Raw genomic sequence first — 54,977 nt, forward strand, 5'->3', positions numbered from 1 at the left:
CGCCCAGCGCCGCGGCCTCGCGGGCCACGGCGCCGAACGCGCCGGCGGTAATCGGCCGGCCCAGCACGAAGATGGTGTGGGTCGACGGTTGCCGGATGATCGGCACGTCGTCGCTGCGCTCGATACTGACATCGAGCCCGACCCCGTGGATCGCGGTCTCGACGTCGGCGCGCAACGCGGGGCTTTCGGCGAGCTCCGGCGAGCAGGACACCAGCACCCCCAGCGTCAGCCGCCCCCGGATCACCACCTGCTCGACGTTGAGCAGCTCCACTCCGTGCCGCGACAGCGCGTCGAAGAGCGCCGACGTCACACCCGGATGATCCGCGCCGGTGACGGTGATCAGCACCGACACCCTGTATGGAGTGTTCACCCCTGACTTAGCCTCGCTTAGGGCCGCCGCCGCCCGTCAGCTGCGAACGCTGACGTCGTCGGCTCTGGTGACGTCGCCGCTCGCCGGCCCATGGGCTCGGCCCACGTGCGCCTCGGCGCGCAGCCGCTCGACCATGTGCGGATAGTGCAACTCGAATGCCGGTCGCTCCGAACGGATTCGGGGCAGCTCGGTGAAGTTGTGCCGCGGCGGCGGGCAACTGGTCGCCCACTCCAGCGAGTTGCCGTAGCCCCACGGGTCGTCGACCGTGACGACCTCGCCGTAGCGCCAGCTCTTGAAGACGTTCCAGACGAACGGGAACATCGACGCGCCCAGGATGAACGCACCGATCGTCGAGACGATGTTCAGGGGCTGGAAGCCGTCGGTGGGCAGGTAGTCCGCGTAGCGGCGCGGCATGCCCTGATCGCCCAGCCAGTGCTGCACCAGGAACGTGGTGTGAAAGCCGATGAAGGTCAACCAGAAGTGCAGCTTGCCCAGCCGCTCGTCGAGCAGCCGGCCGGTCATCTTCGGGAACCAGAAGTAAATCCCGGCGAAGGTGGAGAACACGATGGTGCCGAACAGCACGTAGTGGAAGTGCGCCACAACGAAATACGTGTCCGTCACGTGGAAGTCCAGCGGCGGGCTGGCCAGCAGGATACCGGTCAGACCACCCAGCAGGAAGGTCACCAGGAAGCCCACCGAAAACAGCATCGGCGTCTCAAAGGTCAACTGGCCCTTCCACATTGTGAAGGTCCAGTTGAAGAACTTGATCCCGGTCGGCACCGCGATCAGATACGTCATGAACGAAAAGAACGGCAGCAGAACGGCTCCCGTGGCGAACATGTGGTGCGCCCACACCGCCACCGACAGCGCGGCGATCGACAGGGTCGCGTAGACCAGCGTGGTGTAACCGAAGACCGGCTTGCGGGAGAACACCGGGATCACCTCGGTGATGATCCCGAAGAACGGCAGCGCGATGATGTACACCTCGGGATGGCCGAAGAACCAGAACAGGTGCTGCCACAACAGAACTCCGCCGTTGGCCGCGTCGTAGACGTGGGCGCCCAGGTGGCGGTCGGCGGCCAGGCCGAACAGCGCCGCGGTCAGCAACGGGAACGCGATCAGCACCAGGATGGACGTCACCAGGATGTTCCAGGTGAAGATCGGCATCCGGAACATCGTCATCCCGGGTGCTCGCATGCAGACGACCGTGGTGATCATGTTGACCGCGCCCAGGATGGTGCCCAGACCCGCGACGATCAGACCCATGATCCACAGGTCTCCGCCTGCGCCGGGTGAGTGGATGGCGTCGGACAGCGGGGTGTAGGCCGTCCAGCCGAAGTCCGCGGCCCCGCCCGGTACGACGAAACCGGCCATACCCATGGTGGCGCCGAACAAGAACAACCAGAAGGAGAAGGCGTTGAGCCGCGGGAACGCGACGTCGGGCGCGCCGATTTGCAGCGGCAGCACCAGGTTGGCGAAACCGAACACGATCGGTGTCGCATAGAACAGCAGCATGATCGTGCCGTGCATGGTGAACAGCTGATTGAACTGCTCGTTCGACAGGAACTGCAGACCCGGCGCCGCCAACTCGGTGCGCATCAACAGCGCCAGCAGCCCGCCGATGAAGAAGAAGATGAAGCAGGCGACGCAGTACATGATGCCGATCAGCTTGTGATCGGTGGTCGTGATCAGTTTGTAGATGAGGTTCCCTTTGGGACCGGTTCTGGCCGGATACGGGCGGACGGCCTCGAGTTCTCCCAAGGGGGGCGCTTCAGCTGTCAACAGCTCCTCCAAACATTCTCGGACCGGGGCCCAGAACCAATGGTTCGAATCTTAGCCTTCGATCAGGCCGGTGGCGGGCCTGGTCCTACAAACTGTCGTAATCGGCTCCGAAGTCGCCGAATGTTAGCGTCGGACGCGTGCTCAGGAGGCAATCGATCGTGGCCGTGGCCGCGGCATTGGTCGTGGCGTGCGGCGGTTGCGGGTCCGGTTCCGGCTCCAAACCGTCGGCCCGATCGCTGGTCACGCCCACCACCCAGATCGCCGGGGCCGGGGTGCTCGGAAACGACCGCCAGCCCGACGAGTCGTGCGCGCGGGACGTGGCCGCGGCCGACCCGGGGCCACCGACGCGGCAGGCCCACAATGCCGCCGGCGTGACTCCCGACGTCGCTACCGTTCCCGCCGAGGCGCAGCGCATCGTGGTGCTCTCCGGTGATCAGCTCGACGCCCTGTGCGCGCTGGGCCTGCAATCCCGCGTCGTGGCCGCGGCACTGCCGGACGGCTCCCCGAGCCAGCCGTCCTACCTGGGCAAGGCGGTCCACGGCCTGCCCGGCGTCGGAACGCGCAGCAACCCTGACCTGAAAGCGATCGCCGCGGCCCACCCGGATCTGATCCTTGGCTCGCAGGGGTTGACGCCGAAGTTGTACCCGCAGCTTGCGACGATCGCCCCGACGGTGTTCACCGCCGCCCCGGGCGCCGCCTGGCAGGACAACCTGCGCGGGGTCGGCGCGGCCACGGCCCGTGGCGGCGCGGTGGACGTATTGATCGGCGGCTTCGCCCAGCGGGCCACGCAGATCGGCGCCAGCCACGACGCGGCCCACTTCCAGGCATCGGTCGTGCAGCTGACCACCACCAGCATCCGGATCTACGGGTCCAACAACTTTCCGGGCAGCGTGCTCACCGCGGTCGGCGTGGACCGGCCGGCCGCCCAGCGGTTCACCGACAAGCCCTACATCGAGATCGCCGCCACCGACGCCGACCTCGCGAAGGTGCCGAATCTCTCCGCCGCCGACGCCGACGTGATCTATGTGTCGTGTGCCACCCCCGCCGCCGCGGACCGCGCCGCCACCGTCCTGGACAGCGACTCGTGGCGCAAGCTGTCCGCCTATCACGACAACCGGGTTTACGTCGTCAACGACGAGATATGGCAGACCGGGGAGGGCGTGCTCGCGGCCCGCGGCATCGTGGACGACCTCCGCCTGGTCAACGCCCCGATCAACTAATGAGCCGCGACCGATTGGCCTAAAAACTTTACCTTAGCTAAGCTTTTCTAGGACGAACGAACTCGAAGGATCTGCCATGAGCACTGTTTCGGCGTATGCCGCGACGTCGGCCACCGCGCCGCTGACCAAGACCACCATCACCCGCCGCGACCCCGGTCCGCACGACGTCGCGATCGACATCAAGTTCGCCGGGATCTGCCACTCCGACATCCACACCGTCAAAGCCGAATGGGGCCAACCGAATTACCCGGTGGTCCCCGGCCACGAGATCGCCGGCGTGGTGTCCGAGGTCGGTTCGGAGGTCACCAAGTACAAGGTGGGCGACCATGTCGGCGTCGGCTGCATGGTCAACTCCTGCGGCGAGTGCAGTAGCTGCAAGGCCGGGCTCGAGCAGTACTGCAAACCGGGCGCGACCTTCACCTACAACTCGATCGACAAGGACGGAACGTCCACACAGGGCGGCTACAGCCAGGCGATCGTCGTCAACGAGAACTTCGTCGTGCGCATCCCCGACTCGCTGCCGCTGGACAAGGCGGCGCCGCTGCTGTGCGCCGGCATCACGCTGTTCTCGCCGCTGCGGCACTGGAACGCCGGGGCGAACACCCGCCTGGCGATCATCGGCCTGGGCGGCCTGGGGCACATGGGCGTCAAGCTGGGCGCCGCGATGGGCGCCGAGGTGACGGTGCTGTCGCAGTCGCTGAAGAAGATGGAGGATGGGCTGCGCCTGGGCGCGAGCCACTACTACGCGACGGCCGACCCCGACACCTTCAAGAAGCTGCGCAGCAACTTCGACCTGATCCTCAACACGGTGTCGGCGAACCTGAAGCTCAACGACTACCTCGGCCTGCTCGATGTCGACGGGACGCTGGTCGAGCTCGGCATCCCGGAGCATCCGATGGAGGTCGGCGCGTTCCCGCTAGCGCTGGCGCGGCGCAGCCTGTCCGGGTCGAACATCGGCGGGATCGCCGAGACCCAGGAGATGCTGGATTTCTGCGCCGAGCACGACGTGACGCCCGAAATCGAGCTCATCGAGCCGGATTACGTCAACGAGGCATACGAGCGCGTGCTGGCCAGCGACGTGCGCTACCGCTTCGTCATCGACATCTCGAAGCTGTAGGAGCTCAGGAGACCTGCTCCGGGGCCTGCTCCGGTTCGCCGTTCGCACTGCTCTGCTCGGCCGGTCCTATGGAGATGCCGACCAGCGGCCAGCCGGCGGCGGCCAGCTTCGCGGCCACCCGCGCGACGTTCTCCGGACCGGCGTCGTGATGGGTCAGGCCGGAGATGAAATCGGCGATCACATCGCGGTCGATCGCGTCGCCCGGCTCGACCTCCTCGTCGATCGCGTCGACGACTTCGGTGATCTGCTCCTCGGACAACGGCGTGCTGCGCAGCAGCTCCAGCAGCGGAACTCGGTCGGGTCCGGGAACGCCGTCGGGGTAGCCGCATTGCAGCCACCGGATCACTGAACGGAAAAAAGCGGCCGTAGAAGATGGGGTTATCGCCACGCCCCTAAGTGTCACGGGTTGGCGGTCACCCGCGCCACCGGGGCATCGCCCCGCCCCGACATTTCATGCCCCGTTCACCGCCCGTACCGTCGGCCAGCAGAATCCTGCTAGCCGCTGGTCAAAACGATTTTCGTGCATTCTCGTTCGCCGCGCGGAGTACAGTCGAGCCATGACCCGACCCAGCCCGAAGCTTCCCAAGCCAATCGCTTACGTGCATCTCAACAACCCGGGTGATCTGAAACCGGTCCGGGCCTTGCAGCGCGGCTTGGCGGCGCGCCTACGGGACATGGGCCTGGGCGTGCAAACCGAGAGCCTGCGGGAGATGCGCGTCCAGATGGGCCTGGACATGCAGGTCGTGTACGTCAACGTCCGCATGCCGATCCGCGACGGGGTGACGCTGCGCGTACCGGTGATGGCGACGATCGCGCCGAGGTTTTACTCGCCCACCCAGGCGCAACACCTCGATAGTGCCGACGGCACAGGTGCGGCGTCCAATTAGCTCGGTATTGAAAACGGGCCCAGAGAAGCCATCCGCATCAGCGCGTCCGCGACCAAAGCAATAGCAAAGCGTCGAATCAAACCGTTTAAATTCCGAGCAGTTCGGAATGAACAAAATTCAACCAACCGCTGACACGGTTGGCCTAGCATCCCCTGCATGAACCGTGAGGGACAACCCCAGCAGCCAGACAAAGCACGAATAACGCCCGACCCAGCCAACGCCGAGCAGGCGCAAGAGCTAACGACGTCCGAACCCCGGAGCAGCGAACGTCAAGCATCAACAGCGGCCGAGACCAGCAACGAAGTCGCTGATCGATCCAGCGGAATCACAGTAACGGTTCAGCTGCAGGAACCGAAGAAACGCCCACTAGTAAGAATACTTGGCGCCCTAGGGGTATTAATTAGCACCCTAGTCGCCTTCTTCTTAGGCGTCGCATCAAGTCAAGTATCGGATTTTGTCAAACGTTCGGACGACTGCCTCGACGCGCTAGGACAATATAACGTTGGCGTGAGTTCGAATTTCATACTCGCAGAACAATCGCTACATCCGCCTGCCGACGCTCCCGTAGTGGACAACACGCCTTTACTGATTAAGTACAACGACACAATTACCGCGCCGTCCAACAAAATCAGAGTTAAGTGTTTCATCCGTGGAAATCCCCTAAAGCTGAAACCCGCCAATATTGCAGCCTTCAAGTCCAATCTCCACAAGATAGGAGCATGTATGCACGGCCCACCGTGGTGCTCCGACGCTGATGCAGACGCAATCGCCGAGGGCGCGGAACAATCAGCGCAAGACCTGTCAGACGACGCGCAGGAGGTTCCGACTTGGGGTTTACTCCAGCGTGCGCAGTATGTGGTAGCCCACTGGAATTAGCACCTCGCGGGTTTCAGAAGTCCCAGTCCTCGTCCTCGGTGACGACGGCCTTGCCGATCACGTAGGACGAGCCGGAGCCGGAGAAGAAGTCGTGGTTCTCGTCAGCGTTGGGTGACAGCGCGGACAGGATCGCCGGGTTCACGTCGGTCTCGTCGCGGGGGAACAGCGCCTCGTAGCCGAGGTTCATCAGCGCCTTGTTGGCGTTGTAGCGCAGGAACTTCTTCACGTCCTCGGTCAGCCCGACCTCGTCGTAGAGGTCCTGGGTGTATTCCACCTCGTTGTCGTACAGCTCGAAGAGCAGTTCGTAGGTGTAGTCCTTGAGCTCACCGCGCTTGACTTCGTCGACGAGTGCCAGGCCACGCTGGAACTTGTAGCCGATGTAGTAGCCGTGCACGGCCTCGTCGCGGATGATCAACCGGATCATGTCGGCAGTGTTGGTCAGCTTGGCCCGGCTCGACCAGTACATCGGGAGATAGAACCCGGAGTAGAAGAGGAAACTCTCGAGCAGCGTGGAGGCCACCTTGCGCTTGAGTGGCTCGTCGCCCTTGTAGTACTGCATGACGATCTCGGCCTTGCGCTGCAGGTTGGGGTTCTCCTCCGACCAGCGGAACGCGTCGTCGATCTCGGCGGTCGAGCACAGCGTCGAGAAGATGTTGCTGTAGCTGCGCGCGTGCACCGATTCCATGAACGCGATGTTGGTGTACACCGCTTCCTCGTGCGGGGTCAGCGCGTCGGGGATCAGGCTCACCGCCCCGACCGTGCCCTGGATGGTGTCCAGCAGCGTCAGGCCGGTGAAAACCCGCATGGTCATCTGCTTTTCGTGAGCCGTCAGCGTGCCCCAGGACGGGATGTCGTTGGACACCGGCACCTTCTCGGGCAGCCAGAAATTGCCGGTCAGCCGATCCCAGACCTCGGCGTCTTTTTCGTCCTGCAGCCGGTTCCAGTTGATCGCCGAGACGCGGTCAATCAGCTTCAGTTTTTCGCTCACCAGAACCCCACTTCACCAGACGGTTTGCCTGCGGTACTCAGGCTTCAAACACTACCCCTGGGGTGCGACAACCCGCCGCAACACAAGACGTTGTGCTTGCGTGTCGCGGCCTGTCGCTTCATCGAGCGTGTACTCATTGCGAAAAACCGGCCGAGATCTCGCGCTGAGTACACGTTCGGCGCTACGGCGTCGCGGGTTAGTCCAGTCCCGCCTTGCGCAACGTGTGGGTGAGGCCATCCTCCAGCGCGCTCAGCGCCATGTCGGTCAGCCGGCCCAGGTCGTCGATGTCGTGCTCGTCTTTGCCCATCCACGCCTCCAGCGCGACGAACACCGCGGTCGCCAGGCTGTGCGCCGCGATGTCGGCGATCATGGCCCCATCGGCGGTCGGTGCCGATCGTTCGTGGATGAAGCGCGCGATCTCGTCGGCGACCTGATCGCGCATCCGTCGAATGTGCGTGGTGATGATGTCTTGATCCAGGTCGCGCGACCGGATGGTGGCGGCCTCGCGGACCATCGCGAAGTCAAAAGGGAAGGCGTCCACAGCTTTTCGCACCGACGCCGTGATGGGCTCGCCGTGCGGGCGCAGCGCCAGCGCGCGGGCGAACCATTCGAAGCCGATGTCGTAGTCGGCGAATATCACCGCGTGCTTGGAGGGGAAGTGCCGATAGAAGGTTCGCTCGGTCACCCCGACATCGCCGGCGATGTCGGCGACGCTGGTTTGGTGCACTCCGTCGGCGACGAAGCGTTTCATCGCCGCCTGTTGTAGCGCCTGGCGCGTGCGCTGCCTACGCGATTCCACGATGCCAGCATGCCACGAAATGTCACCATTGACGCAAATATGTCATATGTGACATTGTGCGTTCAGGTCGAGCGCTCACACTCCGAGGAGTCACCATGGCGGACTACGACGCGATCGTCATCGGGGCCGGTCACAACGGCCTGGTTGCGGCGAACGTGCTGGCTAAGGGCGGCGCGAAAGTGCTTGTGCTGGAACGGGCTCACTTCCTCGGCGGGATGGCCGCGACGCGGGAGCTCTTCGACGGCTACAAGCACAGCGTCGGCGCGTGGGCGGTGCTGATCTGGCGCCAGGAGATGACCGAGCGCCTGGAGCTCACCAAGTGGGGCTTCGAGCTGATGGACCAGTGGACGTCGACGTGCACGTTCGGCGAGCCCGGGGACACCCCGTTCGTGATGTACAACGACCTCGAACGCATGGCCCGCCACCTGCTCGACGATCACGGCGCCGACACGGCCGCGGCCCTGGGCGGCTTGTTCGCCCACATCGGCCGGTTCGCACCGTATTTCGTCGACTCGGCGTTCGGTCCCCCACTCGACATCATCGAGGTGATCGCCGCGCAGCCCACGCCCGAAGACCGCCACGACTTCGCCCAGATGTGGTACGGCAGCACGATGGACACGGTCCGGCGTTTCCTGGCGCCCGACCAAGCCCGCTGCATCCAGGGCTCGCTTGCGGCGATGTCCATCGACGCGTTCGACGGCGGACCGTGGACCCCGGGCTCGAACGCGTCGACGCTGTATCACTACCTGATCGGCGGTGGCAACGTCGAATACATCATGCCGCGCGGCGGCATCGGGTCACTTAGCACGGCGCTGTGCCGGCGCGCCGAGTCGCTGGGCGCCGAGGTACAGCTCAAACAGCACGTCAAGCAGATCCTGGTGACCGACGGGCGTGCCTCCGGAGTCGAATTGCGCGACGGCACAACGATTTCGGCCGACGTGGTGCTCTCCTCGCTCGACCCATACACCACATTCGTGAATCTGGCCGGCGCGCAACACTTTCCGCCCGACTACATCCGGAAGATCAAGGAAATCAACTTCAACCTCGGATACATCCAGGCGCACCTGACGATCGACCAGGCGCCCCAGTGGATCGAGCGGCTGCAGCCTTTCATGCACGACAACGGGCAATGGTGCCCCACCGTCGCCTACGCGCCGTCACCGGAATACATCAGCGACGCGTGGGAGCAATACCGCAAGGGCCAGCTTCCGGACGCGCCGCCCACCTACCTGTACATCCCCAGCATGGTCGACTCGTCGCTGGCGCCCGAAGGCAAGCACAGCGCAACGATTTTCACGCCGTACTTCCCGACCGGGCTCGACGCCGACGAAAACCGAAGCTGGAAAGAGCAATACGCCGACACCTGCGTGAGAATCTTCGACACTTTCGCGCCCGGGTTCGCCGACTCCGTCACCAATCGGGTCGTGTTCTCCAACCGCTACTTCGGCAGCACCTTCAGCGCGCACGCCGGCGACTACTCGCATGGCTTACTGCAGCCCAACCAGCTGTGGACCGGCCGCGTCGTCGAGGGAGCCGACAAGTTCGCCACGCCGCTCGATGGCCTCTTCCTCTGCGGGCAATGCACCCACCCCGGCCCGGGCGTCACCGGTATCCCCGGGTGGAACGGCGCCGAGGCGGCGCTCAAGCGCCTCGACGCCCGCGTCGGACAGGCCTAGGCAAAGCCCGACCCATGGATGTACCATTTGGTACATGCTCAACGAGGACAGCATCGAGATCGATGCACCGGCGCAGTTGGTATGGGAGGTCTTCAGCGACGTCGAGCGCTGGCCCGAGTGGACCGCCTCGGTGACGTCGCTGGTCGGTCAGGACGGACCCAACATCGCCGTCGGCAGGCGGTTCGCGATCAAGCAACCCGGCATGCAGAAGCTGGTCTGGCAGGTCACCGAGATCGAACCCGGCACGTCCTGGACGTGGGTGCAGCGCTCTCCCGGCTCATTGGTGACCGCGCGCCACTACGTCGATGCCCAACCCGGCGGCCGCACACTGGTGCGCCAGCAACTCGACCAACGGGGTCCACTGGGCGCGCTCGTCGGGCGGCTGATGGTCAAGAAGACCAAGCGCTTCCTGCAACTCGAGGCCCAAGGTCTCAAGGCCCGGTCTGAACAGCTCAGCCGCGCCGATGGCCCGCACTCCTGACTCCCAACGGCGCCGCCAGCTTCTCGACGCGCTGATCGAGGACTTCGCCGCGAACGGCATCGGCGACCGGTCGCTGCGCGACGTGGCCGCCGCGGTCGGCACCAGTCATCGAATGCTGTTGCACCACTTCGGGTCTCGAGAAGATCTGCTGGTGGCGATCGTCGAGGAGGTCGAGCGACGGCAGATGGCTCTCGTCCCCGGTTTGCCGATCAATCCGGCCCAAGGCTTCGCAGCGATGTGGGCCGACCTCCGTCGGCCCGAATTGCGTCAGCTGGAGCGGCTCTTCTTCGAGTGCTACTCGCGGGCGGCCCAAGGCGAAAAGCCGTTCACGCGCATGATTCCCGGCGCCGTCGACGACTGGCTGCGCGAAGTCGAGGCTTCCGCCGATGTTCCCTACGACGGCGCGATGGCACGGCTCGGGCTCGCCGTGACTCGCGGCCTGCTGCTGGATCTCGTCGCCACGAACGACGACGCCGCGGTGGATGCGGCCGCGAAAGCCTTCTCAGAACTGCTAGACCGCGATACTTGACGCTGCCTCAGCCGGTGGTGTGGACGATCAGCACGTCGGTCTTGGACCTGCGGGAGACTTCCGATGGGACTGAACCCAGCAGCCGCCCGGCGACGCTGCTGAGCCCGACGTTGCCGACAACCAGCAGGTCGGCATCGACCTCCTCGGCGAGGTCCACGAGCGCATTGATGGGGGCGCCGACGATCGACTTCTCCTCCACGTTCTGGGCCCCAGCTTGATGCGCGCGCTCCCTGGCGTTCTGCAGGATCGCGTAGTAGGGGGCCTCGCCCACCGTCCGGTAGTCCTGACCGTGGTCGCTCCCCGGCGGGATGGCGTAGCGACCCTTTTCCTCGGGGACGGGGAGATGCGCGGTCGCAACGATCAATTTCGCGCCGTTGTCCGCAGCGATCGCGGCTGCGCGCTCGACCGCACGCAGCGACGAGTCCGAGCCATCGGTGCCGACCACGACGGTCTGATAGGCGCTCATAAGCCTCCTAGTGTAAAGCCCGGCAGCGGTTCCCCCACTAGGACGCCTGAACTCGGCTTCTGCCTGCCTTGCCCACGCCGAAGAACTGGTATTCCTCCGGTTTGACCGAACGGGTCGACATCCAGTACTGCCATGTGTAGCCACCCCAGAGCACCGTGTTCTTGCCGTGCTCGTCGAGGTACCAGCTGCTGCACCCGCCGGTGTTCCATACCGAGTCGGCGAGCTTGCGCTGCAGCTCGTCGTTGAAGCGGTCCTGCGCTTCGCGGGTCGGGGCCAGCGCCTGCGCGCCCATCTTGTCGCATTTCGCGATCGCGTCGGCGACGTAGCGGATCTGCGATTCGATCATGAACACCACGGAGTTGTGGCCCAGGCCCGTATTCGGTCCCAGCAGGAAGAACAGGTTGGGCACGTCGGCGATGGTGATTCCGCGATGCGCACCGATGCCCTCGCGGTTCCAGCGATCGACCAAGTCTTCGCCGTGCTGCCCCTTGATCTGGACGTAGGTGTAGGAGTCGGTGACGTGGAAGCCGGTGGCGTACACGATCACGTCGGCCCGGCGTTCGGTGCCGTCCGCGGTGACGATCCCCTCGCACGTGATGCGAGTGATGCCGTCGGTGATCAATTTGGTCTTCGGGTCCGCGACGGCGCCGTAGTAGGTGGAGGAGTTCAGGATTCGCTTGCAACCGATGCGGTACTTAGGGGTTAGCTTGCGGCGCAGCTCACGGTCTTTCACCGATCGCCAAATGTTCCACTTGCAATACGCCTCAATGAATTTCAGCGCATTAGGACGCTTGGTCATGCCGAAGGCGAGCGCCTCCTGCCCCCAGTAGATCGCGAGGCGCACCAGCGGACGAAGCCCGGGGATGTTTTCCATCGCCGTGCGCAGCGCCGACGGGATCTCGGGGTTGGAACGCGGCACCACCCACGGCGGGGTGCGTTGGTAGAGCTGAAGCTCGGCGACCTGCCCGACGATCTCGGGCACGATCTGGATGGCGCTGGCGCCCGTCCCGATGATCGCCACCCGCTTGCCGGTCAGGTCGACGCTGTGATCCCACTCCGCGGAATGGTAAGCGGGACCGGCGAATTCGTCGCGACCCTCGATGTCGGGGAACGACGGAATGTGCAAAGCGCCGGCCCCCGAGACCAGGAACTGTGCGACGTATTCGCGCCCGTCGGCGGTGAACACGTGCCAGCGGTACTCGTCGTCGTCCCAATAGGCGCGATCGACCAGGGAGTTGAATTCGATGAAGCGGCGCAGGCCGTACTTCTCGGTGACTCCCTGGAGGTAGTCCCAGATCTCGGGCTGATACGAGAACGGGTTTTTCCAGTCCGGCTTGGGCTCGAAGGAGAACGAGTACAGGTGCGAGGGGATGTCGCACGCGCAGCCGGGGTAGCTGTTGTCGCGCCAGGTGCCGCCGATGTCATCGGCCTTCTCCAGGATGACGAAGTCCACGCTCTGCCGCTGCAACGCGATGGCCATGCCCAGACCCGAGAACCCGGTCCCGATGATGACGACGCGGGTGTGGACGGGCGGCTGGTCGGACTGCGGCAGCGAATCGGCTTCGGTTACGACATCGGTCATGGCGGATCGGGTCTTCCTTTAGCTAACGCAATACCCAGTACCCAGGGTATCGGATAAGGCGAGTGTTATCGACGGCCGTGGCGATGTCAACGTCGCGACGGCTCAGCTGGCGGCCGGGTTGCTGGGCACGGCGCTGTGGATCGGCTGGTCGGGGTCCATCGTGATGCCCAGCGCCTCGGCGGTGCCGACGATGACCCCCATCATGATGGTGGTCAGGTGGGCGACGAATTGCTCGCGCGGCATGCGTCGCGGGCTGTCGGCGTCGGGACCGAGCCACCACTCGGTGGCCGAGGCCGCCGATCCGAAAGCCGCGTGGCCGGCCAGTTCGATCGCCGCGTGGTCGAGCTCCATCTCGCGGAGCTCGTTGTCGAACATGTCGGCCATGGCCAGGGTGATCCCTCGGCCCTCGTCGAGGATCTTGGGGCTCGCGGCGGAACGGCCCTGGATGAAAACGCGCAGCACGTTCGGGTGTTTGTCGACCAGGTCGACGTACTCCTCGACACTGCGCTGGATGACGTCGCGGGCCGAATCGGTTTTCAGGTCGATCGACGGGAAGATCGCCGCCCACAGCATGTCGCGCAGGCGCTGCCCGATCGCCTCGAACAGGTCGGACTTGTCGTGGAAGTGCCGGTAGATCTTCGGCTTGGCGGTGCCGGCCTCCTCGGCGATTTCCCGCACGCTCAGCTCGGGTCCGAGGCGGTCGATGGCGCGGAAGGCGGCGTCGACGATCTCGCCGCGCACCTTCTTGCGGTGCTCGCGCCAGCGTTCACTGCGCGCGTCGACCTTGCGCCCGGGATTCACGCTCGGGTGCGGTGGTCGCGGAATTCTCACCACGTCATGCACCATACCGCGTCGGAGCCGCTGACCAGCGCAGACTGGCTACAGCATGCAGGAGACGCAGCCCTCGACCTCGGTGCCTTCCAGCGCCAGCTGGCGCAGCCGGATGTAGTAGAGCGTCTTGATTCCCTTGCGCCAGGCGTAGATCTGCGCCTTGTTCACGTCGCGAGTCGTGGCGGTGTCCTTGAAGAACAGCGTCAGCGACAGCCCCTGGTCCACGTGCTGGGTGGCCGCGGCGTAGGTGTCGATGATCTTCTCGTAGCCGATCTCGTAGGCGTCCTGGTAGTACTCCAGGTTGTCGTTGGTCATGTAGGGCGCCGGGTAGTAGACCCGCCCGATCTTGCCCTCCTTGCGGATTTCGACCTTCGACACGATCGGGTGGATCGACGACGTCGAGTGGTTGATGTAGGAGATCGACCCGGTCGGCGGCACCGCCTGCAGGTTCTGGTTGTAGATGCCGTGCGCCTGGACCGACTCCTTCAGCCGTTTCCAGTCGTCCTGGGTGGGGATGCGGATCTCGGCATCGGCGAACAGCTGGCGCACCTTGTCGGTCGCCGGCTCCCACACCTGCTCGGTGTACTTGTCGAAGAACTCCCCCGACGCGTACTTCGACTTCTCGAAACCCTTGAAGTGCGTGCCGCGTTCGATCGCGATCCGGTTGGAGGCCCGCAGCGCGTGATACAGCACCGTATAGAAGTAGATGTTGGTGAAGTCCACGCCTTCCTCGGAGCCGTAGAAGATGCCCTCGCGGGCCAGGTAGCCGTGCAGGTTCATCTGCCCGAGCCCGATCGCGTGGGAGTCGTTGTTGCCCTGCTCGATCGAGGGCACCGACGTGATGTGCGTCTGGTCGCTGACCGCCGTCAGCGCGCGGATCGCGACTTCGATCGACTGGGCGAAGTCCGGCGAGTCCATCGTCTTCGCGATGTTCAGCGATCCCAGGTTGCACGAAATGTCTTTGCCCACTTTGGCATACGACAAGTCATCGTTGAAGATCGACGGCGTGGACACCTGCAGGATCTCCGAGCACAGGTTGGAGTGGGTGATCTTGCCCTCGATGGGATTGGCCCGATTCACCGTGTCCTCGTACATGATGTACGGGTAGCCGGACTCGAACTGCAGCTCGGCCAGCGTCTGGAAGAACTCCCGCGCCTTGATCTTGGTCTTGCGGATCCGCGCGTCGTCGACCATCTCGTAGTACTTCTCGGTCACCGAGATGTCGGCGAACGGCACGCCGTAGACCCGCTCCACGTCGTATGGCGAGAACAGGTACATGTCCTCGTTCTTCTTGGCCAGCTCGAAGGTGATGTCGGGGATCACCACGCCCAGGCTCAGCGTCTTGATCCGGATCTTCTCGTCGGCGTTCTCCCGCTTGGTGTCCAGGAAGCGGTAGATGTCGGGGTGATGGGCCTGCAGGTACACCGCGCCGGCGCCCTGACGCGCCCCCAGCTGATTGGCGTAGGAGAAGGAGTCCTCGAGCAGCTTCATGATAGGGATGACGCCCGAGGACTGGTTCTCGATGTTCTTGATCGGCGCGCCGTGCTCGCGAATGTTGGAGAGCAGCAACGCAACTCCCCCACCGCGCTTGGACAGCTGCAGGGCGGAGTTGATCGACCGCCCGATCGACTCCATGTTGTCCTCGATGCGCAAAAGGAAGCACGAAACCGGTTCGCCGCGCTGCTTCTTGCCCGAGTTCAAAAACGTCGGGGTCGCCGGCTGGAACCGGCCGTCGATGATCTCGTCGACCAGCTTCTCGGCCAGCCCGGTGTCGCCGGCCGCCAGCGTCAGCGCGACCATGACCACGCGGTCCTCGAAGCGCTCCAGGTAGCGCTTGCCGTCGAACGTCTTCAGCGTGTAGGAGGTGTAGTACTTGAACGCGCCCAGAAACGTCGGGAAGCGGAACTTCTTGGCATAGGCGCGGTCCAGCAGCTCCTTGACGAAGTTGCGCGAATACTGGTCGAGAACCTCACGCTCGTAATAGTTCTCGCGAATCAGGTAGTCGAGCTTCTCGTCCTGATTGTGGAAGAAGACCGTGTTCTGGTTGACGTGCTCCAGGAAGTACTGCCGCGCCGCCAGCACGTCCTTGTCGAACTGAATCCTGCCGTCCTTGTCGTACAGGTTCAGCATCGCGTTCAGAGCGTGGTAGTCCGTCTCTTCGGGCGGCACGTGCGTGCCGGCGGCTACAGGCTCTGCAGTGACGGTTGGTGGCACGTCTGTTCCTTCCAAAAGTCAGCGAGACCGGCCCGGACGGCATCCACGTCGTCCGGGGTTCCCATCAGTTCGAAGCGGTAGAGGTACGGAACGCCGCACTTGCGCGAGACGACTTCGCCCGCGTAGGCGAATTCCGCACCGAAGTTGTTGTTGCCCGCCGCAATGACGCCGCGGATCAACGACCGGTTGTGCTCGTTGTTCAAAAAGGCGATGACCTGTTTGGGGACGTAGCCACCGTCGTTGATGTCCGGTGTGGCCCGGCCGCCGCCGTACGTCGGCAGTATCAGCACGTACGGCTGGTCGACCTCGATCCGGCCATGCAGCGGGATTCGGGTGGCGGGAACACCCAGCTTCTGCACGAAGCGATGGGTGTTCTCCGACACCGACGAAAAATAGACCAGGTTGCGCTGCGTGGCGTCCATGGCACCGCAACCTCCTTACTTGCTCATCTACTGCACTAGGCGCTCAGCGCGGCTCCAGCAAGCGCCTTGATGCGATCGGGCCGGAAGCCGGACCAGTGGTCGTTGCCGGCCACCACCACGGGGGCCTGCAGGTAGCCCAGCGCCATCACGTAGTCCCGAGACTCCGAGTCCAGGGTGATGTCGACCTTGTCGTAGGCGATGCCCTGTTTGTCCAGAGCCTTGAAGGTGGCGCTGCACTGCACGCATGCCGGCTTGGTGTACACGGTGACGCTCATGGAGCCGCTCCTTTGCGGAAGGGAACTTATTACGGACTGGCAACTGCTGGGGGTACTACGTCTGCGCTATGTTCAGCGGCCCGTCAAGGCCCCAGATTCCCGTCTTGCGGAGGTCAGGCCGAACGGCCTGGCGGTACCCATTCCGGGAGGTGCCCCATGCCCGGCCAGCTTGGGGATCCTGGGATCTGCCGGTGCTCGAAACACTACACCTAGTGGCCGACAAGTTGTCGAGATACAAGATGTTCGGAATAACAATTTTGAAATTCCCTGGTCGCAAGGCTTGCGGCGGCCGCGCTCCCGGCGTGTCGCAGATCACATATCGCGCCGCGGATGCCCATACGGATTGGTATATCACCGGCCACCGACATCGCGTGTTTTGAGCCGGTCCCACCGGCGCGCGCCTCCCCCGCTAGCAAAGCCGCCAGCGGCAACTGGCGGCTTTAGCTATTCGGTTGTCGAAACGGTGCTGGTCGCCGTCGGCCGGCTTGTCGGCTTTCCCCAAATTCAAGCCATCAGCCGACCTCGGCGGCGAGCTTGCCGACGACGTCGCGCACATTCGCCGACAGTTCGGCGTGCTCCGCCGGAGCCCTGCCTTCCAACGTTTTGAACGGCACGGACAGCTTGATCGACTCGACCACCGACGCGCCGGCAATCCCGAACGACTTACGGGTCTCGTCGTGCGCCCACACCCCGCCGTACTGGCCGAACGACCCGCCGATTACCGCCAGCGGCTTGCCCTTCAGCGCGCCGTCGCCGAACGGTCGCGAGAGCCAGTCGATCGCGTTCTTGACCACCGCCGGGATGCTGCCGTTGTACTCGGGGGTGACCACCAGAGCGGCGTCCGCGTCGGCGGCCGCGGCCCGCAGCGCGTTCACCGGAGCCAGCGCCGGGGCGTCGGGCGTCATCGCGGCGTCGATCTCCTCGTTGTAGAACGGCACCTGCGCCAAGCCTTCGAACAGCGTGATGGTGACGCCGTCGGGAGCGACCGCAGCCGCCAGCTCGGCGATCTGACGGTTGATCGACGCCGCACGCAGGCTGCCCACCAACGCCAAGACTTTGATGTCGGACTTGTTCTCTGGCACTGTTCGGTTTCCCTTCGGTTCTTGGTGTACATCCTTGCACGACCAAACCGGACCCTAGTCCGCTTTATTCCGAACGCGTTAAAGTGCAGGTATGAGCCAGCGGTTGCGCGAGTTGCCGGTGTCCGCTCCCCCACAGCTTCCGCAGGAACGAGGCGACGCGGCGCGCAACCGTGCGCTTTTGCTGGAGGCGGCGCGCAACCTGGTAGCCGAGCGCGGCGCGGACGCCGTCACGATGGACGACGTCGCCGCGGCGGCCGGGGTCGGCAAGGGCACCGTCTTCCGGCGATTCGGCAACCGGGCCGGCCTGATGATGGTGCTGCTCGACGACGACGAGCGGGCGAGTCAGCAGGCATTTCTGTTCGGCCCGCCGCCGCTGGGTCCCGATGCGCCCCCGATGGATCGCCTGGTGGCGTTCGGCCGAGAGCGGATGCGCTTCGTCCACGCCCACCACGAGCTGCTGTCGGAGACCAAGCGCGATCCGGAGCTCCGCCACGTCGGGGCCGTCGCGGTGCAGCACACCCACGTGCGGGTGCTGTTGCAGTCGGCGCGAACGACCGGCGACCTCGACGTCCAGGCCGACGCCCTGCTGGCTCTACTCGATGCGGACTATGTGGAGCACCAGCTCAACGAGGGCGGTCACACCCTCAAGACGTTGGGCGACGCGTGGGAAAGCCTGGCGCGCAAGCTGTGTGGGCGGTGACGAACTGGGTCCTGCACGTGGACCTCGACCAGTTCCTGGCATCGGTGGAGCTGCGGCGTCACCCCGAACTGGCCGGGCTGCCGGTGATCGTCGGCGGCAGCGGCGATCCGACCGAACCGCGCAAGGTCGTCACCTGCGCCTCGTACGAGGCCCGCGAGTTCGGTGTGCACGCAGGCATGCCGCTACGCACCGCGGCGCGCCGCTGCCCCGACGCCACGTTCCTCCCGTCGGATCCCGCCGCCTACGACGCGGCCTCCGACGAGGTGATGGGACTGCTGCGCGACCTCGGGCACCCCGTCGAGGTGTGGGGCTGGGACGAGGCCTACGTCGGCTTCGCCGGCGAGCAACCGATGGAAATCGCCGAAAAGATTCAGACGGTCATTTCCTCGGAGACGGGTTTGTCGTGCTCGGTGGGCATCAGCGACAACAAGCAGCGGGCCAAGGTCGCGACCGGGTTCGCAAAACCGGCGGGCGTCTTCGTCCTCACGGACGCGAATTGGATGAATGTGATGGCGGACCGGCCCGTCGACGCCTTGTGGGGCGTGGGACCCAAGACCGCGAAAAAGCTTGCGGCCCTGGGGATAACGACGGTACGCGAACTCGCGCACGGCGATGCCGAGCTGCTGACGTCCACCTTCGGCCCGCGCACCGGTCTTTGGCTGCTGCTGCTCGCCAAGGGTGGCGGCGACGCGGACGTCAGCGCCGAGCCGTGGGTTCCGCGCTCCCGCAGCCACGTCGTGACGTTTCCGCGGGATCTCACCGATCGCGCCGAAATGGATTCGGCGGTAACGGCATTGGCCCGGCAACCGCTCGACGACGTCGCGGCGGGCGGGCGGGTGGTCACCGGGGTGGCGGTGACTGTGCGCACCGCGACGTTTTACACCCGCACCAAGATCCGCAAGCTGGCGGCGCCCACCACGGACGCCGACGTCATCGTCGCGGCCGCGCTGCGCGTCCTGGACCTCTTCGAACTCGACCGGCCGGTCCGGCTACTCGGGGTGCGACTCGAGTTGGTCATGCCGGCGTGAGGGCACCGGGGCGGGCCGTAGTGCGCGGGTGAAGATGACGTTGACCCGGCGCATCGCGACGCTGTAGGGCCACCACGCCAGCCGCTTGAACGCGTAGAGCGCCCGGATGTCCTGCGACGTGTAGATGAGGTATCTGTTCTTTGCGACCCCGGCCAGGATCTTGTCGGCCGCCTTCTCCGGCGATACGGCGTGACCGCTGAAGCGGTCGATCCACCGGCGGACGTTGGGGTCCTCGCGATCGACCCCGGCGATCTCGACCGTGTTGACCAACGGGGTCTTCACCGCGCCGGGCACGACGAGCGACACCCCGATGCGGTGCCGGGCCAGGTCGAAGCGCAGCACCTCGGAAACGCCGCGCAGTCCGAACTTGCTGGCGCTGTAGGCGGCGTGCCAGGGCAACGCGACCAGCCCGGCCGCCGACGACACGTTGACCAGGTGCCCACCCCGCCGGGCGGCCACCATCGGGGGGACGAACGTCTCGATGACGTGGATCGGACCCATCAGGTTGATCGCGACCATCTTGCTCCACTGCTCATGGCTCAGCCGGTCGACGGTTCCCCACGCCGATACCCCGGCGATGTTCATCACCACGTCCATGCTGGGTTGCTTGGCGTGAATGTCGGCGGCGAACGCCGCCACGTCGTCATAGTCGGCGATATCCAGGGCCCGGTACTGCGGCACCTGCGCGCCCACCGCGCGGGCGTCGGCCGCCGTCAGCTCCAGGCCTTCGGGGTTGCGGTCGGTCAGATAGAGTTCGGCTCCCTGCGCGGCCAGCCGTAACGCGGTGGCGCGGCCGATGCCGCTCGCCGCACCGGTTACCAGACACCGCTTCCCCGCGAAATATGCCTTCTGCGCCATGGCCGTGACGATACCGCCGGTAACGCGTTAGCTCTGCCCGCCGCCCCACAGCGAATTGAGCCACAACTGCTCGAGCACCCGCACGCCGCGCTCCACGTCTCGGTCGGGCCCGAGGAAGGTGACGTCGCCGGACAGCATCATCGCGGTGGTCGCGCCGAGCATGCGGACGAGAGCCGGCACATCGTCACTGATCGGATGCGCTGTGCCGGCGGCGATTTCGTCGTCGACGATGCTGACAATCTGGTCGATCACGACGTCGATCTGGCCGTCCAGGATCTCCCGGATCTTCGCATCGGTGTTCCGCGCGTCGTTGCACGCAGTCATGATCGGGTCGTTGTGGGCGAACACCGTGGCGGCGCTACCGACCATGCGCCGCGCAAACGCCGCCGGCGTCTCGCCGGGCGCGCGCGGCGCGAAGTACTGCGTGAGCTCCTCGAGTTCGTGCGTTGCCTCGGCCAGGATCACGGCGAGCACGTCGTACTTGGAGTCGAAGTAGAAGTAAAAGCCGGACCGTGCGATGCGGGCCCGCTCGCTGATGGTGGCGACGGACAGGTCCGCGAACGAACCCTCTTGCAGCAGCTGCCGCACCGCGCTGACGATCGCCTCCCGCTGCAGATCGCCGCGGCTACGCCGGGCGGTGGGCGTCGGGTCGGCTGCCATGGTCTGACCTTGTCATCCCGACCAGAAAAGACCAAAACTTGACAGGCGTCAAGTTCGGACTTCAGGATGGGCTGAAGTGCTAGCGCGCACGTGTCCCGGGATCGCAAAGGAGCGTCCATGGCCGCCACCATCAGCACCCCGCACTACCTGCTCGACCAGGCGCGGCGCCGGTTTACCCCGTCGATCAACAACTTTCCCGGCATGGGCCTGGTCGAACGAAGGCTGCTGAACACTCAATTCCCGGAACACAAGCTCGCCGATCCGCCGCCGGGCAGCGGGCTCAAGCCCGTCCTGGGTGACGCGGGGCTGCCGGTCATCGGGCACATCATCGAGATGCTGCGCGGCGGGCCGGACTATCTGATGTTCCTCTACCAGACCAAAGGACCCGTCGTGTTCGGGGACTCGCCCGTCCTGCCGGGGGTCGCGGCGCTGGGCCCGGACGCGGCGCAGGTCATCTACTCCAACCGCAACAAGGACTACTCGCAGCAGGGTTGGGTCCCGGTGATCGGGCCGTTCTTCCACCGCGGGCTGATGCTGCTCGACTTCGACGAGCACATGTTCCACCGCCGAATCATGCAGGAGGCGTTCGTCCGCTCCCGCCTGGTCAGCTACGTCGAGCAGATGGACAAGGTCGTGTCGCAGGTGGTCGCCGACGACTGGGTGATCGACGATGCGCGCTTCCTGCTTTACCCGGCGATGAAGGAGCTGACCCTCGACATCGCGTCGATGGTGTTCATGGGCCATGAGCCCGGCACCGACCACCAGTTGGTCACCAAGGTCAACAAGGCGTTCACCGTCACCACCCGCGCGGGCAACGCCATCATCCGCACCAGCGTGCCGCCGTTCACCTGGTGGCGCGGCCTCAAGGCGCGCGAATTGCTGGAGGACTACTTCCGCGAACGGGTCAAGGAACAACGCGGCAAGAACGGCACCGATCTGCTGTCGGTGTTGTGCGAGAGCGAGGACGAGGACGGCAACAAGTTCTCCGACGAGGACATCGTCAACCACATGATCTTCTTGATGATGGCCGCCCACGACACGTCGACGTCGACCGCGACGACCATGGTTTACCACCTGGCCGCCAATCCGGATTGGCAGCAGCGCTGCCGCGACGAATCCGACCGGCTCGGCGACGGCCCGCTCGACATCGAGTCGCTGGAGAAGCTGGAGTCGCTCGATTTGGTGATGGACGAGTCGATTCGGATCGTGACCCCGGTGCAGTGGGCGATGCGGCAGACGGTGCGCGACACCGACCTGCTCGGCTACTACATTCCCAAGGGCACCAACGTCATTGCGTACCCCGGGATGAATCATCGCCTGCCGGAACTCTGGACGGATCCGTTGAAGTTCGACCCGGAGCGGTTCTGCGAGCCGCGCAGCGAGCACAAGCGACACCGCTATGCGTTCACGCCGTTCGGCGGCGGTGCGCACAAGTGCATCGGGATGACCTTCGGGCGGTTGGAGGTCAAGACGATCCTGCACCGGCTGCTGCGCCGGTACCGACTGGAACTGCCCCGACCCGGCTACCAGCCGAGCTGGGATTACGGCGGCATGCCGATTCCGAAGGACGGCATGCCGATCGTGCTGCGCCCGCTCTGACGCGGCCGGCCTAGGCCGCGGTGAGCAGCCGGTTGGCGCAGGCGATGACCGCGCGCAACGCCGACTGCGTCGGATCCTCCGACCAGCCCATCGCCCACTCGGAGCGAATCCCGTTGCTGCCGCAGATGAAGGTGGCGGTGAATTCGCCCGATCGCAGCTGATGGAACCTCAGCGTCTCGACGGTGATCCCGCGCTCGTGCAGCATCTCGGTGAGCGCGGCGATCGGCCCGCTGGCGGACGCGGTGGAGGTGCTGATGCGGTCGCCGACGGCGATCATCGCCCGAAAGTTGCGTGCTTGCGGACCAAGTCGCGTGGCGGGCCGCTCGGCGTCCGTGCACGACCAGTGGCCGAGTCGCAGCGGGCCGGCCGTGGGGCTGTAGGTCGCGACGAAGTTCTCCCACGTCATCGCCTCGGCCCGCTCCCGCAGACCGCGCGGCAACGTCGGAAGAGGCTTCGAAACTGGCTTCGAAAGGGGCATGGTGTCGGGCTTCTCTGATCAGCAGGAGCGACCGACGGCGTAGCTTCCGACCCACAGCGGGGGGTCGGTCTGGATCAGACCCCGCTGCGGGTGCTGGCTACTACGGCACGCTTGAGAAGACGCACGAGCGCCGAGGCTAGCCGTCGGCCGCGGCCAACGCAACTGCCTTTACGGCAGTTTCAGGACGAACGCCCCAACACCACGCCGAGGGCAAACCCGAAGTAAAGCAGTCCGGCGAAGGTCGGAATGCCAAGTCGCCCAATGTTAAACAGATACCGTCGCCCCAACCAGCGGGACTACCGGCTCTTCGGCGTGCTTTCGTCCGAAAAAACTTACTTGTGCGTCAAAAAGGGCATAGCATCTGCTGGGTGGTACTAAGCGCAATCGTGGCCACGCACTGGCACGTGAAAGGCAAGCCAATGAATGCGAAGAGCAAAAAGGTTCTCAAAGCCATAGCACTGGGCGCGGGACTTGTCGGGCTATTGCTGCTACCGACGGGATGTTTGATGACGGTGCCGGTCCCCATTCCCGCGGGGTCTCTGGGAGCGCCGGTCACGGTCGTGGCGCCGCCGCCCACAGTCGAGTAAAAGCACGGTTCTATCCAATCGGCCGCGGCGAGGGATCAAGCCGCAGATAGGCCTGGATCGTCGTGCCCGCCGGGGTGCAGTGGGTGCGCACCAAATCCGATATGGCGTTCACCAGAAATAGTCCACGGCTGGCGGGGCCGCTGGGGCCTGGGTTCAGCCGTCCGACCAACGGGTCGTCGAGGCGTCCACTGTCGCGCGCCTCACAGACCAAGTGCTCGTCGTTTCGCCAGAACGCCAGCCGGCACGCGCCGTTGGTGTACATCAAGCTGTTGCTGGCCAGCTCGGTGGCGATCAGCTGCAGATCCTCGATGCCGTCCTGGGACAGTCCGACCCAGTCGGCGTAGTTGACGGCGAAAGCCCGCGCCAGGCGCAGATCCGCGGACTTGCGAACCATGTACGTGACGGCCCCGGGATTGATGGGCAGGGGTTCGTTGTAGCGCGCCAGCACGGCGTCGGGCGCGTATTCGGCGCTGGGGTGCAGCGACCCGCAACTCCACAGCGTCGGGTGGGTAGCACGGACGTCCGCCAGCACGTCGTCATCCAGACGGCTCGCATCGTAGAGGCACAACCCCGTCACCGCGTGACCGTCAAATGCCTCGTTCACCAGCGCCTCACGCTCTACGCAGGCCCAAAGCTCGTTGTCGGTACGGCCCGGCCAGAAGACCTCGCTGACGATGCGCACCCGCCGGTCGGGGTGTTCCTCGACGAAGGAACCCTCCATGGCCATGAATCGATTCGGATTGCGGGCGACCTCGGTGGTGTCGGCCATCCGTAGGCCGTCCGGCGCCCCGCCCACGCCGGACAGCTCGTCGTGTACGAGCGCCATCATGTCGCCGGGCACGGCGACGAGAACCGGTTCATCCATCGCGAGCCCGTCCATGACGAAACCCGCCACGAAATCCAGGTACTCGCGCTGAGAGTGATACAGGAGCGCGGAGTGAACGAAGCCCTGATGTTCCCTTTCCGTGCCCCAGCTCACTTTTTCGGCGCTCCCGCTTTCAACCACAATGCCAACCCCCTGCTGGACCGGCCGTCCTGCCAACGCGTTACCTACCCCAATACCCCCCACACCCCTTGGCTATGCAGGTAATCGGTCACAATGCGGGATCGCCCCAAATGCGGCTCGATCACAGCCACCAGGAGGCCGCGGCGTCCAGATGACGACGAACGCGGTAACGCGCCAGGCTGTCGTCTCCGGCGGCCATCGCCTCGAGAATCCGCCGGTGCGCGTGTTCGACGGCGATGACGTCGGCGGCGGTCGGCAGGGCCCCGCCGGTGCTGAAGCCGTGCCGGCGGAACAACTCGACGATGATCCTGAGAAACAGGTCCAGCAACGCGTTGCCGGCCAGTTGTGCCAGTCCGACGTGGAACCGGAATTCTTCGACGGTGGCCTTGCGCACTTCGTCATCGGTTTGGGGGTTCTCGCCGAACGCCGGCCCATGCGTATCGAGGAAGGCGGCCACGTCGGGTTCGCTGCGCCGCTTGACGACTTTGGCGACGTTGTCGATCTCGATCGCGTCCCGGACGCAACGTAAGTCTTCGCGACTCGGCTTGCGGTACTGCAGATAGAGCGCGATGGTGTCGATGCTGGCTTGCGCCTGAGGTTGAGTGACGACGAGCCCGCCGCCGGGTCCGCGCCGCATCCGCGCCACCGAGTGATATTCGAGCAGCCGCACCGCTTCGCGCAGCACCGCGCGGCTGACCCGGTAGCGCGCCAGCAGCTCCGTCTCGGTCCCGAAGACCGACCCGACCCGCCAGCCTGCGCTCGCGATGTCGTCGCCGATGTTGGCCGCGAGCACCTCGGCGAGCTTGGCCCGTGGTGCCTCGGGGTTGAGTCGCCGCTGGCGTGCCCTGCTTCGGCGCCGGTCGCCATGCTGCTGCAGCCAGGCGGTGACCGCTTCCACGTGGCGCTCGGACAGCGTCTTGGCGCGTGCGGAATCACCGGCGGTGACTGCGGCAACGATTTCGGAATGGTCTTGGTGCATGTAGTCGATCGCCTCGATGGCCTCGCTCTCCGAGTCGGTTCGCGACTGCAGCGCGTATCGCGTGGTGAGCCTCATCAAGACGTCGATAAACAATTGCAGCACGGGGTTTTTGGATCGCTCGGCAAGCGCGATGTGGAATTCGTCTCGCGGCACCGGCAGACCCGGCCTCCAGTGCTCCTCCGCGCGCAGAACCGCACGCAGCCGATCGATGCCGGCCTCGTCGATCCGCTCGGCGGCAAGCGAGGCCGCCAGCGGCTCGAGCACCAGGCGCGCGTTGAGCAAGTCGGCCGGCGTCGTGCCCAGGTACTCGAGATAGATGACGATGGCGCGGGTCGCAGGGCCCGCGTCCGGCTCGCAGATGAGCAGTCCGCCATTGGGTCCCCGCCGCATCCGCGCGACCCGATGATGCTCCACCAGCCGAACGGCCTCCCGAAGCACGGACCGGCTCACGCAAAAGCGTTGTTGCAGAGCGTGTTCGGAACCCAGGGACTCGCCGACGGGCCAGCCACGGCGAACGATGTCGGCCTCGATCTCACGGGCGATCGTCGAAGCCAGTTTGTTCGCTGGGCCGGCCTGTGGCGCGGTATTCATCGACGTGAGGTCTCAACAGGTGAGCAGCATGCATCCCGCGACGGGACCCCCGCCCACGGAAACCACGCCGACCTCCGGGCGCCGCGACACCTGCCGCTCCCCCGCTTCGCCGCGCAACTGCAGACACCCTTCGTGCAACGCCCAATACCCGTGCATGCGCCCGGCTGAGAGTTGGCCGCCGTAGGTGTTCAGCGGCAGCACACCGTCGCGCGCGATCCGGGCACCGCCGTCGACGAAGGGGCCGCCCTCGCCGTCACCGCACACGCCCAGCGCCTCCAGCCAGGCGAGGGTGAGAAAGGTGAAGCCGTCGTACAACTCGGCGAGTTCGAGGTCGGCGGGCTTCAACTCGGTGCGCGACCACATCTGTGCCGCCGCGTCCGACATCGCCATCTTGGGGTAGTCGTCGCGGTGGAACCAACCACCGGCGCCGTCGGACCCGCCGATCGCTTCCACCCGCACGGCGCGGTGTGGGCAGTCGCGGGCGTATTCCGCGTGCGAGACCACCACCGCGATCGACCCGTCGATGGGGACATCGCAGTCCAGCAGCCCGAACGGCGTCGACACCGGCCGCGCGCCCAGGTAGTCGGACATCGTCATCGGTTCGCGGTACACCGCAAGGGGATTCAACGCGGCGTTGCGCCTGCCGTTGAGGGCCAGCCAGCCCAGCTGCTCCTTGGTGGTTCCGTACAACTCCATGTGCCGACGGCAGTTCAGCGCCAGCCAGTTCGCGGCGGAGTAGGCCTGTGCCGCAACCAGATCGTTGACGTCGTCCATCGCGCCGACGGCGGGACGCTCGGCGCCTTCGGGTGTCTCGAACATGCGCGCGAGCGCCGGCGCCGGCGCATTCTCTTCCTGCTTGACGGGGACAGTGCCGCCCAGCATCTGGATGGTCCGGTAGATGACGACGTGATGGGCGCGGCGCTCGGCGACCGCCCGGCACGCCGACATCACCGGGCTCAGCAACCCGCCGGTGCCGAACCCGGAGCCGCAGTCGGCCGCCTCGATCCCCAGCGCGGCGTTGACCTCGGCGGCCGGGGTGTCGCCCAGGGTCGCGATCCCGTCGATGTCGGCGGCCCCCAGACCGGCGTCGGCGACGGCGGACCGCACCGCCTCCATGGTCAGGTCGAATCCCGGGATGCCGGTGCGACGACCTATTCGCGAGATCCCGATGCCCGACAAGATCGCGTCTTTTTCGAAATACGTCATTTGCACCGCCCGAAGGACCAACCCCACCGCACACACTGGACCAATAGAGTGTACTGTATTGGCCGTGCCAGGCGAGTCGCCGTCCCAGCTGCTCATCGAGCATTGCGACCGTTGTGGGCGCTGGGTGCATCCGGCGGCCGGCGAATGTCGCGTGTGCGGCGGCTCGCTGGTGGCCAGGCCGGTCTCCGGACGCGGCACGGTTTTCACCTATACGGTCAACCACCACCCGTACAACCCGGAGATCCCGGTCCCCTACGTGATCGCGATCATCGAGCTCGCCGAACAAAGCGGCCTGCGCCTGGCCGCCAATATCGTTGACTGCGAACCGGATTCGGTCAAGTGCGGGATGCCCGTCGAGTTGCGGCCGGAGAAGGGCGCCGGTGGGGCCCCGTTGTTCGCGCCCGCCTAGCCCCCGAATTCTCTTCCGCTGCACATTGCCGCGCAGTATGCTGCGGGTCCTTAACGACTGCGGGCGATCCGTCGGCAAGAGCTTAGTTGGGATCGGTAGCGAGCCGGTCCTGGTGGAGTTCGAAAGAGACGCCACGGTAGGCGGCGGGCCGAATGTCAGCGGAATGAAAAGAGGCGGCATGAGCGTTAACGACCAATCGGCCACGTCGCGTCAGTTCGCCGCGTCGTCTGGGGCCTTCTCGCCCAACTGGATTCGATACTGGCAGGTCGGTTACACGGCGTTTTTTGCCGTGGCGGTCTTGTTTGGCGCGCTACAGGTCCTGCGCGTGTTAAAGGTCATTCACCTGCCCTTCCCGCATATCGGCGCCCCGGTCATTTACGGCATGGTGGTTGGGCTGCTGGTTGTCGGGGTGGGTTTTGCCGCCCGCATCTTTTGGCGATCGCGGGGCAAGTACCTCATAACCGTGACCGGCGATGGGCTCGCCATCGATCGGCGGCGCGGTGATGTCTATCCACTCGTTGATGCGCAGCTGGGGCTATGGGTAGACAACGGAGTTGCGCTGCATCTGCAATGTGGCCGGCACCGCTTTGTTCTGGGCGGACGCGATCGGCGCATTGCTCCGGCGACACCGCTCGACACGCAGCCGGTGTGGGTCGTCGACGCCTGGCTGGCGGAGTCAGAATTCGACGAGCTGCTGCTCCTGGGCGGCCGGTCCGCTGCACGCGGGCCCGCACCAGGAGAACCGACTCGGTGTCTGCTGTTTCCCAACCCGCTGTTGATCCAAGACATGGGGCCATTCGCGTTGATAAAGAAACACCGACTGACGCAATCGCTCTCGCACCCCCAACTGTTCGTTGACGTCGACAACGGCACGATCCAGGTGATCGACCCCAACAGCAACACGCTCACTGCCCGGGCGTCGGCTTCGCAGGTGACCGCTACACCGGCTACCTACCAGCTCTCGGCGGGTCATGCGTTCCCGTCTGCCCAAAATGTCGCCTCAGACGCGGCGGGCCAGTACTTTTCGACGACGCCCGCCATGTCCGTCGGCGTACCCGGGATGCCACCACTGACCATCGGATGCCGCAATTTCGAAGGACTCAAGCGCCGATTTTCGTGGTCCACCAATGTGCCCGTAACGAATGAACCCCCTGCCTATGCGGTCTCGGCGGCCGACTGGCTGACGCTGACGGAGAAATTCGGCTTGGGGCCGTATCTGGAAGACACGTCGACATAGGCCGGGGGCGGCAGGTGACGCCTGCCGCCGCTAGTTGATCAGCGGGTCGCGGGGCATGCCGAGAATCCGCTCGGCGATCTGGTTTCGGGTCACCTCCGAGGTGCCGCCCGCTATCGCCATGCCGCGGGCGCCCATCATCATGCGGCCGACGATCGCGCCGGGCCCGTCGAGCAGTGCGACCTCGGGTCCCAGCAGCGCCGCGGAGATCGCGCCGCCGTCGATCATGTGCTCGGCCAGCTTGAGTTTGGTGACGTTGCCCTCAGGACCCGGGCCCGCGCCCTCCACGCTGCGGGCGGCGCGGCGCAGGTTCAGCAGCCGCAGCGCGTGATCGTCGGCCAGGAAGTTTCCGACCCGGATTCGCGCGCCCGCCAACCGATCTGACGCTTGAGCAAGCTGCACGAGCTTGGACGCCAGGCCCTCGTAGAACGATCCGCTGCCGCCGATGCTGACCCGCTCGTTGCCCAGCGTCGCCCGCGCCACCGTCCACCCCGAATTGGGCGTGCCGACGACGTCTTCGTCGGGGACGAACAGGTCATTGAAGAACACCTCGTTGAACTCCGAGCCGCCGGTGATCTGCCGCAGCGGCCGAACCTCGACCTCGGGCGCCTTCATGTCGACGATCACGGTGGTGATGCCGGCGTGCTTGGGCGCGTCGGGGTCGGTGCGCACGGTGGCCAAACCGCGCGCGCAGTACTGCGCACCGCTGGTCCACACCTTCTGCCCGTTGATCTTCCAGCCGCCGTCCACCCGGGTGGCCCTGGTCTTCACCGACGCCGCGTCCGATCCGGCTTCGGGCTCGGAGAACAGCTGGCACCAGATCTCGTCCTGGCGCAGCGCCTTCTCCACGAATCTTTCGATCTGCCAAGGAGTTCCGTGCTGGATCAGGGTCAGGATCACCCATCCGGTGATCGAGTAGTCGGGGCGCTTGATGCCCGCCGCGCGGAACTCCTCCTCGATCACCAACTGTTCCACGGCATCGGCCGCGCGACCCCACGGTTTGGGCCAGTGCGGCATCACGTAGCCCGTCTCGATCAGCTTGTCGCGCTGCGCCTTCTTGTCCAGCGCGGCGATCTCGGCGGTATCGGCGTGGATCCGCTTGCGCAGTTCCTCTGCCTCGGGCGGCAGGTCCAGGCTGTTCTCCCGGACAGCGCCGGCCGCGGTGCGATCGAACACGTCGCCGGCCGGCGCGTCGCCGCCGAAAAGCGCCGAGCTCACCAGCGCCCGGCGCAGGTGCAGATGCGCATCGTGTTCCCAGGTGAAGCCGATGCCGCCATGCACCTGAATATTGAGTTCGGCGTTGCGCGCGTAGGCCGGGAATGCCAGCGCCGCGGCCACCGCGGCGATGAGGCGGAACTGCTCCTCATCCTCCGCCGCGGCGCGCGAGGCGTCCCACACCGCGGCGATCGCCGATTCGACGGCCACCAACATGTTCGCGCAATGATGCTTCACCGCTTGGAAAGTAGCGATGGTGCGGCCGAATTGCTGGCGCACCTTGGCATAGTCGACGGCGGCGTCGACACAGTCCGACGCGCCGCCCACCGCTTCCGCGGCCAGCAATGTCCGCGCCCGCGACAATGCCGATTCCCGGGCCCCCGCCAGAATGTCCTCGGCGGCGATGCTCACATTCTCCAGGCGCACCCGCCCGGAACGCCGGGTCGGATCGAAGTTGTCGGGCACGTCCACCGACACACCGGCGCGGCCGCGGTCCAGCACCAGCACGTCGTCGCCGGCCGCGATCAGCAACAGCTCGGCAAGCCCGGCGCCCAACACGATCCCGGCCTCACCGTCGGCAGTGCCGTCCTTGACCCGCACCTGGCCGTCCAGGCCGATGCCGGCGGTCAGGCTTCCATCGATCAGCCCGGGCAGCAGCCGCGACTTCTGCTCGGCGCTACCGTCTTTGGCGATCACCGCCGACGCGATCACGGTCGGCACAAACGGTCCCGGCGCCACCGCGCGGCCGAGTTCTTCGGTCACCACCACGAGTTCGGGCAGCCCGTAGCCCGAGCCGCCGTGTTCTTCGTCGACGTGGAGGCCAAGCCAGCCGAGTTCCACCAGGTTCTGCCAGAACGGGGGCCGGGGTTCGTCCGGCGAATCGAGCAGCGAGCGCGCCGCCCAGCGCGCCTTCTGCGAGGTGAGGAACGCGCGGGCTACCTCGGCGAGCTCGCGATGGTCGTCGGTCAGTGCGATACCCATCGGGCCTCCTCGCTACCGGGCTGACTGCCTGCCCCGCTCCGAGGGGGAGCGGGGCGGCTGCCTAAAGAGGATACTGTATTGCCGCGAGGCCCCGGGCGGCCGGGTTGTCTTACTTGGGCGCGAAGCGCTGCCCGGCGTCCAGCCGCAGGCATTGGCCGTTGAGCATCGGGTTGTCCACGATGGCGGCGACCAGCTTGGCGTACTCCTCGGGCCGACCCAGGCGCTTGGGGAAGGCCGCGTCCTTGGTCAGCGCCGAGGCGAATTCGTCCGGAATGCCCTTGGTCAGACCCGTGGCGAAGAGGCTGGGCGCGATCGCCAGCACCCGGATGCCCAGCGACCCCAGGTCGCGCGCCATGGTCAGGCACATGCCGGCGATGCCCGCCTTGGCGGCAGTGTAGGCGACCTGCCCGATCTGGCCCTCGAAGGCCGCGATGGACGCGGTGTTGATGATGACGCCCCGCTCCTCGTCCTCGGGCTCGTTCTTGCTCATGTGTGCCGCGGCCAGCCGGCTGATGTTGAAGCTGGCGATGAGGTTGAGATCGACGACGGACTGGAAGGACTCCAGGTCGTGCGGGCCGGTCTTGGTCATGGTCCGCTTGGCGATGCCGCCGCCCGCGGTGGTCACCACGACGTGCAAGCCACCCAGGTCGTCGACCGCGGCCTGCAGCGTTTCCTCGGTGCCGCCGAAGTCGGTGACGTCGACGGGGTAGAACTTGCCGCCTACACCTTCGGCGACCTCCTTGCCGTCGGAGCCCTCACGATCGAGCACCGCGACCTGCGCGCCGCGCTCGTGCAGAAGTTCGGCGCTGGCACGTCCCATGCCCGAAGCGCCGCCGATGACGACGACCTTCTTCCCGTTGATCTCCATCCGGACCTCCCTTTTTTGGCTTGTCAGATTCCACGCAATCTGTAACGTTATCTAGGCACGCTAGCGTGTCGGCTCCGAAGGCTTGTCACCGAGCCATGCCAAGCTGGCGACCGTGCTCCTTCTCGACGTGGCGGCGACGTCTGCGGACGTCGGCGGCACCGCGTCGCGCCTGACCAAGGTGGCGCACATCGCCGAGCTGCTCCGCCGCGCGGCGCCGGATCCCGAGCTCGTCTCGATCATCGTGTCGTGGCTCTCGGGTGAGCTGCGGCAACGCCAGATCGGCGTGGGATGGGCGTCGCTGCGGTCGCGTCCGCCCGCGGCGTCGCATCCGACCCTGACCGTCAGCGGTGTCGACGCCGCCCTCTCCGAGATCGGAGCCGTCTCGGGCAAAGGGTCCCAGGCGCGGCGTGCCGAACTCGTCGCGGACCTGTTCGCCGCCGCGACCGAAACCGAACAGACCTTTCTGCTGCGACTCATGAGCGGCGAACTGCGCCAGGGCGCGCTGGCCGGGATCATGGCGGACGCCGTCGCCCGCGCCGCCGATATCCCGGCCGCAGCGGTGCAGCGCGCCGCGATGCTGGGCGGGGACCTGCCCGCGGTAGCGGCGGCCGGGCTTTCCGGCGGGGCCGTCGCACTGGAGGCATTCACCCTGCGGGTTGGCCAACCGGTCGGCCCGATGCTGGCGCAGACCGCCACCAGTGTCGCCGATGCGCTCGAACGCCATGGCGGCACAACGATTTTCGAGGCGAAGCTGGACGGCGCACGTGTGCAGATCCACCGCGCCGGCGACCAGGTCACGGTCTACACCCGAAGCCTCGACGACGTCACCGCCCGGCTGCCCGAGGTGGTCGAGGCGACGCTGGCACTGCCGGTGAGCGAGTTCATCGCTGACGGCGAAGCGATCGCGCTGCGGCCGGACAACCGGCCACACCGCTTCCAGGTCACCGCGTCACGGTTCGGCCGATCCGTCGACGTGGCCGCAGCCCAACTGGCGCAGCCACTTTCGGTGTTCTTCTTCGACGTCTTGCACCGCGACGGCGTCGACCTGCTCGATGCCCCGACCACCGACCGGCTGGCCGCCCTGGACGCGCTGGTGCCACCCGCGCAGCGGGTCGATCGGCTCGCCACGTCCGACCCCGCGGCCGCCACCGCCTTCCTGGACGCGACGCTGGCCGCCGGGCACGAAGGCGTCATGGCGAAAGCGCCGGGGGCGCCCTATCAAGCGGGCCGTCGCGGAGCCGGCTGGCTCAAGGTCAAGCCGGTGCACACGCTCGATCTGGTGGTGCTCGCCGTCGAGTGGGGCTCGGGGCGCCGGCGCGGAAAACTCTCCAATATCCATCTGGGCGCGCGTGATCCGGCCACGGGCGGCTTCGTCATGCTGGGCAAGACCTTCAAGGGAATGACCGACGCCATGCTGGATTGGCAGACCGCGCGGTTTACCGAGCTCGCCGTCGGCGGCACCGACAGCCACGTCGTTGTGGTGCGGCCCGAGCAGGTGGTCGAGATCGCGTTCGACGGGGTGCAAGAGTCGTCGCGCTACCCGGGCGGGCTGGCGCTGCGGTTCGCCCGCGTCGTGCGCTACCGCGACGACAAGAGCCCGGCCGAAGCCGACACCATCGACACCGTGCGAGCGCTGTACTGATTCTCGCCCGGCGACGGACTCCCGGCCGTCGTAGGGTTTGAGCGTGACGGAGCGCATCGCAGCATGGGAAAGCGATAACAGCCAGGTCAGCTACATCCGCACCGATGAGGACTTACCGGCCGTCGCGATCATCGACCGCTCACCGATCACCGTCCGGCACAAGATCGTCTTCGCGGTGATCGCCGTGCTCGGTGCCATCGCGTGGGCGATCATCGCGTTCGCCCGCGGGGAGACGGTGAACGCGGTCTGGTTCGTGGTCGCGGCGATCTGCACCTACATCATCGGGTTCCGGTTCTATGCCCGGCTGATCGAAATGAAGATCGTCCGCCCGCGCGACGACCACGCCACGCCTGCCGAGGTTCTCGACGACGGCACCGACTACGTGCCCACCGACCGGCGCGTGTTGTTCGGCCATCATTTCGCCGCGATCGCCGGAGCCGGACCGCTCGTCGGTCCGGTGCTTGCCACCCAGATGGGTTACTTACCGGGCAGCATCTGGATTGTCATCGGCGCGGTGTTCGGCGGCTGCGTGCAGGACTACTTGGTGCTGTGGATCTCGACCCGGCGGCGGGGCCGTTCCCTTGGTCAGATGGCCCGCGACGAGCTCGGCGTCGTGGGCGGGGCCGCGGCCCTCCTCGGTGTCCTCGTCATCATGGTGATCCTGATCGCGGTGCTGGCACTGATCGTGGTGAAGGCATTGGCCGAGAGCCCATGGGGGGTGTTCTCCATCGCCATGACCATCCCCATCGCCCTGTTCATGGGCTGCTACCTGCGATTCCTGCGTCGCGGTCGGGTAGCGGAAGTATCACTGATCGGGTTCGCGCTGCTGATGCTCGCCGTGGTGTCCGGCAACTGGGTCGCCGAAACATCGTGGGGCGCATCGTGGTTCACCCTGTCCCCCGTCACGCTGTGCTGGTGCCTGATCGTCTATGGCTTCGCCGCATCGGTGCTGCCGGTGTGGTTGCTGCTCGCGCCGCGCGACTACCTGTCGACGTTCATGAAGGTCGGCGCCATCGCGCTCATCGCCATCGGAATCGTCATCGCGCGGCCGGAAATGCAGGCACCCGCAATCTCGCACTTCGCCACCCGAGGCAACGGCCCGGTATTCGCCGGCTCGCTGTTCCCGTTCCTGTTCATCACCATCGCGTGCGGCGCTCTCTCCGGATTCCACTCGTTGATCTCGTCGGGGACGACGCCGAAGATGCTGGAGAAGGAAAGCCAGATGCGGCTGATCGGCTACGGCGGCATGATCACCGAATCCTTCGTCGCCGTCATGGCGCTGATCACCGCGTCGATCCTCAACCAGCACCTGTACTTCACCCTCAACGCGCCGGCCGCGCAGACCGGGGGCACCGCGGCAAGCGCCGCCCACTACGTCAACGGACTCGGGTTGTCGGGCGCCCCCGCCACCGCCGACCAAATCAGCCAGGCCGCCACCAGCATCGGCGAGAAGACGATCGTGTCGCGCACCGGCGGAGCACCGACGCTGGCCCTCGGCATGTCCGAGGTGCTGCAGCGGGTGTTCGGCGGCGCCGGTCTCAAGTCCTTCTGGTATCACTTCGCGATCATGTTCGAGGCGCTGTTCATCCTGACCACCCTCGATGCCGGGACCCGGGTTAATCGCTTCATGCTCTCCGACACGCTGGGCAACTTCGGTGGCCCGCTGGCCAAACTGCGAAACCCGAGCTGGCGCCCCGGCGTATGGGTCTGCAGCCTGGCCGTGGTCGCCGCGTGGGGCAGCATCCTGCTGATGGGCGTGACCGACCCGCTGGGTGGCATCAACACGCTGTTCCCACTGTTCGGGATCGCGAACCAGCTTCTCGCGGCGATCGCGCTGACCGTCGTCACGGTGGTCGTCATCAAGAAGGGCCTGCTGAGGTGGGCGTGGATCCCGGGCGTGCCGCTGCTGTGGGACCTGGCCGTCACGTTGACCGCGTCGTGGCAGAAGATCTTCTCCGGGGATCCCGCGGTCGGCTACTGGACCCAGCATGCGCAGTACTTGGCGGCAAGAAGCGCGGGGAGGACGGCGTTCGGTTCGGCAAAGAACGCCCACCAGCTCGACGAGGTCATTCGGAACACGTTCATCCAGGGCACCCTGTCGATCCTCTTCGCGTTGGTTGTCGTCATCGTGTTCATCGCCGGAATTGCGGTCGCGCTCAAGGCGATTCGCGGCAGCGGCATGCCGTTGACCGAGGACGACCCGGTGCCGTCGAAGTTGTTCGCGCCCTCGGGTCTGGTCCCCACGCCCAGCGAACGCAAGGTGCAGCGGCAATGGGACGCGCTATGACCACCCCGCCGCGCAAATCCGCGCGGACACCGGCGTGTCCGCGTCTGCTGAACCGGGAATACCTCGAAACATGCCAGAAATCGACCTTGACGACCTTTCCACTCCCGAACACGGTTACACCGTCGACGACGAGGATGACGACGACCCCGTCCTGCTCGATCGGTCGGGCGATCACATCCAAACGTGGCGCGAGCGGTACCCGTATGACCACCGGATGCCGCGGGACGAATACGAGCGGCTGAAGCGACGGTTGCAAGTCGAGCTGCTGAAGCTGCAAAACCACAGCAAGCGCACCGGCGGCAGGCACGTGATCGTGTTCGAGGGGCGCGACGCCGCCGGCAAGGGCGGGACTATTCAGCGATTCATGGAGCACCTCAATCCGCGTAGCGCACGGGTGGTGGCCCTGGAGAAGCCCACCGAACGCGAGAAAACACAGTGGTACTTCCAGCGGTACATCAGTCACCTGCCCGCCGGCGGCGAGATGGTCTTGTTCGACCGGTCGTGGTACAACCGCGCGGGCGTGGAGAAGGTGATGGGGTTCTGCACGCCCGACGAATACACCGAATTCATGGAGCAGGCACCGCTTTTCGAGCAGATGTTGGTCGACAACGGGATAAGCCTGACCAAGCTGTGGTTCTCGGTGTCACCGGCCGAGCAACGCACCCGGTTCGCCATTCGGTTGGTGGACCCGGTGCGCCAGTGGAAGTTCTCGCCGATGGACATGGAGTCGATAAACAGGTGGGACGACTACACCGAGGCGAAGGAGGCGATGTTCGAGGCCACCGATACCGATGTCGCGCCTTGGATCGTGGTCAGAAGCAACGACAAGAAGCGTGCCCGGATCAACGCCATGCGATACGTCCTCGCCAAGTCCGATTACGACGACAAGGACGATGAGCTCGTGGGTGAGCCGGATCCATTGATCGTGGGCCGAGCGTTGACCGACTAGGTGACGTTGCCGGCCGACGGCGATGACATGGCGCGGGCTGCTAAGGGTTTCCGACTGGTTCATATCCACCACATGCCCCTCCAGGAGACGACATGCTTTCTGCCCGCATCCGAGCGACAACGTCGGCTCTCTTCGCCGGGACACCCGCGGCGGCTGCGACTTGCGCCCGCAAGCATCCCACCGCGTCAAGTTGCGAGCGCGGATGCCGTTGTCGGCGTAGTAGCGGGTGTAGCGGTCGATGGATGTCTTGTGGTTTTCCTGCCAGAGGATCTCGTTGTCCTGATCGAGGAAGAGCAATTCACCGGTCATGTAGAAGAATATCTCCGAGTCCTCGAAAGCTTCAGGGGTGTGCGAGGACCCGGCAACCTCGTAGAGGGTGTCGCCGGCGCGTGCGACCCAATTGTTCTCCTTATAGCGCCAGGATCCGCTAATCGTATGCGCCACAACGATTCCGGTGTGGTAGTGCGTTCCCAGCTCAATGTTGGCGGGGACTTTCATCGAGACTACGATCTCCGCACGGACCGGATCGACCTTCCAGTATTTCAAGAAGACTTGGTCGGACAGAGGCGTGAACGGTATCCATGGGTTGTCCGGTGGCCACCGGGGCTCCATGTCGGCAGAATCTAATCCGGTTGTGTTCGCGGCACAACGACCTGGCAAATCTTCGAGTGTGGCTCGACTGGTAAGGAGACGTGCTCATGTCCACCTGGCTCATCACCGGCTGCTCGACGGGACTCGGCCGCGCGCTCGCCGAAGCCGTCATCGCGGCCGGCCACAACGCCGTAGTCACCGCTCGCGACGTTGCGAAGGTCGCCGACCTGGAAGACCACGCTGCGCAGCGCGTGCTCCCGGTCGCGCTTGACGTCACCAAGCCCGATCAGGTCGCCTCCGCCGTTCAGCAGGCCGACGAGAGGTTCGGTGGCGTCGACGTTCTGGTTAACAACGCCGGCTACGGCTATCGCGCCGCGGTCGAGGAAGGCGACGACGCCGAAGTCCGCGCGCTGTTCGAGACGCACTTCTTCGGCACCGTCACGATGATCAAGGCCGTGCTACCCGGCATGCGGGCCCGCCGCAGCGGCGCGATCGTGAACATCTCCTCCATCGGCGCCACCGTGAATCCGGTGGGATCCGGCTACTACTCGGCCGCCAAGGCCGCCATCGAGGGCATGAGCGGCTCGCTTCGGGGCGAACTCGCTCCCCTGGGCATTTCGGTGACCGTCGTTGAGCCCGGGGCCTTCCGGACCGACTTCGCCGGGCGCTCGCTCGTGCAGTCGGCCACCATCATCGATGACTACGCCGGCACCGCGGGGCAGCGCCGCAAGGAGAACGACACGATGGACGGCCACCAGGCCGGCGACCCCGCCAAGGCCGCCTCGGCGATCATCGCTGCGGTCGAGTCCGACGAGCCCCCGGGGTTCCTGCTGCTGGGGCCCGACGCCCTAGGCCTGTACCGCTATGTCGCCGACGCGCGCGCCGACGAGATCGCGAAATGGGAAGGCCTGACCGCGGGCACGAACTTCGACGCCTGAACCCGCCCCTGCCGCAATCATTTTCGGATTGCGCCGGCTGCGTCTTCCGTTGGGTGAGCAAAGCGCGCACGATTGGAAGGGTCGGCACGTCTCACAACCCCGAGAGAAGGGAGCGGGCGATGAAGGCCAGGGTCGGCGACTTCCTTGTTGTCAAGGGCACGACAACGGAACGGCATGATCAGCATGCGGAGATCATCGGAGTGCGCGCTGAAGACGGCTCGCCGCCCTACGTGGTGCGATGGCTGGTGACGGGCCACGAGGCGACGGTGTATCCCGGATCCGACGCGGTGGTGGTGACCGCCGCCGAGCACACCGAGGCCGCCCGGCGCGCAGCCGCGCGGGCCGGCCACCCGCAGACATAGCCGCGCTTCCGGGGTCACGAGAATAGATTCGCCGTCTAGGAGAGGAATATTCTCCTCAGCCGAGAGACGCATTACGATCGGTGATGATCGAAGGGGATCTCTGCTGTCCGACACTCTGGAACTCGAACGTCCGCGCGACGGTGTCGCCGTTGTGCGTCTGAACCGACCCGAGCGCCTCAACGCGATCAACGAGGCCATGCAAACCGAACTGCGTCGGATGCTGGCCGATATCGCAGCCGACAACGCGGTGCGCGCGGTGGTTTTGACCGGTGCCGGTCGCGGCTTCTGCGCGGGTATCGACATGCGCGACTTCGGGCCCAACGTGCCGGAGGCCAGCGCGCCGGCGACGGACCGCCTGCGGTTCCAGGAGAACATGGCCGCATTGGCCGAAGCCATCCGCCAATTGCCGCAGCCCGTCATCGCCGCGGTCAACGGCCCCTGTGTCGGTGCGGGATTCGCGTTGTGTCTCGCCTGCGACATCCGGATCTGTTCGGCCGCAGCATCATTCGGCAACGCCGCCATCTTGCTCGGGTTGTCGGGGGCGGAGATGGGCATGAGCTATCACCTGCCCCGGATCGTCGGGACCAGCATCGCGGCCGACTGGATGCTCACCGGTCGCACCGTTTCGGCCGCCGAGGCCGATCGGCGCGCTCTGGTCAGCGAAGTCGTCGAGCCGGATCGGTTGGCCGACCGCGCCTTGGAGTTGGCGTCGCTGATCGCGGATCTTGCCCCGCTTGGTGTGCAACTGACAAAGCGCGCGCTGCAAGTGAACACCGACGCGGCCAGCCTCCCGTCGGCGCTCGAACTGGAAAACCGCAACCAGGTGATCGCACACGCCACCGACGAGGCGGCGGAGCGCCGCAAAAGGTGGTCGCGGTGAGCCGCAACGCAGAGAGGACGACAGATGTCGTGGGACTTCTCCACCGACTCCCAGTGGGCGGAACAACTCGAATGGGTCGAGGACTTCGTGCGCAGCGAATGCGAGCCGATCGACTTGATCGTCAAGGAGTCTCACGACCTGGGCGATCCGGTGCGTCAGGCGCTGATCCCGCCGTTGCAGCAGATCGTCAAGCAGCGCGGCCTGTGGGCCACCCACCTGGGGCCGCATCTGGGCGGTCCCGGCTACGGTCAGGTGAAACTGGCTCTGCTCAACGAGATCCTGGGCCGCTCGGAGTGCGCGCCGATAGTCTTCGGGTCGCAGGCACCCGATTCCGGCAATAGCGAGATCCTTGCGCACTACGGCACGCCCGAGCTCAAAGCGCGCTACCTCGAGCCGCTGCTGGACAACCGCATCGTGTCGTGCTTCTCGATGACCGAACCGCAGGGCGGCGCCGACCCGAAGGTGTTCCGCACCACCGCGGAGCCCGATGGTGACCACTGGATCATCAACGGAGAGAAGTGGTTTTCGTCGTTCGCGTCGATGGCGTCGTTCATCATTGTGATGGCGATGACCGACCCCGAGGCGCCGCCATATCAGCGCTACTCGATGTTCGTCGTGCCCGGCGACACGCCGGGCATCAACGTGATGCGCGACGTCGGGCTGGGGTATCAGCCGCCCGGCGGTGGGCGTGAGGGCTACGTGCGTTATGAAAACGTGCGGGTGCCGGCTGATCACATGCTCGGCCCGCGCGGCGGGGCCTTCGTCGTCGCGCAGACCCGGTTGGGTGGTGGACGGATTCATCACGCGATGCGCACGGTGGGGCTGGTCCGGCGGATCTTCGACATGATCTGTGAGCGGGCGGTGTCGCGCTACACCCAGGGCGAGGCGTTGGCGAACAAGCAACTGGTCCAGGAGATGGTCGCCGACTCGTGGATGGAGATCGAGGCCTTCCGGCTGCTCACACTCCAAACCGCCTGGAAGATCGATCAATTCAACGACTACAAGGCGGTACGCGCCGACATCTCGGCGGTCAAGGCGATGATGCAGAAGGTGCTGCACGACGTGTCGTCGCGGGCGCTTCAGCTACACGGATCGTTGGGGACCACTCATGAGATGCCGTTTGTGCAATACCTGGTGGAGTCGTTCGTGCTCGGCCTTGCCGACGGTCCGACAGAAGTGCACAAGGTGACGCTGGCCCGCCTGTTGCTCAAAGACCGCGCGTCGGCTCCCGATCTGTTCCCCTCCGAGCACCTGCTGCGGTTGCGCGAGGCCGCCGAGGCGAAGTTCGCGGACAAGCTGGCGGGCATCCCGCGCGGCTAGACGGCCTTGGTGACGCCGACGTACGACAGCACCACGTCGGATTCATCGGTGACTCGAGTCAGGGTCGCGTAGGAGCGGATGAACGACTGACCAACGCAACCATCGATTTTGACGTGGAAGTTGCTGATCAAGACCCAGGGATCGGAACCCTTGAACTGTTTCTTGACCACCGGAACCACGATGATGATGCCGGGCTTGAGCCCCACGCTGAGCACGCCGTTAATTGGCGCGGTCACCAACGGCACGACACCGGGCACACCGGTGAATATTCCTGTAAAGGCGAGCCCCGGGCTGAGGCCGGCGCTACCCGCCATCGTGACACCGTTGGACGTGCTCATGTCGATTCCGCAGCCGATTTCGTAACCCACCTCGAGGACGCCATGAGGTGGTTCCGGTCCTTTCAGCGAAGCAACGAACGTCCCGCTGGCGAGGTATTCGCGCGACGAGACCGCCGTAGTCAGCGGCGCGACGGGAACTTGCGACTCGTCCCTCGCCCCGAGGGTCAACGTCCAGCCATCGGGAGTGTCGAGGGCTGCCGGATCGGCCGAAGGTACCTGCCCGTCGGCCGGTGGCGTCTCGGCGGCGGCAGGCTCAGCGTCAGGTTCCGCGGTTCCTGGGGGCGCCATGGTCACTGACATCACGAAGCAGACAGCGACAGCCGCAATGCGGTGCACCACCACAGCGATCGGCCTCACGCGCGACACCGTATGCAGCGTGAGATTCGAGTTGCGAAATTTGCTGGCTATCCCATCAAAGTTGTTGCAGGTTCGTAATTGATATGCGATCTTGCTGCGCAAGAACCGGGGCAAACACCGATGCCCGTTGCCGTGGCGAAAAATTTTGTATCCTCCTCATCCGGCGGGCGGTAGAATCAGCGGCATGAAATTTCGCGTGTGCGCTGCCGGACTGTTTGCCGGCGCGGTGTGTGCCGCGAACTTCTTCGGCGCCACTGGTGTGGCCAACGCAGACCCGCAAACTGATGGGTCGGGCGGAGCCAACATCGTCATCAACCAATTGATATCGGGGGCTGTCCCCGCACTGCGAGCGCCTACGCAAGACGAAGGCGATTCGGAACAGAACTGGGGTGGCGTCGGCATGTACTGCGAGAACCCGTTCGTGCGCTGCCGCTAGTCCAGCATTGACCGAGCGCGCTCCAGCAGCCGCGGCAGCGTGGCCGCCATGGCTTCCAATTCGGCTCGGGGAGAACGTCGTCTGCGGTTGTGTTTGACGATGAGCGACCATGTCGCCACTGACTTGAAGCACGCCAACGCGATGAACCAATCCAAGTCGCTGACCTCGCAACCCAGCTCGCGTTGATAGATGTCGGTGAGCTCAGCGACGGGCGGTGCCATTCCAGCCGAGGCCGAGACGCGCCCATAGGTATCGGGATCACAGTTGATCAGGAACCAGCCCGCATCGACGCGCGGATCGCCGAGCGACCAAATCTCCCAGTCGATCACCGCGGTGATCTGAGCGCCGACGGCCATCAGGTTGCCCAGCCGGAAGTCACCGTGTACCACCCTCGGCGTCATACCCGTTGGCGCGCAACCTAACAACGCGTCGCGCACATCCCGCCAGCCGGGCACCAGGGCGGCGTCGACGGTGAGCAACGTGTCGCACCAGCGCCGGACTTCCGCGAGCGGGTCGATGACCGGGTCACCGCCCAAACCCAAGTCGCTCGGCGACAGGCTGTGCAGGGCGGCCATCGCCCGGCATGCATTGCGGTAACGCTCCGCGAGGTCAGGGGTCGATGGGCAACCGTCGAACAACGGCTCAACACAGTCGCCTTCCACGTGCGACATCACGAACAGGGGCGGGCTTCCCGAGTCCTCCCACAGCACCTCGGGGACCGGAACCTGGGACGCGGCAAGCGCTTTGATGATGCGGGCCTGGCGCAGCACGTCGCGGTGCGCGACCGGCTGCACGCCGGGCGGAGCGACCTTGATCACCACGGCCCGACCATCGCACACACCCCGAAAAGTGAGGCTGGACGCTCCCCCGGCAAGTGAGTCGACGCCGGTGACACCCGCGCCGGCCAGTCGCCGCCGCAGCTCGTCGAGGTCGAGCTCAGCGGCCATTCAGCCCGCCGATTTCGGCCAGCCCACTTCGGCCAGAAACGCCTGGGTGTGCGCGATGCGACCGGTCAGGGTCTTCGGGTCGCCCGTGCACAATCGGAAGGCGGTCTCGGTGATCAGCTCGATGCCCTCGGTGTCGGTCTTGGCCAGGTCGAGGGTGCCGGCCCCGGGGGTCGCCACGGGATTCGACGGGGCGGCGGCGTTGACGGCAATCCCGTCGTCGTAGAGTTCGGCGGCAAGGCTTTTGGTGAGCCGATTGAGCGCGGCCTTGGCCGTACCGTATATCCCGAAGCCCGCGGCGCGGTCGAAGTCGGAGAACGGTGGCCCCGGGGGCAGGTCGCCGCCCACCGACGTCACGTTCAGAATCCAGCCGCGGCGGCGCTCGCGCATCGCGGGAATTGCCAACTGGCACAGATGCAAAGGGCCGAGCACATGCATCTCCATCATCAACCGGGCCCGTCGCTCGGGAAACCCGTCCAGTGGCCGCAGGAAGGTCACCGCGGCGTTGTTGACCAGGATGTCGGGCGCGCCGACGGCCTGCACCACCTCGGCGAAGAGCCGTTCCCGCTCCTCGGTTTGGGACAGATCCGCTTGCACCGCGATGGCCCGACCGCCCGCGGCCGCGATCTCGTCGCGGGTTTGGCTCAGCGACCCTTGGTATTTGGGATCGGGATCCATCGTGCGCGCGGTCAGCGCCACCGTCGCACCCTCGGCCGCAAGCCGCGCGGCGATCGCCTTGCCCAGCCCGCGGCTGCTTCCGGTTACCAGGGCGACCATCCCGTCGATGTCAGCGCCCATCGTCGACCTCCTCCGGAACCTGCATGCGGAAATGGCTTCTCCGAACTAGAGAATGTCATTATCGCCGTCCGATCGGAAGCGCATCGCGGCGCCCCCCGACGCATGGCCTAAATCGTGGGAAGCATGGCGTTGCAGCCACTCCCCACGTCGCGAGCGCCGGCCTAACGTAATGCCGATGCAGCAGGTTCCGGATCTGATAGACACTCCCGCCGCGCAGGCCGCGATGCGGCTGGCCCAGTCGACCGAGTCGCCGTCCGTGTTCAACCACAGCGTGCGCAGCTACCTGTTCGGGGAGCTGCTCGCGGCCCGCGAGGGGATGCGTCCGGGCGCCGACTACGACAGTGAGGCCTTGTTTTTGGGATGCGTCCTGCACGACCTCGGCGTCGGGACCGCGGCACCCGGCAAGGAGCGGTTTGAGGTCGAGGGAGCTGACCTCGCGGCGGCATTCCTGACCGAGCAGGGCTGCGAGCGAGCGGTCGTGGACGGCGTCTGGGAAGCCATCGCACTACATACCTCGATGGGCATCGCCAATCGGCGCGGGGCGCTCTGTTCGCTGACTCAGTCAGGCATCGGCGCCGATTTCGGCCGCAACGCCGAGGCCATCGACGCGCAGACTGCCGCGGCAATCCATGACCGTTACCCGAGGTTGTCCATGGCGCGCACGCTGGTGGACGCGATCGTCGCGCACGCGCAACGCAGCCCGGAGGCCGCGCCACCCTATTCGATGCCGGGCGACCTGCTGCGTGAACGCCGGTCCGGAAGCCCCGCTCTGGTGGAGGTCATGGCAGCGCACGGCCGCTGGGGCGAGTGAGATCAGCGCCGCGGGTTGCCGCGCCGAGCATCGATGGAATGGGTCCCGCCACCCATGAAGACCAGCAGGAAGAAACCGAAGCAGAAGAGAATCGCCAACGTCCCACCATTGCCCGCCGGGGGATCTCCGATCGGCCAGAGCGAGCGCGGCTGATGCATCCAGAAATATGCGACTGCCATTTCGCCCGAGGCAATGAATGCCGCGGCGCGGGTGAACAATCCGGCCGCGATCAGTAACCCCGTCACGAGTTCGATCAAGCCGGCATACCAGGCTGGCCAGGCTCCCACCTGGACCGGCCACGCCGGACGGACGGGCCAACCGAACAGGATCATCGACCCGTATCCGGCGAAGAGCAGACCGTAGACCAACCGAAACAGGCTCAGCACCGCCGGCGCATGGCGGGCGAGGCGATAGTTCAGATTTCTCGTCATACGACAGACGTTACGGTCGCGGCCCAGTCGAGCTACCGGGCCAGCGGCTTGTCGCTTCGTCACTAGTTGGGCACGACAGCCACATTCAGCAGGCTTACCAGGGCGTCGGTCACCTCGCGGGGGCGCTCCTCCATGATGTAGTGGTCGCCGCCCCGCAAGTGGATCAGCCTGGCGTGGGGAATGAGGTCGGCCAATTCACGCGCGGTCTCAAACGGGACATAGGGATCGCGGTCGCCCCAGATCACCGCGACCGGGCACGCGATGGTCGCAAGGCCCTGCGCCAGCCACGGCACGGCGGGCACCGGGTAGTGGGCGAAGAATTCCCAAAATGCGCGCCGGCCCTGTGGTGTGCTCATCCAGCTCAGGTATTCGGCTTCCAGCGCGGTGTCGAAGCAGCCCAGCTTCCGGTAGCGGGCCAAGGCCACGTGATGCAGCTGTGCCAGCGGAAGACGCCGGGCGGCCCCGGCAAGGATAGGGTGCGTCGCGACCCAGCGTTGACCCAACGAGAACCGGTAGAACCCGGGGCGAAAGATGCCGTGTGCGCGCGTGTTCAGCAGGGCGAGCCGCAGCACCCGTTCGGGATGGCGGATGGAGTAACCGAGCCCCAGGAAGCCGCCGTAATCGTGGGCGCACAGGTTGAATCGTTGCCAACCCAATTGCCGCACCAGCCATTCGATCCGGTCCACTTCGTTGTCATACGTCGGTGGGGTCAGCGGCGGATCGGATCTCCCGAAGCCAGGCCAGTCGGGCGCCACGACATGATGGTTGTCGGCCAAAGCCGAGATCTGGTGTCGCCAGCAGGATGCGTTCTGCGGGTAGCCGTGCAACAGCAGCACGGGCTCCCCGGTGCCGGAGGTCAGCGCGAACACCTTGCGTCCGTCGATCTCCCCCACGATGGATCTCATACGACGACCGTATTCGAAAGCCGCTGTGCGCCATGCCCACACATCGAGACAGACGGCGCTCCATTACCGCCATTGCCCGAACTACGCGGCGTCGCGCGTGCTCGTGGGGCGTCTGGTGCAGGGCTGCTGGCACGCGTGGTTGATTCCCGGCAGCACCTGGCTAGTGATGTCGGCCCCGGAGCGGATGGTCAGTAACGAGGTGATTGCGCCGATTACGCAGACGGCCGCGGTGATGGCCATCGCGAGCGCGAAGTCGGCGCCGAGCGGCTGACCGGGGCCTGCTCGGATTCCGGCCGCGACCGGCAGGACGGCGATCGCGATCAGTCCGGCGATGCGCGCAATGGCATTGTTGACGCCCGACGCGGTCCCGGCATAGCTGTCGGGTACCGCCGAAAGAACGGCTGCGGTAAGCGGCGCGACGGTGATGGCCAGGCCGACGCCGAACACGACCACAGCAGGCAGCACCGCAGCCAGATACGTTGCCGCGGGCGCGATTCGCGTCATCAACGCCAGGCCGGCCGCGGCAATCAGCGGGCCGACCGTCATGGGCAGCCGTGGTCCGGTGCGCTGCGCGAGCGCGCCGGCCCACGGGGAGCCGATCAGCATGATGATCGTCAGGGGCAACATCGACAGGCCGGCCGCGAGCGCGGAGTAGCGCAGGCTTTGTTGCAGCTGCAGGGCCAGCAGGAACAAGGCTCCGCCGACTGCCGTGTAGACGGCCAAGGTGGTGAGGTTGGCGCCGGTGAATTGCCAGGAGCGAAACAGGTTTAGGGGCAACAGCGGTGACCGCGCACGCGCTTCGATCAGAGGGAAAGCGACCAACGCCGCGGCGCCGACGGCGGCGGCGGTCACCGTCGCCAACGTCCAACCGCGGGAAGGAAACTCGATCAGCGCGTAGATCACCCCGGCCAGGCCGACCGTGATTGCGGCGGTTCCGAGGATATCAGGGCGGCCGCGCACCGTCGGATCGCGGGATTCGCTGACGTGTCGGCTGGCGATCCACCCCACCGCCACGGCGAGCGGAACATTCAAAAAGAACACCCAGCGCCACGAGGCCGTATCCACCAGCCAGCCGCCGATGAACGGGCCCAGCGCCGTTGTCACCCCGGACATCCCCGCCCAGACCCCCACCGCACGGCCCCGATCCTCATCGGCGATGCCGGCGTCGATCAACGCGAGGCTCCCGGGAACCAGCGCCGCCGCACCGACGCCCTGAACCAGCCGAGCGCCGATCAGCCAGCCGATGGTCGGCGCGACACCACACCCCAGTGACGCGGCGGTGAAGACGACCAATCCCGCAACGAAGATTCGGCGACGGCCGTAACGATCCCCTGCGGCGCCCCCGGCGAGCAGCAACGCACTCAACGTCAGCAGGTAGCCATCGAGGACCCACTGTTGACCGGTCAAGCCCGCACCCATCTCGCGCCCGATGGCCGGCAGCGCGACGTTGACGACAGTGCCGTCCAGCAACGCGATTCCCGAACCGAGGACGGCCGCGGCAATCAGCCAGCGCGCGCCCGCCGTCGCCAATGGCAGCTGATGTGGCGCGCTCGCGGGCCTGTCCACGATGCCGATTCTGCGCCATTCGGCAGCCGCAGCAATTCCCGGGATCGAGGGTCTACCATCTCGGCATGCCGATTCTCGGGGACGCAACCGTTGTCGCCGCGCGAGTGACAAGGTCGACGTCCAATGCCCTGCGGGTTCAGCTCACGACTCCCGAGGGCGCCGAATTGGGGCAAGCAAAGCAAAAAGGCGGCGCCGCCGTCTTGCTCGGATTCAAGAACGGGGGCAAGAGCGAGTACACGCTGTCCAGTCCCGCGGGCGAGGAATTCCGGATCGCGGTAGCGGGAACCACCACGATCACCAAGGACAACACGCCGGTGGGAAGGATCGTGCCGGCCGACGGCGCGGCGCGGTTCGAAGATGGCGGCGGCACCGTCCTGGCGGTGGTCCAGCCGCACACCGGATTCAAGGCCGACAGCGCCTGGCATCACCGGTTGTTATCGCCCTCCGGCCAGGAACTCGGCGTCCTCACCCTGATGACGGTTCGGACCGGTTGGCGGGATATCGAAGAGACGGCCTATCAATTGCTGCTCGACTACAACGTCACCAGCCTGAAAGCGCCGTCGGCCGGTGCAATGCTCCAACTCGGCGCGCCGGTCGCACCAGAGGTGGGCGACGTGTTGGCCGCGGCGTGCGTTGATTTCTCGGTACTGCCCCGCGGATACATCGCCGGTCAGTGATAACCCGGCAGATCCGGCACCCCATCGGCGGTCAGCCAACCGCCGCCGTCGACGACCAGCGTTGCGCCCGTTACGTAGGACGCCGCATCACTGGCCAGGAATAGCACCGCTTCGGCGATCTCGGTGGTCGAGCCGGGCCGTCGCAGCGGGTTTCGTGCGGTGCGCTGGCGATCGTCACCGGCGATTCGCTTGACTCCCTCGGTTCCCGACATCGCCCCGGGCGCAACGATATTCACCCTGACCCCGTCGGGCCCCCATTCGATCGCGCAGGTGCGGGTCAGCGCGTCGACGCCGGCCTTGGCCGAAACGACGTGCGCCTGTAGGGCCATGCCGCGGTATTGGATTGCCGCGCTGATGTTTACGACGGCGCCGCCGTGATCGCGCAGCCATCGGTCGTACGCCACCTTCGATACGTTGAACGTCCCCAGCAGGTCGATGTCGACGACGGCCTTGAATCCGTTGGGGCTCAGGTCGCTGATCGGGACGGGAAAGTTTCCCGCGGCGTTGTTGACGACGATGTCGAGTTGACCGAACGTGTGCAGCACTTCCTCGACGACCGCCGTGACCTCGTCGTGGCGGCGCACGTCGCAGACGCCGTAGACGGCGTCGATCCCCTCTTGCCGCAACGCCCCGACGGCCTCTTGAAGGTTGGGTTCCTTGCGGCTGCAGATGGCGACGCGGGCGCCGTGGCCGCCCAGCACGCGCGCGACCTCCAGGCCGAGCCCGGTGGCGCCGCCCGTGACCAATGCCACCTTCCCCTGCAGGATGTCGTCGCAGAACGGGCTAAGGCGGTTGGTTGCGCTCACCGGCCAACTAGAACACGTTCTAATTCGCATTGGCAAGCACGTCGCCGTCGCGCCGAGATTGCCGTCATGGTCGTGGTCTAAGCCCTAATCACAGCCCTCACGGCAATCTCGGCGGCCAGCTCAACCGCCCATCCCCGCATATCCCTCGGCGAGGCCGCGTAACTGCGCGGCGCCGTCGCCGGCGAAGGAGGCGCCGTGCATCACCGCCAGGGTCGTGGGCTGCAACTGCGCCAACTGCTCGAGCGTGGGTCCCAGATTGGGGGTCAGCGCGGTCGCATGGAAAGTCGCCTCCGCCTCTAAAGCCGGTGCGACGCAGTCGGATTCGGTGAGCGCGGGGCATTGACCGGTGTGGGTGAGCAGATCGCCGGCCAGCAGCGTGGAGGTTGTCTCGTCGAACCAAAGCCCGCTTTCCCAGTTGTGTGGCACGTGTGGGGTGGGGATGAATCGCAGTCGATGAGCGCCGATATCGTGCACGTCGCCGGCGACTACCGGGGGCCGGTCGCACATGTCGTTGAGCGAGAGCATGCACGCCAGCGGCCCGTGAATGACCTCGGCCTGCGGCGCCGCGGCCAGCAGCGTGTTCATCGCCCCGCACTCGTCGGCCTCAACGTGGGCGAACGAAATCCAGCGCAGGCGTTGCAGTGGTATCACCTTCGCGATGGCCGCGGACACCAGCGGAAAGAGCTGCCGCATCCCGCAGTGGAACAGAAATGGCTGCTCCCCGGTCAGCAGGAACTGGTTGAACGTGAACCCGTGTTCGGTGATGCCCGGTACCCACGTGGAAAACCGGTAGACACCGTCGGCGATTTCATCGACGGTGGTTTGGAGCTCGGTACTCATCACAGCAGGCTACGCCGCCGTGCTAGCCGGCACCCTTGCCGTTGTCGACCCGGTAGACGGCTCCATGGACGGCGACCGCGGCGTCGCTGGCGAGGAAGGCGATCACGTTCGCCACATCGAGGGGCTGCATCATCCCGCGCGGCGAGGCGGTGCGCATGATCAGGTCGTAGTTCGGGTTGTCCGGCGCGCTGAACTGTTCGAGTTGCGGTGTGAGCATGCCCCCGGGGCACACCGCGTTGACCCGCAGGCGATCCGCCGTGTACTCCACCGCCAACGCACGCGTGAGCCCGATCAGTCCATGCTTGGCCGCGCAGTAGCCGGCCGAATACGCCTGGCCTTCGACCCCGGCGATGGAGCCGACGTTGACGATGTTGCCGCCCCGCTCCAGCAGATGGGGCAGCGCGGCCCTGCACAGGTAATACGGCCCGTTCAGGTTGACGCCGAGATCTTGCGCCCAGTCGTCGTCGGTCATCGACTCCGTTCGGCGCATCCGGTGCTTGCCGGCGATGTTGACGAGGACGTCCAGTCCGCCGAACTCGCGAATGCACTGCTGCACCGCGTCCCGACAAGCCTGCGCCACAGCAACATCCACCGATGCGTACGAACCACGCTGCACATCGGCGAACACCTCGGCCAAGCGTTTTCTGTCCCGACCGATACCGAAAACCGTTGCGCCCTGGCGGGAAAACAGTCGAGCCGTCTCGGCTCCCAGGCCCGACGACGCGCCGGTCACCAGTGCGACCTTCCCCTGCAGTGCCGACATGGCTGTCCTTGTCCTAGCGCCTCAATAGGACCGCGACGCCCGGCGGCATGCGCTTGGCCCGGAAGCTCTGGCCGAGTCGGCGCGCGGTCAGCAACAGGAGCAGACTGATTGCCAGCCTCCCCAGCGCGATCCGACTCGTTCGCTTCCTCCAGGTTGACGGCGTCGAGCCCACGCGCCGGCCGAAATAGTAGCCGACGCATGCTGCCATCGCGAGAGCGGCGATTGCCGCGAGCACCGTCATCATGACGAGCGTGCTTCGTCACCGTCGCGGCGAGGTCACGCGCGAGGCACAGCTCAGCCGCTCTATCGGTTGAGCAACGAGTCGACGTTGGCGTGAAAGAGACCGGGCATTTCCTGTCCCTCGCAGCCCATCCGCCGGTAGTCGTCCAGCGGCGTCGATGTCCCCTCGGAGTGCGGGTAGTCGCTGCAGAACATGAACACGTCGCCGGCCATCTGGGCCAGCTGCTTGGGGTTCTCGTATGAGAAGGAGGACACCCGGACGTGGTCGAGAAAGTACTCGCTCGGTCGCCGGGACAGTTTCGCGACCGGCCTGCCGTTGAGCTGGGCGGTGAATGCGGACGCACCGTCCAACAGCATCAGAAACTGCGGCACCCAGGAGGAGCTGAGCTCGACGACGCCGAACCGTAAACCTGGGTGACGGTCGAACACGCCGTGCAGGATCAGATCGGACAATGCCAATGCCGGGGGCACCCATAGGAATACGGCCTCGGTGGCGGGCACCAGATCCTGCACCGGATCGTCTTGATACCAGCAATCGTCGAAGACCCGGACCTGATCGGCCACGTGGAAGACCGGCGTGACGGCGTGGTCGACGAATGCGGACCACATCCGGTCATGGTCGGGGTGCGAGAGCTCCCGGCCGTCCACCGGCCCGGCGCCGATCATGGCCAGCGTGATCCCGGCGGCCGCCAGCGTGTCCAGCTCGGCCTCGAGCCACTCCGGGTCGCGCAACGTCAGATGCGCGACGGCATGCAGTCGACCATCGCCTTCGGCCTGCACGACCGCACACCACCGATTCCATGCCGTCATGTTGGCGGTCATCGCCGGAAGCGTCGGCGAAAGGCGCCGCTCCCAGAGCAGTCCGAAGTTAGGGAACAGGACCGCCTCGTCGAGTCCCGCGCCGTCGAGCCAGCGAAGCCGCGCCGCGGGCTGCCAGTAGGCGGCGGGCAACGCGTCGTCGTACCGATAGGAGGGCGGCTTCCCGGCCCGTTGACGGTTGCGGTGCTCCCCGCAGGATGCGGTGTTGCCGGGAAGGTGGACGTCGGCAAGGGCGAGGTGAGCGCCGTGCCAGCTGAGCCAGGTGTAGCCGAGTTCGTCATCGACCAGGCTCAACGCGTCGTCGCGCGCGCCCGGGTCGATATGGTCGGCCCACAGCGACCGACTCTCGTAGAGATGCTGGTCCGAGTCGACGATGCGAGTCACATCGCCAGTTCTCCCACCGCCGCCGTGCCGCGTCAAGGCCGTCACAGACGGCTACCACGATCGCGCGCCCAAACTCGCGGGAATGAAACCGGACCGTAGTCCGATTATGCTAGAAGCCCTCGTCAAGGAAGGACCTCATGAATACAGCACTGTGGATCATCGCCGTCGTCTTAGCAGCCGTTTTCTTTGGCAGCGGTTCGGTGAAGCTGGTCGTACCCAAAGACAAACTTGTCACGTCTGGTCAGGGCTGGGCGCTAAACGTCAACCCCAACAGCCTCCGGCTCATCGGAGTCGCCGAAATACTTGGCGCCGTTGGGTTGATCGTCCCTCCGCTGGTGCACATCGCTCCGGTCCTCGTCCCACTCGCAGCCATAGGACTGGCCCTTGTGATGGTGGGCGCGACCGTAGTCCACGCTAGACGCAAAGAGATCCCCAACGTAGCGGTCAACATGGTGCTGCTGGCGCTGGCCGTGTTCGTGGCCTGGGCCAGGTTTGGTCCGCATTCATTCGCGTCTTAAAAGTCTTCAGGATGCGGTGGCAGGCAAACGTCGACCTTGCCGGCGGCCGCATCCAGTGCTGAACAAAGTTATTTGTTCTCGATATTTGGCATAGTTTGCAGAGCATAAAGGGGTCGATGGTGGACCAATCTGAATTGGATCGATTGACCGATCGTATGGCCAGCGGTAAACGTGCGGCCACGGGCGGCTCGTTTCACAATGACGGTCGCGGGGTCATCGAGAGCGCATTCGAGCTGCTAGATCACGTGGGCGCGTTGGAACCGGTGCGGCTGCTGGACCTGGCGAATGCGACCGGGATACCGCGGGAGACGGTGCGTCGACTGCTGCAGCAGTTAATCGCAGTCGGGGCGGTCAGTCGCGAAGGCACCCACTATCGGCTCGGTGCGAGCCTATTGGGGTTGGGTTCGCAGGTGAGCCCGGAGCGTCGATTGCGGGTGGCCGCCCGACGGCCGATCGCCGAACTCGCTACCGCCACCGGCGCCGCCGTTCAGTTGTCCGCACTGATCGGCGGTGAGGCGGTGTACCTGGACGCGGTGGAGGGTCGGAGGCCGGTGGGATTCCTCGTTGAACCCGGAGCTCGGGTGCCGCCCCAATGTGTGTCCTGGGGGGCCTATAAGGCATTGGGCGGCGGGGCACCGATCGTGGATGCCGGTGGGGTGGTGGCGGGCGTGAGTTGTGTCGCGGTAGCGATTCCGCTGGGGGGCAATGCGGCGGCAGCGGTGTCGGCGCTTGTCGCGGGCCCGCACCCTCCGTTTGGACTGCTAGCTGCCACCAGGGCCACCGGTGCCCGAATCGCCAGCCTGCTTCGTGCACCGTGAATTACTGATCAGCGAAAAACCCACTCAGTGGGCAGCGGTTTTGCCTCTTGGCCCGTGGCTTCATAACGTCACAGGCGTGGACGGACACAACGGGCCGCTCGCCAGTTCGCCAACTGTTGCGGCGCAGCGGCTTTCATTTGGCGCGAATTGGCCGGGCCAATCGAGCGGGAAGTGACAAAAGGATGCCCCAGCGGTCGGTTGTGATTGTAGGTGCCGGTCCAGCGGGGATTTCTGCCGCGTTGAGCCTGAAAGACAAGAGAATTCGGTCCCTGATCGTCGATCGGGCCGACGCGGTGGCCGCGTCGTGGCGCGGTCGGTATGACCGGCTAAGGCTCAACACCGGTCGACAATTTTCCCATCTGCCCGGGCGGCGATACCCGAGAGGGACTCCGCTCTATCCGACCCGCGACCAAGTCGTGGCGCACGTGGACCGGCATGTGCGCGAGGATGGCATCGAGCTATGGCTCAACACTACGGTTGAGCGCATCGACCGGCATCACGCGGGATGGCGGCTGACTACCTCGAACGGCGACCTCGACGCCCGAATCGTCGTGGTCGCAACGGGTTACGAGCACACGCCCTTCATCCCGAACTGGCCGGGCGTCTTCAGCGGTGAGCTATTGCATTCAAGTCGTTATCGAGACCCGGCGCCGTACGCTCACAAGCGCGTGCTGGTTGTCGGCTCGGGATCGTCGGGCATGGAAATCGCCCACGACCTGATCACAGGCGCAGCGACCAAAGTGTGGCTCTCGGTGCGTACTCCACCAAACATCTTGCCGCGCAAAGGGCCTGCGGGTCTGCCCAACGACGTGGTGTCCATTCCGTTGTTCCACCTGCCTTCGCGGATGGCCGACCGGATCTCTGCCGCCGCGCGCCGCCGCGCGTTCGGTGACCTCAGCGAATTCGGTCTGCCCGTTCCTGACGAAGGCCCCTTCACGAAAGCCCGCCGGCTACATGCCGCGCCAACAGTCATTGACCCCGAGGTCGTTGACGCAGTGCGCGACGGATCTGTCGAGGTGGTTGGAGCGGTCAGCGAGCTCGAGGATGCGAAGGTGGCGCTGGCCGACGGTACACGGATCCAGCCCGACGTGATGATCTGCGCGACGGGGTATCGGCCGGGCCTGCATCCGTTGGTCGGACACTTGGGGGTTCTCACACCTGCTGGCGTACCACTCGTGCTGTCGCCGTTGCCTGCCGCCGACGGCCTGTACTTCCATGGTCTGCTGAGCCGCCCCGCGCTAATTGGCTATGTAGCTAAACAATCACGAAAGCTGGCCAAGCGCATCTCGCAAGACCGCCCCCCGCCGTACTGCCAGCGCCGGCCCGCGGCACTGGCCGAGATGCCGCCGGGGACCAGATAACTGCGATAACGGCACCTAATAGTCACGACACATAGGAGAAATATGTCATCCCAAATCATGGACTGGGACAGTGCTTACCGCGAGCAGGGGGAATTTGAGGGCCCGCCGCCGTGGAACATCGGTGAGCCGCAACCGGAATTGGCGGCGCTGATCGCGGCCGGCAGGTTCCGCAGCGACGTGCTCGACGCCGGATGCGGGTT

The 54,977-nt window shown here is 65.8% G+C and carries 57 protein-coding genes and 1 pseudogene (2 of these 58 cut by a window edge); 26 read left to right on the plus strand and 32 right to left on the minus strand.

Translation table 11 applies throughout. The features are described 5' to 3' along the window. On the minus strand, positions 1–370 hold the 5' portion of the coding sequence (gene serB, locus ACQI5H_RS03890) for a phosphoserine phosphatase SerB (RefSeq protein WP_427078088.1). It extends 866 nt beyond the left edge of the window; only the first 370 of its 1,236 coding nucleotides appear in the window; it begins with the start codon at positions 368–370; its stop codon lies off the left edge, out of view. Between the two features lie 36 nt (positions 371–406). Beyond that, complete coding sequence (ctaD, locus tag ACQI5H_RS03895) at positions 407–2,152, minus strand: aa3-type cytochrome oxidase subunit I (protein WP_076121886.1); 1,746 nt, start codon at positions 2,150–2,152, stop codon at positions 407–409. A 137-nt stretch (positions 2,153–2,289) separates the two neighbouring features. On the opposite strand from ctaD, the gene ACQI5H_RS03900 reads away from it, so the two are divergent. Then, the gene (locus ACQI5H_RS03900; protein WP_427078089.1) at positions 2,290–3,372 is read left to right on the plus strand and encodes an iron-siderophore ABC transporter substrate-binding protein; all 1,083 of its coding nucleotides are present in this window, start codon (positions 2,290–2,292) and stop codon (positions 3,370–3,372) included. A 76-nt stretch (positions 3,373–3,448) separates the two neighbouring features. Further along, the gene (locus tag ACQI5H_RS03905; protein WP_427078090.1) at positions 3,449–4,489 is read left to right on the plus strand and encodes an NAD(P)-dependent alcohol dehydrogenase; all 1,041 of its coding nucleotides are present in this window, start codon (positions 3,449–3,451) and stop codon (positions 4,487–4,489) included. Positions 4,490–4,493: 4 nt separating this feature from the next. On the opposite strand, the gene ACQI5H_RS03910 is transcribed toward ACQI5H_RS03905, so the two are convergent. After that, positions 4,494–4,835 (minus strand): DUF3349 domain-containing protein, encoded by a 342-nt coding sequence (locus ACQI5H_RS03910; RefSeq protein WP_427078091.1) that lies wholly within the window; start codon positions 4,833–4,835, stop codon positions 4,494–4,496. 211 nt (positions 4,836–5,046) lie between these two features. On the opposite strand from ACQI5H_RS03910, the gene ACQI5H_RS03915 reads away from it, so the two are divergent. Beyond that, positions 5,047–5,376 (plus strand): hypothetical protein, encoded by a 330-nt coding sequence (locus ACQI5H_RS03915; RefSeq protein ID WP_427078092.1) that lies wholly within the window; start codon positions 5,047–5,049, stop codon positions 5,374–5,376. A 156-nt stretch (positions 5,377–5,532) separates the two neighbouring features. Continuing rightward, on the plus strand, positions 5,533–6,252 hold the full coding sequence (locus ACQI5H_RS03920; protein ID WP_427078093.1) for a hypothetical protein: 720 nt from the start codon (positions 5,533–5,535) through the stop codon (positions 6,250–6,252). 13 nt (positions 6,253–6,265) lie between these two features. Here ACQI5H_RS03920 and nrdF read toward each other — a convergent pair whose 3' ends face one another. Continuing rightward, a complete protein-coding gene (gene nrdF, locus ACQI5H_RS03925) occupies positions 6,266–7,240 on the minus strand; it encodes a class 1b ribonucleoside-diphosphate reductase subunit beta (RefSeq protein ID WP_139329721.1) in 975 nt (324 codons plus the stop codon). 196 nt (positions 7,241–7,436) lie between these two features. Beyond that, positions 7,437–8,039: a TetR/AcrR family transcriptional regulator gene (locus ACQI5H_RS03930; RefSeq protein WP_427078094.1), complete on the minus strand. Its 603-nt coding sequence runs from the start codon at positions 8,037–8,039 to the stop codon at positions 7,437–7,439. A gap of 95 nt (positions 8,040–8,134) precedes the next feature. On the opposite strand from ACQI5H_RS03930, the gene ACQI5H_RS03935 reads away from it, so the two are divergent. The 3 genes from ACQI5H_RS03935 to ACQI5H_RS03945 are packed head-to-tail and all read left to right on the plus strand — an operon-like array spanning position 8,135 to position 10,725. After that, positions 8,135–9,715, plus strand: a complete 1,581-nt coding sequence (locus tag ACQI5H_RS03935; protein ID WP_427078095.1) for a phytoene desaturase family protein — start codon at positions 8,135–8,137, stop codon at positions 9,713–9,715. Between the two features lie 34 nt (positions 9,716–9,749). Then, positions 9,750–10,196 carry an SRPBCC family protein gene (locus ACQI5H_RS03940; protein ID WP_427078096.1) on the plus strand — a complete coding sequence of 149 codons (447 nt, stop codon included), beginning with the start codon at positions 9,750–9,752 and terminating at the stop codon, positions 10,194–10,196. Next, positions 10,180–10,725, plus strand: a complete 546-nt coding sequence (locus tag ACQI5H_RS03945; protein ID WP_427078097.1) for a TetR/AcrR family transcriptional regulator — start codon at positions 10,180–10,182, stop codon at positions 10,723–10,725. The genes ACQI5H_RS03940 and ACQI5H_RS03945 overlap by 17 nt, the downstream gene beginning before the upstream one ends. A 7-nt stretch (positions 10,726–10,732) precedes the next feature. On the opposite strand, the gene ACQI5H_RS03950 is transcribed toward ACQI5H_RS03945, so the two are convergent. The 7 genes from ACQI5H_RS03950 to ACQI5H_RS03980 form a co-directional block, all read right to left on the minus strand. Then, positions 10,733–11,191, minus strand: a complete 459-nt coding sequence (locus tag ACQI5H_RS03950) for a universal stress protein (protein WP_427078098.1) — start codon at positions 11,189–11,191, stop codon at positions 10,733–10,735. Between the two features lie 37 nt (positions 11,192–11,228). After that, on the minus strand, positions 11,229–12,773 hold the full coding sequence (locus ACQI5H_RS03955; protein WP_427078099.1) for a flavin-containing monooxygenase: 1,545 nt from the start codon (positions 12,771–12,773) through the stop codon (positions 11,229–11,231). 102 nt (positions 12,774–12,875) lie between these two features. Then, complete coding sequence (locus ACQI5H_RS03960) at positions 12,876–13,607, minus strand: TetR/AcrR family transcriptional regulator (RefSeq protein ID WP_427078100.1); 732 nt, start codon at positions 13,605–13,607, stop codon at positions 12,876–12,878. A 45-nt stretch (positions 13,608–13,652) separates the two neighbouring features. Next, positions 13,653–15,818, minus strand: a complete 2,166-nt coding sequence (gene nrdE, locus ACQI5H_RS03965; RefSeq protein WP_427078101.1) for a class 1b ribonucleoside-diphosphate reductase subunit alpha — start codon at positions 15,816–15,818, stop codon at positions 13,653–13,655. Further along, complete coding sequence (gene nrdI, locus ACQI5H_RS03970) at positions 15,788–16,240, minus strand: class Ib ribonucleoside-diphosphate reductase assembly flavoprotein NrdI (protein ID WP_427078102.1); 453 nt, start codon at positions 16,238–16,240, stop codon at positions 15,788–15,790. The genes nrdE and nrdI overlap by 31 nt, the downstream gene beginning before the upstream one ends. 35 nt (positions 16,241–16,275) lie before the next feature. Then, positions 16,276–16,515 (minus strand): redoxin NrdH, encoded by a 240-nt coding sequence (locus tag ACQI5H_RS03975; RefSeq protein WP_076063331.1) that lies wholly within the window; start codon positions 16,513–16,515, stop codon positions 16,276–16,278. A gap of 512 nt (positions 16,516–17,027) precedes the next feature. After that, entirely contained in the window at positions 17,028–17,597 is a 570-nt protein-coding gene (locus ACQI5H_RS03980; protein ID WP_427078103.1) for an NAD(P)H-dependent oxidoreductase, read from the minus strand. Positions 17,598–17,688: 91 nt separating this feature from the next. On the opposite strand from ACQI5H_RS03980, the gene ACQI5H_RS03985 reads away from it, so the two are divergent. Then, positions 17,689–18,297, plus strand: coding sequence for a TetR/AcrR family transcriptional regulator (locus ACQI5H_RS03985; RefSeq protein WP_427078104.1), 609 nt, complete (start codon positions 17,689–17,691; stop codon positions 18,295–18,297). Next, entirely contained in the window at positions 18,285–19,325 is a 1,041-nt protein-coding gene (locus ACQI5H_RS03990) for a DNA polymerase IV (protein ID WP_427078321.1), read from the plus strand. Before ACQI5H_RS03985 ends, ACQI5H_RS03990 begins: the two co-directional genes overlap by 13 nt. Here the strand turns inward: ACQI5H_RS03990 and ACQI5H_RS03995 are convergent. Together ACQI5H_RS03995 and ACQI5H_RS04000 are read right to left on the minus strand one after the other, a co-directional pair. Continuing rightward, positions 19,287–20,183 (minus strand): SDR family oxidoreductase, encoded by an 897-nt coding sequence (locus tag ACQI5H_RS03995; protein ID WP_427078105.1) that lies wholly within the window; start codon positions 20,181–20,183, stop codon positions 19,287–19,289. The genes ACQI5H_RS03990 and ACQI5H_RS03995 overlap by 39 nt on opposite strands. A 27-nt stretch (positions 20,184–20,210) precedes the next feature. Next, the gene (locus ACQI5H_RS04000; RefSeq protein ID WP_427078106.1) at positions 20,211–20,843 is read right to left on the minus strand and encodes a TetR/AcrR family transcriptional regulator; all 633 of its coding nucleotides are present in this window, start codon (positions 20,841–20,843) and stop codon (positions 20,211–20,213) included. Between the two features lie 117 nt (positions 20,844–20,960). On the opposite strand from ACQI5H_RS04000, the gene ACQI5H_RS04005 reads away from it, so the two are divergent. After that, complete coding sequence (locus tag ACQI5H_RS04005; protein ID WP_427078107.1) at positions 20,961–22,442, plus strand: cytochrome P450; 1,482 nt, start codon at positions 20,961–20,963, stop codon at positions 22,440–22,442. Positions 22,443–22,452: 10 nt separating this feature from the next. Here ACQI5H_RS04005 and ACQI5H_RS04010 read toward each other — a convergent pair whose 3' ends face one another. The 4 genes from ACQI5H_RS04010 to ACQI5H_RS04025 form a co-directional block, all read right to left on the minus strand. Then, positions 22,453–22,920 (minus strand): homocitrate synthase, encoded by a 468-nt coding sequence (locus ACQI5H_RS04010; protein WP_427078108.1) that lies wholly within the window; start codon positions 22,918–22,920, stop codon positions 22,453–22,455. A 597-nt stretch (positions 22,921–23,517) separates the two neighbouring features. After that, entirely contained in the window at positions 23,518–24,513 is a 996-nt protein-coding gene (locus tag ACQI5H_RS04015; protein WP_427078109.1) for an anti-sigma factor RsbA family regulatory protein, read from the minus strand. Positions 24,514–24,634: 121 nt separating this feature from the next. After that, the gene (locus tag ACQI5H_RS04020; protein WP_427078110.1) at positions 24,635–26,083 is read right to left on the minus strand and encodes a FadR/GntR family transcriptional regulator; all 1,449 of its coding nucleotides are present in this window, start codon (positions 26,081–26,083) and stop codon (positions 24,635–24,637) included. Positions 26,084–26,095: 12 nt separating this feature from the next. Continuing rightward, the gene (locus tag ACQI5H_RS04025) at positions 26,096–27,289 is read right to left on the minus strand and encodes a thiolase family protein (protein WP_427078111.1); all 1,194 of its coding nucleotides are present in this window, start codon (positions 27,287–27,289) and stop codon (positions 26,096–26,098) included. Between the two features lie 64 nt (positions 27,290–27,353). Here ACQI5H_RS04025 and ACQI5H_RS04030 point away from each other — a divergent pair, with 64 nt between their 5' ends. Further along, positions 27,354–27,698 (plus strand): Zn-ribbon domain-containing OB-fold protein, encoded by a 345-nt coding sequence (locus ACQI5H_RS04030; RefSeq protein WP_427078112.1) that lies wholly within the window; start codon positions 27,354–27,356, stop codon positions 27,696–27,698. Positions 27,699–27,876: 178 nt separating this feature from the next. Further along, the gene (locus tag ACQI5H_RS04035; protein ID WP_427078113.1) at positions 27,877–28,935 is read left to right on the plus strand and encodes a hypothetical protein; all 1,059 of its coding nucleotides are present in this window, start codon (positions 27,877–27,879) and stop codon (positions 28,933–28,935) included. Between the two features lie 30 nt (positions 28,936–28,965). On the opposite strand, the gene ACQI5H_RS04040 is transcribed toward ACQI5H_RS04035, so the two are convergent. Beyond that, positions 28,966–31,128, minus strand: coding sequence for an acyl-CoA dehydrogenase (locus tag ACQI5H_RS04040; RefSeq protein ID WP_427078114.1), 2,163 nt, complete (start codon positions 31,126–31,128; stop codon positions 28,966–28,968). Between the two features lie 109 nt (positions 31,129–31,237). Continuing rightward, a complete protein-coding gene (locus tag ACQI5H_RS04045) occupies positions 31,238–31,996 on the minus strand; it encodes an SDR family NAD(P)-dependent oxidoreductase (protein ID WP_427078115.1) in 759 nt (252 codons plus the stop codon). A 112-nt stretch (positions 31,997–32,108) separates the two neighbouring features. Here ACQI5H_RS04045 and ACQI5H_RS04050 point away from each other — a divergent pair, with 112 nt between their 5' ends. The 3 genes from ACQI5H_RS04050 (at position 32,109) to ppk2 (ending at position 36,874) form a co-directional block, all read left to right on the plus strand. After that, positions 32,109–33,638 (plus strand): ATP-dependent DNA ligase, encoded by a 1,530-nt coding sequence (locus ACQI5H_RS04050; RefSeq protein WP_427078116.1) that lies wholly within the window; start codon positions 32,109–32,111, stop codon positions 33,636–33,638. 43 nt (positions 33,639–33,681) lie between these two features. Continuing rightward, positions 33,682–35,925: a carbon starvation CstA family protein gene (locus ACQI5H_RS04055; RefSeq protein ID WP_427078117.1), complete on the plus strand. Its 2,244-nt coding sequence runs from the start codon at positions 33,682–33,684 to the stop codon at positions 35,923–35,925. Between the two features lie 70 nt (positions 35,926–35,995). Continuing rightward, on the plus strand, positions 35,996–36,874 hold the full coding sequence (gene ppk2, locus ACQI5H_RS04060) for a polyphosphate kinase 2 (protein ID WP_427078118.1): 879 nt from the start codon (positions 35,996–35,998) through the stop codon (positions 36,872–36,874). Between the two features lie 309 nt (positions 36,875–37,183). Here the strand turns inward: ppk2 and ACQI5H_RS04065 are convergent. Continuing rightward, a pseudogene (locus ACQI5H_RS04065) lies at positions 37,184–37,486 on the minus strand (2,4'-dihydroxyacetophenone dioxygenase family protein); the annotation flags it as partial. Positions 37,487–37,572: 86 nt separating this feature from the next. Between ACQI5H_RS04065 and ACQI5H_RS04070 the strand changes: the two are divergent. The 4 genes from ACQI5H_RS04070 (at position 37,573) to ACQI5H_RS04085 (ending at position 40,965) form a co-directional block, all read left to right on the plus strand. Beyond that, entirely contained in the window at positions 37,573–38,403 is an 831-nt protein-coding gene (locus tag ACQI5H_RS04070; RefSeq protein ID WP_427078119.1) for an oxidoreductase, read from the plus strand. Between the two features lie 119 nt (positions 38,404–38,522). After that, complete coding sequence (locus ACQI5H_RS04075) at positions 38,523–38,765, plus strand: DUF1918 domain-containing protein (RefSeq protein WP_076060814.1); 243 nt, start codon at positions 38,523–38,525, stop codon at positions 38,763–38,765. A gap of 103 nt (positions 38,766–38,868) precedes the next feature. Then, positions 38,869–39,645, plus strand: a complete 777-nt coding sequence (locus ACQI5H_RS04080; RefSeq protein WP_427078322.1) for an enoyl-CoA hydratase/isomerase family protein — start codon at positions 38,869–38,871, stop codon at positions 39,643–39,645. Between the two features lie 24 nt (positions 39,646–39,669). Beyond that, the gene (locus tag ACQI5H_RS04085; protein ID WP_427078120.1) at positions 39,670–40,965 is read left to right on the plus strand and encodes an acyl-CoA dehydrogenase family protein; all 1,296 of its coding nucleotides are present in this window, start codon (positions 39,670–39,672) and stop codon (positions 40,963–40,965) included. Here ACQI5H_RS04085 and ACQI5H_RS04090 read toward each other — a convergent pair. Next, positions 40,962–41,645 carry an MspA family porin gene (locus ACQI5H_RS04090; RefSeq protein ID WP_427078323.1) on the minus strand — a complete coding sequence of 228 codons (684 nt, stop codon included), beginning with the start codon at positions 41,643–41,645 and terminating at the stop codon, positions 40,962–40,964. The genes ACQI5H_RS04085 and ACQI5H_RS04090 overlap by 4 nt on opposite strands. Before the next feature lie 199 nt (positions 41,646–41,844). Here ACQI5H_RS04090 and ACQI5H_RS04095 point away from each other — a divergent pair, with 199 nt between their 5' ends. Further along, positions 41,845–42,096: a hypothetical protein gene (locus ACQI5H_RS04095; RefSeq protein WP_427078121.1), complete on the plus strand. Its 252-nt coding sequence runs from the start codon at positions 41,845–41,847 to the stop codon at positions 42,094–42,096. Here ACQI5H_RS04095 and ACQI5H_RS04100 read toward each other — a convergent pair. Together ACQI5H_RS04100 and ACQI5H_RS04105 are read right to left on the minus strand one after the other, a co-directional pair. After that, a complete protein-coding gene (locus tag ACQI5H_RS04100; RefSeq protein WP_427078122.1) occupies positions 42,093–43,043 on the minus strand; it encodes a phosphotransferase family protein in 951 nt (316 codons plus the stop codon). The genes ACQI5H_RS04095 and ACQI5H_RS04100 overlap by 4 nt on opposite strands. Beyond that, complete coding sequence (locus ACQI5H_RS04105) at positions 43,044–43,838, minus strand: SDR family NAD(P)-dependent oxidoreductase (protein ID WP_427078123.1); 795 nt, start codon at positions 43,836–43,838, stop codon at positions 43,044–43,046. It lies immediately after the preceding gene. Positions 43,839–44,013: 175 nt separating this feature from the next. Here ACQI5H_RS04105 and ACQI5H_RS04110 point away from each other — a divergent pair, with 175 nt between their 5' ends. Further along, positions 44,014–44,649, plus strand: a complete 636-nt coding sequence (locus ACQI5H_RS04110) for an HD domain-containing protein (protein WP_427078124.1) — start codon at positions 44,014–44,016, stop codon at positions 44,647–44,649. Between the two features lie 2 nt (positions 44,650–44,651). Here ACQI5H_RS04110 and ACQI5H_RS04115 read toward each other — a convergent pair whose 3' ends face one another. The 3 genes from ACQI5H_RS04115 to ACQI5H_RS04125 all read right to left on the minus strand — a co-directional run bounded on the left by ACQI5H_RS04115 (position 44,652) and on the right by ACQI5H_RS04125 (position 47,551). Further along, positions 44,652–45,080, minus strand: coding sequence for a DoxX family protein (locus ACQI5H_RS04115; RefSeq protein ID WP_427078125.1), 429 nt, complete (start codon positions 45,078–45,080; stop codon positions 44,652–44,654). A gap of 62 nt (positions 45,081–45,142) precedes the next feature. After that, complete coding sequence (locus ACQI5H_RS04120) at positions 45,143–45,985, minus strand: alpha/beta fold hydrolase (RefSeq protein ID WP_427078126.1); 843 nt, start codon at positions 45,983–45,985, stop codon at positions 45,143–45,145. A gap of 81 nt (positions 45,986–46,066) precedes the next feature. Next, positions 46,067–47,551: an MFS transporter gene (locus tag ACQI5H_RS04125; protein ID WP_427078127.1), complete on the minus strand. Its 1,485-nt coding sequence runs from the start codon at positions 47,549–47,551 to the stop codon at positions 46,067–46,069. A gap of 65 nt (positions 47,552–47,616) precedes the next feature. Between ACQI5H_RS04125 and ACQI5H_RS04130 the strand changes: the two genes are divergently transcribed. Beyond that, complete coding sequence (locus ACQI5H_RS04130; protein ID WP_427078128.1) at positions 47,617–48,228, plus strand: hypothetical protein; 612 nt, start codon at positions 47,617–47,619, stop codon at positions 48,226–48,228. On the opposite strand, the gene ACQI5H_RS04135 is transcribed toward ACQI5H_RS04130, so the two are convergent. From ACQI5H_RS04135 to ACQI5H_RS04155, 5 genes are all read right to left on the minus strand, one after another. After that, on the minus strand, positions 48,222–49,034 hold the full coding sequence (locus ACQI5H_RS04135; RefSeq protein WP_427078129.1) for an SDR family oxidoreductase: 813 nt from the start codon (positions 49,032–49,034) through the stop codon (positions 48,222–48,224). The genes ACQI5H_RS04130 and ACQI5H_RS04135 overlap by 7 nt on opposite strands. Before the next feature lie 120 nt (positions 49,035–49,154). After that, positions 49,155–49,874, minus strand: a complete 720-nt coding sequence (locus tag ACQI5H_RS04140; RefSeq protein ID WP_427078130.1) for an MBL fold metallo-hydrolase — start codon at positions 49,872–49,874, stop codon at positions 49,155–49,157. A gap of 22 nt (positions 49,875–49,896) precedes the next feature. Beyond that, positions 49,897–50,637 (minus strand): SDR family NAD(P)-dependent oxidoreductase, encoded by a 741-nt coding sequence (locus tag ACQI5H_RS04145; protein WP_427078131.1) that lies wholly within the window; start codon positions 50,635–50,637, stop codon positions 49,897–49,899. 13 nt (positions 50,638–50,650) lie between these two features. Beyond that, complete coding sequence (locus tag ACQI5H_RS04150; RefSeq protein ID WP_427078132.1) at positions 50,651–50,878, minus strand: hypothetical protein; 228 nt, start codon at positions 50,876–50,878, stop codon at positions 50,651–50,653. Between the two features lie 62 nt (positions 50,879–50,940). Then, entirely contained in the window at positions 50,941–52,080 is a 1,140-nt protein-coding gene (locus ACQI5H_RS04155; RefSeq protein ID WP_427078133.1) for an amidohydrolase family protein, read from the minus strand. 137 nt (positions 52,081–52,217) lie between these two features. On the opposite strand from ACQI5H_RS04155, the gene ACQI5H_RS04160 reads away from it, so the two are divergent. From ACQI5H_RS04160 to ACQI5H_RS04175, 4 genes are all read left to right on the plus strand, one after another. Next, on the plus strand, positions 52,218–52,598 hold the full coding sequence (locus tag ACQI5H_RS04160) for a DoxX family protein (protein ID WP_427078134.1): 381 nt from the start codon (positions 52,218–52,220) through the stop codon (positions 52,596–52,598). A gap of 143 nt (positions 52,599–52,741) precedes the next feature. After that, positions 52,742–53,416, plus strand: coding sequence for a helix-turn-helix domain-containing protein (locus tag ACQI5H_RS04165; protein WP_427078135.1), 675 nt, complete (start codon positions 52,742–52,744; stop codon positions 53,414–53,416). Between the two features lie 182 nt (positions 53,417–53,598). After that, positions 53,599–54,777, plus strand: a complete 1,179-nt coding sequence (locus tag ACQI5H_RS04170) for a flavin-containing monooxygenase (RefSeq protein ID WP_427078136.1) — start codon at positions 53,599–53,601, stop codon at positions 54,775–54,777. Between the two features lie 42 nt (positions 54,778–54,819). After that, positions 54,820–54,977, plus strand: the 5' portion of a protein-coding gene (locus ACQI5H_RS04175) for a class I SAM-dependent methyltransferase (protein ID WP_427078137.1). The gene runs 520 nt beyond the window's last position; the window shows 158 of its 678 coding nt (coding positions 1–158); its start codon is at positions 54,820–54,822; its stop codon lies beyond the right edge, outside the window.

The sequence above is a fragment of the Mycobacterium heidelbergense genome (genome assembly GCF_050205645.1).
Taxonomy (GTDB): Bacteria; Actinomycetota; Actinomycetes; order Mycobacteriales; family Mycobacteriaceae; genus Mycobacterium; species Mycobacterium heidelbergense_A.

What these genes read in the sequence shown, in the direction of transcription:
- ACQI5H_RS03915 (WP_427078092.1), top strand. Translation starts at nt 5,047, where the DNA reads ATGACCCGACCCAGCCCGAAGCTTCCCAAGCCAATCGCTTACGTGCAT.
- ACQI5H_RS04035 (WP_427078113.1), top strand. Translation starts at nt 27,877, where the DNA reads ATGAGCGTTAACGACCAATCGGCCACGTCGCGTCAGTTCGCCGCGTCG.
- ACQI5H_RS04115 (WP_427078125.1), bottom strand. Translation starts at nt 45,080, where the DNA reads ATGACGAGAAATCTGAACTATCGCCTCGCCCGCCATGCGCCGGCGGTG.
- ACQI5H_RS04020 (WP_427078110.1), bottom strand. Translation starts at nt 26,083, where the DNA reads ATGAATACCGCGCCACAGGCCGGCCCAGCGAACAAACTGGCTTCGACG.
- ACQI5H_RS04045 (WP_427078115.1), bottom strand. Translation starts at nt 31,996, where the DNA reads ATGGAGATCAACGGGAAGAAGGTCGTCGTCATCGGCGGCGCTTCGGGC.
- ppk2 (WP_427078118.1), top strand. Translation starts at nt 35,996, where the DNA reads ATGCCAGAAATCGACCTTGACGACCTTTCCACTCCCGAACACGGTTAC.
- ACQI5H_RS04110 (WP_427078124.1), top strand. Translation starts at nt 44,014, where the DNA reads ATGCAGCAGGTTCCGGATCTGATAGACACTCCCGCCGCGCAGGCCGCG.
- nrdI (WP_427078102.1), bottom strand. Translation starts at nt 16,240, where the DNA reads ATGGACGCCACGCAGCGCAACCTGGTCTATTTTTCGTCGGTGTCGGAG.
- ACQI5H_RS04145 (WP_427078131.1), bottom strand. Translation starts at nt 50,637, where the DNA reads ATGTCGGCACTGCAGGGGAAGGTCGCACTGGTGACCGGCGCGTCGTCG.
- ACQI5H_RS03950 (WP_427078098.1), bottom strand. Translation starts at nt 11,191, where the DNA reads ATGAGCGCCTATCAGACCGTCGTGGTCGGCACCGATGGCTCGGACTCG.
- ACQI5H_RS04000 (WP_427078106.1), bottom strand. Translation starts at nt 20,843, where the DNA reads ATGGCAGCCGACCCGACGCCCACCGCCCGGCGTAGCCGCGGCGATCTG.
- ACQI5H_RS04070 (WP_427078119.1), top strand. Translation starts at nt 37,573, where the DNA reads ATGTCCACCTGGCTCATCACCGGCTGCTCGACGGGACTCGGCCGCGCG.
- ACQI5H_RS03945 (WP_427078097.1), top strand. Translation starts at nt 10,180, where the DNA reads ATGGCCCGCACTCCTGACTCCCAACGGCGCCGCCAGCTTCTCGACGCG.
- ACQI5H_RS04005 (WP_427078107.1), top strand. Translation starts at nt 20,961, where the DNA reads ATGGCCGCCACCATCAGCACCCCGCACTACCTGCTCGACCAGGCGCGG.
- ACQI5H_RS04025 (WP_427078111.1), bottom strand. Translation starts at nt 27,289, where the DNA reads ATGACGTATTTCGAAAAAGACGCGATCTTGTCGGGCATCGGGATCTCG.
- ACQI5H_RS03935 (WP_427078095.1), top strand. Translation starts at nt 8,135, where the DNA reads ATGGCGGACTACGACGCGATCGTCATCGGGGCCGGTCACAACGGCCTG.
- ACQI5H_RS03905 (WP_427078090.1), top strand. Translation starts at nt 3,449, where the DNA reads ATGAGCACTGTTTCGGCGTATGCCGCGACGTCGGCCACCGCGCCGCTG.
- ACQI5H_RS03955 (WP_427078099.1), bottom strand. Translation starts at nt 12,773, where the DNA reads ATGACCGATGTCGTAACCGAAGCCGATTCGCTGCCGCAGTCCGACCAG.
- ACQI5H_RS04100 (WP_427078122.1), bottom strand. Translation starts at nt 43,043, where the DNA reads ATGGCCGCTGAGCTCGACCTCGACGAGCTGCGGCGGCGACTGGCCGGC.
- ACQI5H_RS04105 (WP_427078123.1), bottom strand. Translation starts at nt 43,838, where the DNA reads ATGGGCGCTGACATCGACGGGATGGTCGCCCTGGTAACCGGAAGCAGC.
- ACQI5H_RS04140 (WP_427078130.1), bottom strand. Translation starts at nt 49,874, where the DNA reads ATGAGTACCGAGCTCCAAACCACCGTCGATGAAATCGCCGACGGTGTC.
- ACQI5H_RS04170 (WP_427078136.1), top strand. Translation starts at nt 53,599, where the DNA reads ATGCCCCAGCGGTCGGTTGTGATTGTAGGTGCCGGTCCAGCGGGGATT.
- ACQI5H_RS04120 (WP_427078126.1), bottom strand. Translation starts at nt 45,985, where the DNA reads ATGAGATCCATCGTGGGGGAGATCGACGGACGCAAGGTGTTCGCGCTG.
- ACQI5H_RS04130 (WP_427078128.1), top strand. Translation starts at nt 47,617, where the DNA reads ATGCCGATTCTCGGGGACGCAACCGTTGTCGCCGCGCGAGTGACAAGG.
- ACQI5H_RS03940 (WP_427078096.1), top strand. Translation starts at nt 9,750, where the DNA reads ATGCTCAACGAGGACAGCATCGAGATCGATGCACCGGCGCAGTTGGTA.
- ACQI5H_RS04010 (WP_427078108.1), bottom strand. Translation starts at nt 22,920, where the DNA reads ATGCCCCTTTCGAAGCCAGTTTCGAAGCCTCTTCCGACGTTGCCGCGC.
- ACQI5H_RS04075 (WP_076060814.1), top strand. Translation starts at nt 38,523, where the DNA reads ATGAAGGCCAGGGTCGGCGACTTCCTTGTTGTCAAGGGCACGACAACG.
- ACQI5H_RS04150 (WP_427078132.1), bottom strand. Translation starts at nt 50,878, where the DNA reads ATGACGGTGCTCGCGGCAATCGCCGCTCTCGCGATGGCAGCATGCGTC.
- ACQI5H_RS03975 (WP_076063331.1), bottom strand. Translation starts at nt 16,515, where the DNA reads ATGAGCGTCACCGTGTACACCAAGCCGGCATGCGTGCAGTGCAGCGCC.
- ACQI5H_RS03920 (WP_427078093.1), top strand. Translation starts at nt 5,533, where the DNA reads ATGAACCGTGAGGGACAACCCCAGCAGCCAGACAAAGCACGAATAACG.
- ACQI5H_RS04085 (WP_427078120.1), top strand. Translation starts at nt 39,670, where the DNA reads ATGTCGTGGGACTTCTCCACCGACTCCCAGTGGGCGGAACAACTCGAA.
- ACQI5H_RS04040 (WP_427078114.1), bottom strand. Translation starts at nt 31,128, where the DNA reads ATGGGTATCGCACTGACCGACGACCATCGCGAGCTCGCCGAGGTAGCC.
- ACQI5H_RS04160 (WP_427078134.1), top strand. Translation starts at nt 52,218, where the DNA reads ATGAATACAGCACTGTGGATCATCGCCGTCGTCTTAGCAGCCGTTTTC.
- ACQI5H_RS03985 (WP_427078104.1), top strand. Translation starts at nt 17,689, where the DNA reads ATGAGCCAGCGGTTGCGCGAGTTGCCGGTGTCCGCTCCCCCACAGCTT.
- ACQI5H_RS04095 (WP_427078121.1), top strand. Translation starts at nt 41,845, where the DNA reads ATGAAATTTCGCGTGTGCGCTGCCGGACTGTTTGCCGGCGCGGTGTGT.
- ACQI5H_RS03995 (WP_427078105.1), bottom strand. Translation starts at nt 20,183, where the DNA reads ATGGCGCAGAAGGCATATTTCGCGGGGAAGCGGTGTCTGGTAACCGGT.